Genomic DNA, 57,671 nt, shown 5'->3' on the forward strand with positions numbered 1-57,671 from the left:
ATATCAAACCCGGCAGAGGCAAAAATCTCCTGCGCGTAGTTGAAAATGACGTTAATCCCGCACCACTGCTGAAACATGGCCAGGACAATGCCAATCATGATGACAGGGCGTACCTTCGGCTCCAGCAGGGCAGACCAGGAGACCTTTTGCGAATCTTTACTGAGGGTATGTTCAATATCACGGATGGTTTCATCGGCGTAGCGCTGATTGCCGATACGCATCAGCATTTGATGGGCACGTTGGCTTTTTCCTGCACGTACCAGCCAGCGCGGAGATTCAGGAACAAAAAACATCAGTACCAGAAATACCACCGCAGGAACGATGCCAGAGCCAAACATCCATCGCCAGCCCACCTGCCCGTTCCAGCTGGCACTAATTTCTGCAAGCGTGGCACTGCTCGCTACCGGCTTAGCAATCATCAGGTTAACCAACTGAGCCGCCAGCACGCCAATAACAATCGTCAATTGGTTGACCGCCACAAAACGTCCACGCTGTGCCGCCGGGCTTATCTCAGCGATATACATCGGGCTTAGCGCAGACGCCAGACCGATGCCAAGGCCGCCGACAATACGCCAGACGACAAACATATCAAAGCTGTGGGCAAGCGCCGTTCCCCAGGCCGACAGCGTAAACAATGTTGCGGCCATAATCAGAGGCTGTTTGCGGCCAAATTTATCCGCACACCATCCGGAGGCCAGCGCACCGAATACACAACCCACTAGCGCTGAACTCATTGCCCAACCGGACTGTGCCGGGTCGGTAATAGAGAAATAAGCTTCATAAAATGGTTTCGCTCCGCCAATGACCACCCAGTCATAGCCAAACAGTAAACCACCGCAGGCGGCAACCAGACAGATAGTCCAGACGTAGCACATTTTAAGATGTGTCTGCGCGTTATTCATATAGATTCCTCTTTAAGGGAAACGCAGGGAACAGTAGGGTTGGCGGGATGCCCCGCCAGTTTGAGGTTCAGGAAAAGATGCCGCTTTGCAAGGCATGGCTAATCAAATGCGCCTTATCATGAGCGGGGTTGATCGCCAATAACTGCAGTAGTGCGCGCTGATAGTCGGTTATATTCCCCAACCCCAGATGCCCCAGCGCTTCAATGAAAAGACAATGCTGTTGATGTTGCTGCGCCGCCGGCACATCCAGGACCACCAGGTCAGGTAGCGAGACGGCGAAAAAGTCGGCTTGTGGGACATTGTCCTTGTGACATTGAGCCCAGGCGATAAAGTTCTGGAAATGCTGCACTGCCTGCGCTTCATTGCCGCACTGGCGCATTGCCATTCCCTGCCAGAAGAGATAATCAGCGGGTTGATCGTTATAGTAGCGTCCGGCATTCAGCGTAGTACCACCCTGGAGTGCGCGGCGGTAGTATGCCGACGCCTGCTCAGTTTCCCCGCTTTGCGTCGCGCAATGACCGAGCAAATACCAGATGTCGTTGTCTGTCTGCCCCGGTAGTCTCCCCTCACCAAGGTTATACGGATAGCACAACGCCTCCTCCAGATACTGAATAGCCTGCGGGAACGTCCGGCGCTCAATCGCTTGTAAGGCACTGTGCAGCTGATTAAGTAAATACTGGCCGGTCACTTTACCCTCCCCGCCTTCCCAGGGATGAAACTCTCGGGTACGCAAAATATGTGCGGCATCGGCATAACGCCCACAACTGTTCCACAAACTGAGTAACTCAGCAGTCAGATCGTCGCGCTTCAGGGCAACCGCGAGGTTCTCCTCCAGATGACGTAATCGCTCGCTAACGGAGGTGCCCGTCAGCTTACTGAGATAATCCAGTTCGAAACGAAAACGAGCATTTTCAGGTTCTAGCGCTACTGCTTGCTGGAGTCGAGCCATTGCCCGCACCGAATCATGTTGTTTGTTCCAGGCGTACACGCCAAGTAAACGATGTGCTGGCGCATAATCCGGTGCTTCCTCCAGCGTCTCATGCCAGCAAGCAACCGCCTCGTCATAGCGTCTTTTGCTGTACCAGAAGCAACCCAGCAGATAACAGGCAAAAGCACTGTCATCCAATTTCTGCAGCATCTGGACTTCATCGAGTGTATTAGGAAAGCGTACCCGTAACGTGTGGCAGTGCTGGGCCAATGAGATAAAGTGCTGGCGCTCGCTGGCTACGTCGCTTAATGCCGCGCGCCACAGCATTGGAATGGCCTCCTGGCAATCGAGCATGGCTAACATCGTTTTTGCGGTCTCTTTCTGCCCGATAGAAAGCAACCATCCGGCAAGCAGACTAGCATTAATACCTCGACAGCCAGTCACGCGTAGCAGGCTATCGCGCGTCTCATCGTCCTGATTGATCATCCAGCTAACACAATGCAGCGGGTAGCTTAGTGGATATTGTTCAAGACATACCGATATGTACTTCAGAGCCTCGCTGCCGCGCTGTAATTCCGCCAACGCCAGCGCTTTAAGCGCCATTGCCATATGATTACTGCCGTTAAACCGGAGGCTAATGTCTACTTTTTCTAACGCATCCGCGATGTCGCCACGCTTCATTGCCAGCCGCGCAAGAGACCAGTAGGCCGCATCACGACAATTTCCGCTCCACGAAGCCTTGTAATAGTGATCCCATGCATTGGTTTCATCGCCCTGTCTTTCCAGAGCACTAGCGAGCAACATGCTGGCTTCACCATCCCGAGGGTTTTTATTCAGACGATGGGCGCGCAGCAGCGCGGCCCGAGCACATTGTTCCGCCAACGACCAGTCAGCAGCGTTAAGTGCCAGCGTGCCGAGGGCAACATTATTGCGGTAATCCTGTGGGTCAAGTGCTAGCGCCCGACGATAGTAATCTGCGGCATAGCGGCTGGCGTGGTTGTACTGTTCCAGGTGTTGACCAATAAAATAAAGCTCATCCTCGTTATCGATCTCTTCAGGCATAGCTGGTGCCGTTGCAGGGTCAGGTAATGGCGTTTGCTGTGCCTGATGCTCCTGATACTTCAGTAGTAGTTCGCCTTCCCTGCTTTTTACCTGCAGAGTTAAGCGCGCGGCGTCCTTCTCCTGCAGTGTTTGCAACCAGCTTTCGCCGGGCTTTAACGTTAGCTGAGTTTCATAAAGAGGCAGCTCATCCGCACTCAGCTCCAGAACAATATTTTCCAGCGGAGCAATCGCATAAATCCCTAATTGCAGCTGTTCAGCTTCACGAACCAGTTTGAGAGCAAGCCGCGTATTCGCATTTTGCACATTTCCCAGCTCACTGTAAGGAAGGAAATTTTGAACAAAAATTTTCTCCTCATATGGATCAAGCCAGGTGAAATCCGGTTGATTATCGGTAAATACGCCGGTCATCAGTTCAATATAGGGGCCATTGTTGTCAGTCAGATTCCGATCCCACGCCTGACCGAAATCACCATGGCCCCAGCTCCACTGTTTTTTACCTGGTGAGACATGGTGGTCGGCGACATGCAAGAGCCCGCCGCGTTCATCATGATGATAGGCACCGACAAAGTCGTAATCCGATTTTTCCGCCATATAGGAAGTCGGTACGGGGACATTCTTATAGCGGGAAATATCCACCCCAGCCGAGTAATCAACCTTATAGTAAGTACCCGTGGCGACAGGAAATGCAGAGACATCGCGCTTGCCATGGTCGAAGACGGCAGTCACATCAGGAGGGAAGACGCTCTGATGCGCATCGCCACCTTTGACTGCCGGATTGGCCCACCACAAGAAATGCCGTGGTGTGGCATTGCCGTTAAAAACCTTACCTGTAATTTCTATCAGTGCACGGTCGGGATAAAGGGTAAATCCAGTCATAACCTGCAAACCACGCATTGGTTCCGCCTCCCCCATCCATACGGTTTGCGTACCGTCTTGACCCTGCAGGATCGTAAAATCAACGGGCATAAACGTTGTCGGTCGGTGGTGCTGGGGCCAGTTAAACTCAATACCACCAGAAATCCATGGCCCAAGTAACCCAACCAGTGCGGGCTTCACAACCTCGTTGTAGTAGACGAAATCACGTTGTTTAACCTTGTCGTAGGCACGATGGATACGCCCGCCGAGCTCAGGAAGTAGCATGATACGAATGAAATCATTCTCCATCCATACCGCATGATACTCACGCAACTCACGCTCACCCGTTAACGTATCAATCACGCCATATGGGTACACACTCCCCGAAGAACCTTGATAGACCCGTTTCTCAAGGAACATCGGGTTAGGGTCTTCCGCGCCCGTTGTCCACGTCGGTAATGTAATCGTTTCCTGCCAGACTTTAACCGAACCGTACATAGCGTTCTCCACTAAATGAAAAGAAGTAAAATATTCAATGCATCGAGTTTATATCCCTGTTCAGCTGTTAAAATGCACAATGCTCACGCAATATAGTTAAGGGAGTTAAGTGTATGCAGCGAACCGGTTTCAATAATGTTCAGGTCAGGCAAGTCAATAAATCTATCTTTCTTGCCCATCTGTGGCGGGAAAAACAGCTTAGCAAATCGCAACTCTCGCAACTCAGCGGGTTATCCATTCCGGCCGTGAGTAATATTCTCGAAGAGCTCCTCGGTGAAGGCTTGATTAGCCATTCCACCGAAAAAATGAGTCGCAGAGGTGTAAATAGTGGAAGCTTTCAGATTCCACAGCAACGGGCGTGGACGCTTTGCATGAGCATCACACCAACCAGCATTGAGTACCAACTTGCTGATGCGCGCTTGCTGGCCGTAGACAGCCTCCAGCATATACAGATTGATGCCCCCACCCCACAGGCTCTGCTTACCGTAATTATCGAATGCTGGCGGCGCATTCATCGTCAATATCCGGAACGCACAATCAATCTCGCGCTGGGTGTTCATGGTCAGGTAGATCCAGTGACTGGCGTATCTCAAACCATGCCTCAGGCGCGCTGGAAGAGTCCAATTGAACTAAAATACTTGCTTGAAGAAGAGCTCGGCGTTCAGGTAAGAGTTGATAATGACTGTGCCATGCTGGCGCTGGCGGAAAAGTGGCAAAACCACAGTACACAAGTGGATTTTTGCATCATTAACGTCGATTACGGCATTGGCTCGTCATTTGTCATCAACGACCAGATCTGGCGCGGCAGTCTTTATGGCAGTGGACAAATAGGGCACACCATTATTAATCCCGATGGTATTGCCTGCGACTGCGGGCGCTATGGTTGCCTGGAAACAGTAGCCTCCCTTACCGCACTAAAAAAACAAGCCCGGATGTGGTTAAAAACGCAGCCTGATGCAGGTCTTTCGCCAGAGAAAATAACCACAGAGTCACTGATTAATGCGTGGAAAGATGGTGATGTACACATCCGTGCCTGGGCAGAGAGAGCCGCCAATGCCATCGGATTGAGTTTATATAACTTCCTGAACATTCTAAATATTAATCAAATCTGGATCTATGGTCGGAGCTGTGCATTCGGCGAAAACTGGTTGGCCACTATTGTAAAGCAAACCGGTTTTAATCCCTTCGATCACGGTGATTCCCCTCGGGCACACGCGACACAGATTGAGTTTGGCAGGCTGACGCGTTCTGAACAGCTACTCGGCATTGGCTATCTGTACGTAGAAGAGCAACTGCAGACACTACGTTGATCGCACAAGGTATGTGGCAGATCACAAAATTGTGTATTACGTTTAAATCACGCACCTTCACAACGGATTGATTATGAACACACTACGCTATTTCGACTTTGGCTCTTCCCGTTCCGTTCTGCTGCTGATCGCCCGTATTGCCGTCGTACTGCTGTTTATTATATTTGGCTATCCCAAACTGATGGGTTTTAGCGGTACGGTACAATATATGGCCTCCTCCGGCGCGCCGCTTCCGACGCTAGCGGCTATTATCGCGATTGTGATGGAGGTTCCGGCGGCGATCCTGATTGTCCTCGGTTTCTTCACCCGTCCGCTGGCGGTGATCTTTATTTTTTATACGCTCGGTACCGCCGTCATTGGCCATCATTACTGGGATATGACCGGCGATGCAGTACTCCCCAATATGATTAACTTCTACAAAAATATCAGTATAGCTGGAGCCTTCCTGCTTCTGGCCATCACTGGCCCAGGCGCAATCTCCCTCGACCGTCGTTAATCGCTGAACGCCGGACGTAAAAAAGGCCGCACTGGCGGCCTTTTTCTTTACGCTTGCGTCGTTAAACGTTACGCATAAACCGGGAAGCGTGCACAGATATCCAGCACTTTACCCTTCACGCGCTCAATGACCGCTTCGTCATTGATGTTGTCCAGCACATCGCACATCCAGCCGGCCAGCTCTTTCACTTCCGCTTCTTTAAAGCCGCGACGGGTTACCGCCGGAGAACCGATACGGATACCGGAGGTCACAAACGGGCTCTTCGGATCGTTTGGTACGCTGTTTTTATTGACGGTGATGTTAGCACGGCCCAGCGCAGCGTCAGCTTCTTTACCAGTCAGGTTTTTATCGACCAGATCCAGCAGGAACAGGTGGTTTTCAGTACCGCCAGAAACCACTTTGTAGCCGCGATTCAGGAACACTTCAACCATCGCTTTGGCGTTTTTCGCCACCTGCTGCTGGTAGACTTTGAACTCTGGCTCCATCGCTTCTTTCAGCGCAACCGCTTTACCCGCGATAACGTGCATCAGAGGGCCGCCCTGAGCGCTAGGGAATACGGCAGAATTCAGTTTTTTGTACAGCTCTTCGCTACCGCCTTTCGCCAGGATCAGGCCGCCGCGCGGACCCGCCAGGGTTTTGTGGGTAGTGGTCGTCACAACGTGAGCATGTGGCACCGGGTTCGGGTAAACGCCCGCCGCAATCAGGCCAGCAACGTGGGCCATATCGACGAACAGGTATGCGCCGATGCTGTCAGCGATTTCACGCATTTTTGCCCAGTCAACGATACCGGAGTAAGCAGAGAAACCACCGATGATCATTTTCGGCTTATGTTCCTGAGCCTGCTTCGCCATGTCTGCATAGTCGATTTTGCCGGACTCATCGATGCCGTAAGGAATGATGTTGTACAGTTTGCCTGAGAAGTTAACCGGGGAGCCGTGAGTCAGGTGACCGCCCTGCGCCAGGTTCATACCCAGAACGGTATCGCCCGGTTGCAGAAGAGCAGTATAGACCGCGAAGTTAGCCTGGGAGCCGGAGTGCGGCTGTACGTTAGCGTAGTCAGCGCCGAACAGCTCTTTTGCACGGTCAATCGCCAGTTGTTCAACGATATCTACATATTCGCAACCGCCGTAGTAGCGCTTGCCCGGATAACCTTCGGCATATTTATTGGTCAGCTGAGAACCCTGTGCCTGCATAACACGCGGACTGGTGTAGTTCTCGGAGGCGATCAGTTCGATGTGCTCTTCCTGACGTACTTTTTCCTGCTCCATAGCCTGCCACAGTTCGGCATCATAATCGGCAATGTTCATTTCACGCTTTAACATCCGCATCTCCTGCTCAGCTAACAATAGATTACAGCTCTAAAAGGGGGGCCTTTTTGGGCGACGGCCCACAGTATAACCGAATCGTTCTGTGATAACAGGTCTTGACAAAGGATTTTACGCAAACGATTGGCTCCCCATTACACAAGGCTTTGAGCAATAACGACTCAACGATTATCAACGGATTTCTTTTCAGGTTTGTGATGCGAATTCTTCATGTTGTTACCACTACGGGGAAAAGTGTTAAGGAACCATTTACAGTGCAGGGTTATTTTTATAAGATGTATATAAAATACATCATTTAAATAACACCGAAGGAAGCTGCTATGCTCGACGCCCAAACCATCGCAACGGTTAAAGCCACTATTCCCCTGCTCGTCGAAACAGGTCCTAAGCTGACCGCCCATTTTTACGATCGCATGTTTGCCCATAACCCGGAGCTCAAAGAGATCTTCAACATGAGCAACCAGCGTAACGGCGACCAGCGTGAAGCGTTGTTTAATGCCATTGCCGCTTACGCCAGCAATATCGACAACCTGCCAGCCCTGCTGCCTGCCGTTGAGAAAATCGCGCAGAAACACACCAGCTTCCAGATCAAACCAGAACAGTACAATATTGTCGGCGGCCATCTGCTGGCGACGCTCGACGAAATGTTCAGCCCGGGCGAGGAAGTGCTTGAGGCATGGGGTAAAGCCTACGGCGTGTTGGCCAATGTCTTTATTCAACGCGAATCTGAAATCTACCAGGGTAACGCCAGCAAAAACGGTGGTTGGGAAGGCACGCGCGCGTTTCGTATCGTGAAGAAAACCCCGCGTAGCGCCCTGATTACCAGCTTCGATCTGGCGCCGGTAGACGGTCAGCCGGTGGCGGATTATCAGCCGGGCCAGTATCTGGCGATTTGGCTGAAGCCGCAGGAGTTTGAATATCAGGAAATTCGTCAGTATTCGCTGACCCGCAAACCAGATGGCAAAGGCTACCGAATTGCGGTTAAACGCGAAAACGGCGGCCAGGTATCAAACTGGCTGCACAACGCATCGCAGGAAGGGGATATTGTGCATCTGGCTGCGCCGGCAGGTGACTTCTTCCTCGCCGTTGAGCCGAAAACGCCGGTTACGCTGATTTCCGGCGGCGTCGGACAGACACCGATGCTGGCCATGCTCGACACGCTGGCAAAAACGCAGCATGCGGCCCAGGTGAACTGGTTCCACGCGGCGGAAAATGGCGATGTCCATGCGTTTGCCGACGAGGTGGCAACGCTCGGCGCCAGCCTGGCGAAATTCACTTCCCATATCTGGTATCGCACGCCGACAGAAGCCGACCGCCAGGCGGCACGCTTTAACAGCGAAGGTCTGATGATGTTATCGGATCTGGCTGACACGCTGCGTGACCCACAAATGCAGTACTATTTGTGCGGCCCGGTAGCCTTTATGCAACATGCAGCGAAACAGCTGGTGGCGCTGGGCGTCAATAGCGACAACATTCACTACGAATGTTTTGGCCCGCATAAGGTGCTGTAATGAAATAACCCGGAAGAGGCAGAGATGCCGCCATTCGGGGATATCCCCGGTCGGGCAAAGCTGACCGGGGGATGCATCAGAATACGGCCCGGCTTAAATTGCCGCGTCGTCCTCTTCCCCGGTACGAATACGAATCACGCGGGCGACGTCAAAGACGAAGATCTTACCGTCACCGATTTTACCGGTCTGCGCCGTGCGGATAATGGTATCCACGCAGGTATCAACGATATCGTCAGTGACTACAATTTCGATTTTCACTTTCGGCAGAAAATCCACCATGTACTCCGCACCGCGGTACAGCTCGGTGTGGCCTTTCTGACGGCCAAAGCCCTTCACTTCCGTAACCGTCATCCCGGTGATGCCGACTTCGGCCAGCGCTTCGCGCACGTCATCCAGTTTGAAAGGTTTAATAATCGCATCAATCTTTTTCATGGTGTTCCTGTCTTTGTCGCGTAACCGGTTGCTTACCGTATCATAACTTGCGTCATGCTGCGGAGCTACTCTTTAAAGTCGTTGGCGTCGAGCTCGTGGCGCGACAGCAGCTTGTAGAATTCAGTACGGTTGCGCCCCGCCATTCTTGCCGCGTGGGTGACGTTACCTTTGGTAATTTGCAGCAGCTTGCGCAGATAGTTGAGCTCAAACTGATTGCGCGCTTCGACGAAGGTCGGCAGCGCGGTATTTTCCCCTTCCAGCGCCTGTTCCACCAGCGCATCGCCGATCACCGGCGAGGTGGTCAACGCCACGCACTGCTCAATCACGTTCACCAGCTGGCGGACATTGCCGGGCCATTTGGCGGCCATCAGCCGTTTCATCGCATCGGTTGAAAACGCCCGAACAAACGGCTTATGCCGATCGGCAGACTGACGCAGCAGATGGTTTGCCAGCAGCGGGATATCTTCCGCGCGCTCGGCCAGCGGCGGGATCTTCAGGTTCACCACGTTCAGGCGATAAAACAGATCTTCACGAAACTCGCCACGCGCCATCGCTTTCGGCAGATCGCGGTGAGTGGCCGAGATGATACGCACATCGATATCGATATCGCGGTTGCTACCCAGCGGGCGCACTTTGCGCTCCTGCAGTACCCGCAGCAGCTTCACCTGCAGCGCCACCGGCATATCGCCGATCTCATCGAGAAACAGCGTCCCGCCCTCCGCGGCCTGGAACAGCCCTTCCCGGTTGCTCACCGCGCCGGTAAACGCGCCGCGCGCATGGCCAAACAGCTCGGATTCCAGCAGTTGTTCCGGCAGCGCACCGCAGTTAATGGCGACAAAAGGCTTGTCATGGCGCGGGCTGGCATTATGAATCGCCTGCGCGACAATCTCTTTCCCGGTCCCGCTCTGGCCGTTAATCAACACGCTAACATCCGACTGCGCCACCATCCCGGCCTGCTCCAGCAGACGCAGCATCAGCGGACTGCGGGTTACGATTGCCTGACGCCAGCGCTCATCCGTCGCTGGCGCACTGTGTTCCAGCGCATCGTCGATGGCTTTATACAGCGCGTCTTTGTCCACCGGTTTGGTCAGGAAACCAAACACCCCTTGCTGGGTGGCCGCCACTGCATCGGGAATCGAGCCGTGAGCGGTAAGAATAATCACCGGCATCCCCGGATGAACTTTCTGGATTTCGCTGAACAACTGCAGGCCGTCCATCTCATCCATGCGTAAATCGCTGACCACCAGTTCGACTTTGTCTCGTGCCAGAATGCGCAGCGCCTCCGCGCCGCTTTCGGCGGTCACGACGCTGTAGCCCTCGCTGGTCAAACGCATTCCCAGCAGTTTTAACAGGCCCGGATCGTCATCCACCAGCAGCAGATGCGCAGGTTTACGGATCGTCATGTATGACCTCCGGAACTTTATCGCTGCTGTGGCTGCCGTCGGCATTAAAATTGCCTCCGGGTTTGCGGCTGGAAAGCTGGCGTTCAATATCGGTGAGGTTTTCCAGCTTGCGGGTCGTTAGCTCCAGCTGGCCGCGCAGCTGCTGTTCCTGCAGGCGCAGCGCCTCCAGCTCGCTATCGCTGGACTGCTGCAGCTTCGCGTAACGGGCGCGCTCATCCACCAGCTGCAGCTGCCTGTTCTGACCATCACGCCAGAGCTGATACAGCGGACGCACCTGCACGGCGATTTGCGGACTGAAGGTATTCAGGCGGGATACCAGTTCGCGGCGTTCATCCGGCGTAATCTTCGCATCCGCCAGTAAAATGCCGCGCTTAAAGGCGTCCTGCCAGCTGTCATCATCATGCCGTTTGGCTTCCGCCCGCGCCTGAACCGGTGCCAGGCGGTCGGCACAATCTATCCCGCGCAGCCAGTACAGCGGGTTTTTATCGCTGGCTTCGCTCTTCAACGACCAGATATCGGCACAGTCGACTGAAAGAAAATCCGCAACCTGGTGCTGCGGCAGCTCGGGTTGTGCTTTGTCATTTGCCGTGTGCGGCGAAAAAGCGGCGGAACACCCCGCCAGCGCCAGGCAAGAAATGCCCGGCAACAGCCATCCTTTGAAAGCACGAACCACTACGAAAAAGTGGGACATATTCACCCATTGTTGATTCATGTGTTGGTTTTTTCCGGCTCAGCGGCGGGCAGCGTTATGCGAAAACAGATAAGCCCGGACTCACTCTCTTCCAGGCTTAGCTCACCCTGCATTTGTCGGACGCAGTCGCGGGCAATACTCAGGCCCAGACCGCTGCCTTTTACCGCCCCTTTACGCTGATGGCTTCCCTGATAAAAAGGCTCGAAAATCATATTTTTTTCCGCCTGCGGGATCGGTTCGCCGCTGTTTATCACGTCTATGCGAACCTGCTCGCCATGCCGGTAGCTATGAATACGAATGTTACCGGATTCAGCCCCATAGTGCACCGCATTGGAATAGAGATTATCCATCACGCTGATCAATAATGCCGGTTCTGCCAGGCAGGTACGTTCCGCCAGTTGAATCGCGGTATGCATCATTTTTGCGCGCGCGGGCAAACTGTGAGCGGCCACGACGTTATCAACCAGCTCAGCAAGATCAACGATTTCACGCGGGACCGGGCCATCGGCCTGTTTACGATTGTAGTCCAGCAGTTGCTCAATCAGTTTTTGCAGATTGCGGCTGCTGTTATCGAGAATTTCGACGATCTCCTGCTGTTCCGCGGTCAACGGCCCGGCCACGCGGTCGGCCAGCAGTTCCGTGCCTTCCCGCATGCTGGCGAGGGGCGTTTTCAGTTCGTGTGAAAGGTGGCGTAAAAACTGATGGCGCTGCGACTCCAGCCAGGCCAGACGTTCGCTCAGCCAGATGATACGCTCGCCGACGGAACGCAGTTCGCGCGGACCGGTAAACAGCGCCGCATTATCCAGCGACTTCCCCTCCCCCAGGCGGTTAATCATTTTCTCGATCCCTTTAACCGGGCCGATAATCATCCGGGTAAACAGCAGCACCAGCGCCAGGCTCAGCAGAAAAAGAACCAGCGCCTGCCAGCCAAAAAACTGTCCACGTTCGGCAATCTCCTGCTGGAGCTGTTGTCCACGCGAGTAAACCACCGTTCGGGTGGCCTGAACCATTTCGCTGTTGGCGGCGGCAAAGGCTTCAAGGCTGGCTCCCGATTGCACATCCGGACTGCTGTTTTTACACCTGAGCTGTGCCAGATCGTTCAGCTGCTGGCTCAGCGCCTGCCAGATTTTTTCGTCCGGGAGCACCCCGGCATGAGCGTCAAGCATCTCGCTGTAGCGTTTACGCTGATTTTGATAGACCTTCGCCAGCGTCGGATCGTCGAGTACGCAGTACTGCCGGTAGCTGCGTTCCATTTCCAGCGACGCGTTCATCATCGCCTCACTGCGCCGGGCATCGACAAGCGTGGTGCGGTTAATATGCGCGGCCTGCGCGCTAAGCGCATTCAGGCTCTGCCACGCCTGCCAGGCCAGAACCAGCAGCGGCAGCAGAATCAACACAAACGAGAGCGTGACCAGCTGACGCAACGAACGGGGGAAAAGAGAGATTCGCTTCAAGGATAGGGTCTCAATCATTAGCTCATCACGATGCTAACTGAGGACGCCGCAGAGTAACAGGTGCAATCGACCTTTCTGTCGTGGAGAGTCGAAAAATAGCCCGACGCGGCTGATAAGAGAATCCGCGACGCGTCGATAACGGCAAACGGACTGGCATGGCAAGCTGCCAGTAGCGTTCGCTAAATTGTCGCCCTGCGGATATAACAAAGCCAGGCACAGGCCTGGCTTTGTTATGGAATAAGGCGGTGCCTAACTCGACGTTTCGCCCGATGGTTGATAAAGCAAAGCTGTTATCAGAAGTTGGACGGCAGGCACCTTGTTGTGCGTCATTCGAAGTTTATGTAGCGCGTCCCGAAGGGGCTGACATAAGAAGGTGAATGAGCCACTGCCTATTATTATGCATTAACTATGCCACATAGCAAAACAAATTATTAACACAATGAAATATAATGAATTTATAGCATTTTACCCGCACCATGTTCGCGATGCTTTTTTAACCAGAGTGTCGCTATTTAGCAACACATAGCGACCTGTTTTCTCACTTCATTAGAAATCAACAAGTTAAATGTCTCAAATTAGCGACACCCCTCACCGGCGTTTGTCGGCAATTCCCGACACCTTCAGGCGACCGCCGTCACAAACGAAAAGCCCCCGCTCAAAGGCGGGGGCCTGATACATTACGCTTCAGCCGGGAAGGCTTTGCGAACGCGGCGGATCCTGCACAACTCGCCGGATATTAACCCAGCTGTTTACGTGCGTTGCGGAAGATACGCATCCACGGGCTATCCTCGCCCCAATTTTCCGGGTGCCAGGAGTTAGCCACCGTGCGGAATACGCGTTCAGGATGCGGCATCATGATCGTCGCACGACCGCTTTCGCTGGTCACGGCGGTGATCCCGTTCGGTGAACCGTTCGGGTTAGCCGGATAGCTCTCCGTCACCTTACCGAAGTTATCGACAAAGCGCAGCGCCACCAGACCTTTGCTCTCCAGCTGGGCCAGATGCGCGCTGTCACGCACTTCCACCTGCCCTTCACCGTGAGAAACGGCAATCGGCATCATCGAACCGGCCATGCCCTGCAGCAGCAGAGACGGGCTTTGCGTGACTTCGACCAGGCTGAAGCGCGCTTCAAAACGGTCGGAATAGTTACGCACAAAACGCGGCCACAGGTCGCTTCCCGGGATCAGCTCACGCAGGTTGGACATCATCTGACAACCATTACACACGCCCAGCGCCAGCGTCTGCGGACGGTGGAAGAAGGTGGCAAACTCATCGCGCACCCGCTCGTTAAACAGAATGGATTTCGCCCAGCCTTCGCCCGCCCCCAGCACGTCGCCATAGGAGAAGCCGCCGCAGGCAACCAGCGCCTGGAAATCAGCCAGCCCGGTACGTCCCGCCAGCAGGTCGCTCATGTGCACGTCAATCGCATCAAAGCCCGCGCGGTGGAACGCTGCCGCCATCTCAACGTGGGAGTTAACGCCTTGCTCACGCAGTACCGCCACCTTCGGACGCGCGCCGGTGGCGATGTACGGTGCGGCAATGTCTTCGTTGATATCGAAGGAGAGCTTCACGTTAAGGCCCGGATCGTCCTCGCGACGTTTCGCTTCGTGCTCGCTATCGGCGCACTCCGGATTGTCGCGCAGGCGCTGCATCTGCCAGGTGGTTTCTGCCCACCAGATACGCAGCGTGGTGCGGCTTTCGCTGAACACCGGATGCCCTTCGGCGGTGATGACAAAGCGGTCACCTTCCGTCGCCTGGCCCAGATAGTGGACACAGTCCGCCAGGCCGTGAGAAGCCAGCAGCGCTTCAACCGCTTCGCGATCCGCGGCACGCACCTGGATAACCGCCCCCAGCTCTTCGTTAAACAGCGCCGCCAGACGATCGTCGCCCAACGCGGCGATATCTGCCGTCAGGCCGCAGTGGCCGGTAAAGGCCATCTCAGCCAGGGTGACCAGCAGGCCGCCGTCAGAGCGATCGTGGTAAGCCAGCAGCTTACGATCGGCCACCAGCGCCTGCATCGCATCCCAGAAGCCTTTCAGCTGTGCGACATCGCGCACGTCGGCCGGAACATCGCCCAATTGACGGTAAACCTGCGCCAGCGCGGTGGCACCGAGCGCGTTACGGCCTTTACCTAAATCAATCAGCAGCAGGGCGTTATCTTCCGTGGAGAGCTGTGGCGTCACGGTATGGCGCACATCTTCCACGCGAGCAAAGGCGGAAATCACCAGCGACAGTGGCGAAGTCATCTCGCGCTGCTCGCTGCCTTCCTGCCAGCGGGTTTTCATCGACATCGAGTCTTTACCCACCGGAATGGTCAGTCCCAGAGCCGGACACAGCTCTTCGCCAACCGCTTTTACCGCTTCATACAGACCGGCATCTTCACCCGGGTGACCGGCCGCGGCCATCCAGTTTGCGGAAAGTTTCACGCGATTCAACGCGCCAATTTGCGTTGCCGCGACGTTGGTCAGCGCTTCACCGACGGCCAGGCGAGCGGAGGCGGCAAAGTCCAGCAGCGCAACCGGCGCACGTTCGCCAATAGCCATCGCTTCGCCGTAGTAGCTATCGAGGCTGGCGGTAGTTACCGCGCAGTTCGCTACCGGGATCTGCCAGGGGCCGACCATCTGATCGCGCGCCACCATCCCGGTCACGGTACGGTCGCCGATGGTGACGAGGAAGGTTTTCTCCGCAACCGCCGGCAAATGCAGCACGCGATTCACCGCGTCGGCGAGAGTGATATCCTCGCGATCCAGCGCATCACCTTTCACTTTCAGGGTCTGCACATCGCGGGTCATTTTCGGCGTTTTACCCAGCAGTACATCCAGCGGCAGGTCGATCGGCTGGTCGTTGAAGTGAGCATCGCTCATGTTCAGATGCAGTTCTTCGGTGGCTTCGCCGATTACCGCGTACGGTGCGCGCTCGCGGCGGCACAGCTCGTCAAACAGCGGCAGCTGTTCCGGCGCGACCGCCAGCACATAGCGTTCCTGGGATTCGTTACACCAGATTTCCAGCGGGCTCATTCCCGGCTCATCGCTCAGAATATCGCGCAGCTGGAATTTACCGCCGCGACCGCCGTCGCTGACCAGTTCCGGCATGGCATTAGACAGGCCGCCGGCGCCGACGTCGTGGATAAACAGAATCGGGTTCGCCTCGCCCAGCTGCCAGCAGCGGTCGATCACTTCCTGGCAGCGGCGTTCCATTTCCGGGTTATCGCGCTGTACAGAGGCAAAATCGAGATCCGCGTCGGACTGGCCGGATGCCATCGAAGAGGCTGCCCCGCCGCCCAGGCCGATATTCATCGCCGGGCCGCCGAGGACAATCAGTTTCGCCCCAACGGTAATTTCGCCTTTCTGCACGTGCTCACCGCGGATGTTACCAATACCACCCGCCAGCATGATCGGCTTGTGGTACCCGCGCAGCTCTTCGCCATTGTGGCTGGTCACTTTTTCTTCATAGGTACGGAAATAGCCGTTCAGCGCCGGACGACCGAACTCGTTGTTAAACGCGGCGCCGCCCAGCGGGCCGTCGGTCATGATATCCAGCGCGGTCACAATGCGCTCCGGCTTACCGAAATCTTCTTCCCACGGCTGTTCAAAGCCGGGAATCCGCAGGTTAGAGACCGAGAAACCGACCAGACCGGCTTTCGGTTTCGCGCCGCGACCGGTTGCCCCTTCATCGCGGATTTCACCGCCGGAGCCGGTCGCCGCACCCGGCCAGGGAGAGATGGCCGTCGGGTGGTTGTGCGTTTCCACTTTCATCAGGATATGGGCGTCTTCCTGATGGTAGTCATAGCGGCCTTTTTCGCGATCGGCGAAGAAGCGCCCTACCTGAGAACCTTCCATGACCGCGGCGTTGTCTTTATAGGCGGACAGGACGTAATCAGGGGTCTTTTCGAAGGTGTTTTTGATCATCTTAAACAGCGACTTCGGCTGCTGTTCGCCATCGATGACCCAGTCGGCGTTAAAAATCTTGTGGCGGCAGTGCTCGGAGTTCGCCTGGGCGAACATATACAGTTCGATGTCGTTCGGGTTACGACCAAGCTTGTTAAACGCATCCTGCAGATAATCGATTTCGTCTTCCGCCAGCGCCAGCCCCAGACGGAGGTTGGCGTCAATCAGCGCCTGACGTCCCTGCCCCAACAGATCGACGCTGGTCACCGGCGTCGGTTGATGCTGAGCAAACAGCTTTTCGCCCTCTTCCAGCGCGTCAAAGACGCTTTCCATCATCCGGTCGTGGAGTTCACTCGCGACAGCCGCCCGTTGTTCTTCGCTCAGCGTACTGGCTTCCACATAGTACGCCACGCCGCGTTCAAGACGCACAACCTGCGACAGGCCGCAGTTATGGGCAATATCGGTAGCTTTAGAAGACCAGGGGGAGATGGTGCCAGGGCGGGGGGTGACGAGCAGTAATTTACCGGTTGGGGTATGGCTGTTTAAGTTTGGGCCATACTTGAGCAGTCGTACCAGCCTCTCACGTTCATCACCGCTTAACGGCGCGTTCAGTTCGGCAAAATGAACATACTCTGCATATATTGTGCTAACCGGCAGGTTGGCCGCCTGGAAACGTGCCAGCAGTTTATTAACACGAAATGCCGACAGTGCAGGTGAACCACGCAAAATTTCCATCATAAGTCTCTCGTCTTCGCAGCTTTCAATATGAGCCAGGGGGGAAACGGGCGCCATTATAGTGAATCCTGAGCCTCGACGAAACCGTTTGCGTGGAAATAAAATCATTCCCCTGGTTTATCAATTAATGTGACCTTCCTCGCGAATAAGTTGCCAACTGACGCATTCTTAAGCAAAATGCCGCTCATTCGAGGACTCTCTTTTAACTTTTCCGCTAATAGCCTGCTGAGGAACACAGAGCTGCAGAAGATTAACTCTCTGAAAAAATTAAAGATTAATTATCTGCTCATCGGCATTGTGACCTTATTGCTGGCGGCCGCCCTGTGGCCGTCGATCCCATGGTCAGGAAAGCCGGAGAACCGTGTCGCCGCAATTATGGCGCGCGGTGAGCTGCGCGTCAGCACTATCAATTCGCCGCTCACCTTCGCGACCATCAATAACAAGACCTACGGGCTGGATTACGAGCTGGCGGAACAGTTTGCCGATTACCTCGGCGTCAGGCTGAAGGTGACCGTCCGCCAGAATATCAGTCAGCTGTTTGATGACCTGGATAACGGTCATGCCGATATGTTAGCGGCCGGGCTGGTCTACAACTCAGAACGGGTCAAAAACTATCAGGCCGGACCGGGCTACTATTCGGTGTCGCAGCAGCTGGTCTACCGGGTGGGCAACACGCGCCCACGCAGCCTCGCTAACCTCACGGCAGAACAGCTGGTGATTGCCCCGGGCCATGTCGCCATTAACGACCTGCAGACGCTGAAAGGAAATAAATACCCGGATCTCGGCTGGCGCGTGGATGAAAAGCGCGGGACGACAGCGCTGATGCAGGCGGTTATCGATGGCGAAGTGGATTACACCATCGCAGATTCGGTGGCGATTAGCCTGTTCCAGCGCGTGCATCCGGAACTGGCGGTTGCTCTGGATATCAGCGATGAACAGCCGGTGACCTGGTTTAGCGCCAGGAGCGAGGACAACTCGCTCTCCGCGGCGATGCTGGATTTCTTCAACAACATGAATGAAGACGGCACCCTGGCGCGACTGGAAGAAAAATACCTCGGACACGGCAACGATTTCGATTATGTCGACACCCGGACGTTCCTGCGCGCCGTCGATAATATTCTGCCGGACCTCCAGCCGATGTTTGAAAAATATGCGCGCCAGATCGACTGGCGCCTGCTGGCGGCCATTTCCTGGCAGGAGTCACACTGGGATCCGCAGGCCACTTCGCCCACCGGGGTACGCGGCATGATGATGCTGACCCGCAATACCGCGCAGAGCCTGGGATTAACCGATCGTACCGATGCGGAGCAGAGCCTTAGCGGCGGTATGCGCTACTTGCAGGATATGATGAATAAAATCCCGGACTCGGTCCCCAAAGATGAACGCATCTGGTTTGCGCTGGCGGCTTACAATATGGGGTACGCCCATATTCTGGACGCCATCTCGCTGACCAAAAAACAGAAGGGCAATCCCGACAGCTGGGCGGACGTGAAGCAGCGCCTGCCGCTGCTCAGTCAGAAACCGTATTACAGCCGGCTGAAATATGGCTACGCCCGCGGTCATGAGGCATACGCCTACGTCGAGAACATCCGCAAATACCACATCAGCCTGGTGGGCTACCTGTCGGAGAAAGAGAGGAAGGATGAACAGCGGCTGGCGCTTGCCGGGGACTATCCGGCGGTGATGCCGGATGAACTGGATAAAGAACAGCGGGCGCTCCCCTTTTTCCAGTTTCGCGCGGAATCGTTAGTCGACAACACCAGACTGAAGATTCCCGGATTGGGGCACTAAGCGCCTTCGACCCGACGCGCCTTTTTTAAGGCTTTTTTCTCTTCCCGCCGCCAGCGGAAAAATTCGCTGAGCATGCCTGAGCACGACTCCGCCAGAATCCCCTCACTGATCTCCACCCGATGATTCATCCCCGGATGGTGCAGGACATCCATTAGCGAGCCGGCCGCGCCGGTTTTTGCATCCCGGGCACCAAATACCAGCCGCGAAATCCGGCTATGCACCATCGCCCCCGCGCACATCACACAGGGTTCGAGCGTGACATACAGCGTCGCGTCAATCAGGCGATAGTTTTGCAGTACCAGTCCCCCCTGACGCAGGGCCATAATTTCGGCATGCGCCGTAGGATCGTGACGCCCGATAGGTCGGTTCCACCCCTCGCCGATAACCTGATTGTTGTGCACCAGCACGGCGCCAACCGGCACTTCGCCCTCTTCCCAGGCGCGTTTAGCCAGCGTCAGGGCATGACGCATCCAGTATTCATCGTTCAGTTCATGGTCAGACAAAACGGGCACTCCTGCGGAAAAAGCGGGCCGCATTATACATGGCCGACAGTCATTGCACACTATTCTAACTGGTGGAGATCGCCCTGCGGGGTGACCCGCCAGCGGTGCTGGCAAAAATGAAGCAGCGGATTATCCTGCTCGCTATCGCTATAGCCGCTGTACAGCTGCAGCGGCGCACCGATCTTCTGCTCCAGTTGCACCACCTTTTCATGGCCCAGACAGCGTAGCGACAGCCCCCAGCCTCCGCAGCGACGTTCCATCCGACTGGCGATGATGTTCACCCTGGGCAGCCAGGCGGTATCCCCGTAGACCTGTTCCACCAGCGATTGCGGCGATCCGGTAATCAGCCAGACCTCAGCATCGCGCCGGGTCAGGTAGTCCGACAACCGGGCCTGCACCACCGGAAAGGCCGTCACGCGCTGGCGAAACCAGCGGACAAAATCGGCCTCAAGGCGTTTTAACCGGCGCTCACTGCGCCCGAAGGTCGATGCCCACAGCAGCAGGCTCATTGGCCAGCGCGCCGCCCGGCCGTTTACCGCCAGTCCTGCCAGGATAACCGGCAACAGCGGTACAACCAGCAGCAGATTCAGGGGCTGGTGACGCAAGACGTAGCGTAAGAAGCTGCCGAACATATCCTGTTGATGTAAGGTTCCATCGAGATCAAAAAAAACCACTCGCTGCGTGCTGCTCTTCAAACCGGACCTCTTTTTATCGAATTTTGTCTCTGATACCGCTAGCTTAACAGTCTTGTGCCATGAACAGAGAAAACATCCGCCGACGTTAAGCCTGGGTTGAGGCAGTTACTCTGCCGTGAATAAATCTCAGCGGTAGAATTTTTAATTCGCCGCAATCCTCTTATAATCGAATACAAAATTCTTTCAGCAGAGGGCGAAGGTTGTCCTGAGGAAAACCGATGAACTGTTTAATCCGCATCCGCCAGCGCTACCCGTCGCTGGCAGCAAGCGATAAGAAGCTGGCAGACTTTATTCTGGCTCAGCCGGACCAGACCCGCCACCTCAGTTCGCAACAGCTGGCAGGCGAGGCAGGCGTCAGCCAGTCCAGCGTTGTGAAATTCGCGCAGAAGATGGGGTTTAAGGGTTTCCCGGCGCTGAAGCTGGCATTAAGTGAAGCGCTGGCCAGCGCGCCCGATCCTCAGTCGGTGCCGGTGCATAACCAGATCCGCGGCGACGATCCGCTGCGCCTGGTCGGCGAGAAACTGATTAAGGATAACGTGGCCGCCATGCACGCCTCGCTGGATGTGAACAGCGAGGAGAAGCTGCTGGAAGCCGTGGCGCTGCTGCGTAATGCGCGCCGGGTGATTATTACCGGTATTGGCGCATCCGGCCTGGTGGCGCGTAATTTCAGCTGGAAGCTGATGAAGATCGGCATTAACGCGGTTGCCGAACAGGATATGCATGCCCTGCTCGCCACCGTACAGGCCATGTCGTCAGACGATCTGCTGTTAGCCATCTCCTACTCTGGCGAACGTCGTGAAATCAATATGGCCGCCGGAGAAGCGCTGCGCGTGGGCTGTCGGATCCTGGCGATCACTGGCTTCACCCCCAACGCCCTGCAACAGCAGGCCACGCAGTGCCTGTATACTATCGCCGAAGAACAGGCGACCCGCAGCGCGGCGATCTCCTCCACCAGCGCGCAGATGATGCTCACCGATCTGCTGTTTATGGCGCTGGTTCAACAGGATCTGGAACATGCGCCGGAGCGAATCCGCCACAGCGAAGCGCTGGTGAAAAAACTGGTGTGAGCAGAAAATGGGCGTATAATGCCCGCCCTGTTTGTGTTGTTTCTGAGAATTTCCTGATGGCGCTGTTAATCACCAAAAAATGCATCAACTGCGATATGTGCGAACCGGAATGCCCTAACGAGGCCATTTCGATGGGTGACAGCATTTATGAAATTAACAGCGACCGCTGCACGGAATGCGTGGGCCACTATGAAACGCCCACCTGCCAGAAAGTGTGCCCGATCCCGAATACGATTCTGAAAGACCCGGCACACGTCGAAAATGAAGAACAGCTGTGGGACAAATTCGTGCTAATGCATCACGCGGACAAAATCTGATGCCGCGAGCAGCGGGCGCTAACTCTCCACGATAACCGTCGCACAAGCGTAATGACGCTCATCGGCCAGCGTCACGTGAATGCTTCTGACTCCCAGACGCTCCGCCAGATTCTTCGCCTCGCCCCACAGCCGTAGCTTAGGCTTGCCCAGTTCGTCGTTGTAAACTTCAAACTGATTAAAAGCCAGACCGTTACGGATACCGGTCCCCAGGGCTTTCGCCGCCGCCTCTTTCACCGCAAAACGCTTCGCCAGAAAACGAACCGGCTGCTGGTGCTGTGCCCATATCGCCCACTCGTTGTCGCTGAGAACCCGCCGGGCGAGACGATCGCCGCTGCGGGCAATCACCGCTTCAATACGGGCAATTTCAACAATATCGGTGCCCAGCCCCAGAATAGCCATTACGCGCGCGCTTCCTGCATCAGGCGTTTCATCTCGGCAACCGCCTCTTTCAGGCCGCTCATCACCGCACGACCGATGATCGCGTGGCCAATGTTCAGCTCATGCATCTCCGGAATGCGGGCGATCGCCTGCACGTTATGGTAGGTCAGGCCGTGACCGGCATTGACCTTGAGGCCAAGGCTCGCGGCATAGGTGGCCGCCTTCGCGATCCGCTCAAGCTCTGTTGCCTGCCGGGCGTCGGTTTCGGCATCCGCATAGCAACCGGTATGGATTTCGATATACGGCGCGCCGACGTCCGCCGCAGCCTTAATTTGCTCCTCATCGGCATCGATGAACAGCGAGACCAGAATACCGGCATCGGCAAGACGGGTGCAGGCATCGCGCATTTTGTCGCGCTGACCCGCGACATCCAGACCGCCTTCCGTCGTCACTTCCTGACGTTTTTCCGGCACCAGACAGCAGAAGTGCGGTTTGGTCTCACAGGCGATGGTCAGCATCTCTTCGGTAACCGCCATCTCCAGGTTCATGCGGGTATCCAGCGTCTGGCGCAGGATACGAACATCGCGGTCGGTAATATGACGGCGGTCTTCGCGCAGGTGCACGGTAATTCCGTCGGCGCCAGCCTGCTCGGCGATAAAGGCCGCCTGCACCGGATCCGGATAGGCAGTGCCGCGCGCGTTACGCAATGTCGCAATATGGTCAATATTGACCCCTAACAGTAATTCAGCCATGACAATCCTCATTGATCGTTATTCGTTTTATCTGCTGCCCGCGCCGCGCGGGCGGGCATAAACTGGCGAAACAGCTCCCGGCTCTTTAGCGGTTTACCGCCAAGATACGGTTTCAGGGCGATACGGGTAAAGCGCTTTGCGGCACGTAGCGCATCGCTATCCGGGAACTCACGGTTAGCCAGCGCCTTCAAATGGTGCCCGGTAAAGGTGTTGTTATCAATAACCACGCTGGCAATAAACCCTTTTTCTTCACGGTAGCGATAGGTCATGGTGTCATCTACGGCTTCGCCGCTGCCGGCGCAGTGGAGGAAATCAACGCCATAGCCCAGGTGTCCCAGCAGCGCCAGTTCAAAACGGCGCAACGCCGGCTCTGGCGTACCGCTTGCGCCAGCCAACGCCTGCAGGCAATGCAGGTAATCGAAAAAGAGTTCGGAGAAGCGCGTTTCATGTTCGAGCACGCGGGACAGCAGTTCATTGACATACAGCCCGCTGTAAAGCGTGATGCCGCTAAGAGGAAGAGCCAATGAAACGGCTTCGGCGCTGCGTAGCGTTTTCACTTCGCCACGACCGCCAAAGCGCAGGAGTAAGGGGGTAAAAGGCTGGAGGGCGCCTTTGAGGTTGGAGCGTCTGGAACGTGCGCCTTTTGCTACCAGGCGCACGCGACCCGACTCTTCCGTGAAGACATCCAGCATCAGGCTGGTTTCGCTCCAGGGACGACTATGCAGAACGAAAGCGCGCTGCCAGCCTTCCATCATACGCGTCGTCTTTCAGGTTGCAGGTGCGTTGGCCGCACCTTTTCAGCCGAATCACTGACTAAAGTCAGCTCCCGGGGACTCACGGTGTTGCCGCCGGCCTGCACCACGAAAGCCATGGTGTGTCAAACTCAGAGATCGTCAACGTAACCGAGGCTGCGCAACGCGCGCTCGTCGTCGGCCCAGCCGGATTTGACCTTCACCCACAGTTCAAGGTGTACCGGCGCTTCAAACATATCCTGCATGTCTTTACGCGCTTCAATCCCGATAGTTTTGATTTTGGCGCCTTTGTTGCCAATCACCATCTTCTTCTGACCTTCACGTTCAACCAGAATCAGACCGTTAATATCATAACCGCCGCGTTCGTTGGTCTGGAAACGCTCGATCTCAACCGTCACCGAATACGGCAGCTCGGCGCCAAGGAAACGCATCAGCTTTTCACGGATGATTTCAGAGGCCATAAAGCGCTGTGAGCGGTCGGTAATATAGTCTTCCGGGAAGTGATGAATCGCTTCCGGCAGATGTTTGCGTACGATCCCGGCGATGGTATCGACGTTCATGCCTGTTTCCGCAGAAATCGGCACGATATCGAGGAAGTTCATCTGGCTTGCCAGGAACTGCAGGTGCGGCAGCAAATCAGCCTTTTCCTGCACGTTATCCACTTTATTGACCGCCAGGATCACCGGCGCTCTGGCATCACGTAATTTGCCCAGCACCATTTCGTCATCGGCCGTCCAGCGCGTGCCTTCGACAACGAAAATCACCAGCTCAACGTCGCCAATCGAGCTGCTCGCCGCTTTGTTCATCAGGCGGTTGATCGCACGTTTCTCTTCCATATGCAGGCCCGGGGTATCAACATAAATTGCCTGATACGGCCCTTCGGTATGGATACCGACAATGCGGTGACGCGTGGTCTGCGCTTTACGGGAAGTGATCGAAATCTTCTGCCCAAGCAGTTTGTTCAACAGCGTGGATTTACCCACGTTCGGGCGGCCAACAATGGCGACAAACCCACAATAACTTTTATCGATGCTCATTCCAGCTCCAGCTTTTTCAGCGCCTGTTCGGCGGCAGCCTGCTCCGCCTTGCGACGGCTGGAACCTGTGCCTACCACCGGTTCACTCAGGCCACTGACCTGGCAGTGGATAGTAAATTCCTGATCGTGTGCTTCACCGCGCACCTGCACTACCAGATAGGAAGGCAGCGGCAGGTGGCGACCTTGCAGGTACTCCTGCAAACGAGTCTTTGGATCTTTTTGCTTATCGCCTGGGCTGATTTCGTCCAGACGAGTTTGGTACCAGGTGAGAATCAGGCGCTCAACGTTCTGGATATCGCTGTCGAGGAATACCCCGCCAATCAACGCTTCAACGGTATCTGCCAGAATAGACTCGCGACGGAAGCCGCCGCTTTTCAACTCACCCGGGCCAAGGCGCAGACACTCACCCAGTTCAAACTCGCGGGCGATCTCCGCCAGCGTGTTGCCTCGTACCAGCGTTGCGCGCATGCGGCTCATATCGCCTTCGTCCACCCGAGGGAAACGATGATAGAGCGCATTCGCGATCACAAAACTCAAAATTGAGTCACCTAAAAATTCCAGGCGCTCATTGTGTTTGCTGCTGGCACTGCGGTGAGTTAATGCCTGTTGCAACAGCTCCTGATGATGAAAAGTGTAGCCCAGCTTCCGTTGAAGCCGATTAATTACGATGGGGTTCATGCTTTACCAATAAATGAATGCGTCAAAAATGCAGCACACGAAACCGACCTGGGCAGCCCTGTCCCCATTTAGATTGCCTGTGCGCTTGCCTGCCGCCTTTCTGCAACCCAAATTATTCAGAGTAAAATCAACCAACGCGGTTTCGTGTGCAGTGTCACTCTTACGAGAGACAACCAAAACTTCGGGGGGATATTCTATACGCAACGACAATAGATGTCGTTAGTTTGAATGGATTTAAATATTAAATAATTCACGCTGCCAATATTGCAGCGGCAGCGTGAATTAGGCAGGGAAATTACTGAATGCTACCAATACGCGATAAACGCACGCCGGTCGGCCATTCACCTTCCTGTTTTTCGAAGCTCATCCAGATGGCCGTGGCTTTACCCACCAGGTTGGCCTCTGGCACAAAGCCCCAGTAACGGCTGTCGGCGCTGTTATCGCGGTTGTCGCCCATCATGAAGTAATGACCCGGCGGCACGATCCAGGTGGCCAGCGGCAGGCCGGACTGGCGGTAATACATTCCAACCTGATCCTGAGCAATCGGCACGGTCAGAATGCGGTGAGTCACCTCACCCAGCGTCTCTTTGCGCTCGGTCAGACGAATACCGTCAGCCTTGCTTTCGCCTTTCGGCAACTGCCAGAAGCCGCTGGTCGCTTCCCCGCCGTTCTGACGAGAGAAGGTCTGGACGAAATCGCTGGGCTCAACGTTGGAGTAAGTTACCGGCAGTGCGTTGCCGCATGCCTGACCGGAACTGCAGCCCGGCTGGATAGTGACCTGTTTTGCTACCGGATCGTAGGTGATCTTATCGCCCGGTAAGCCAACAGCCCGCTTAATGTAATCCAGACGCGGATCTTCCGGGTATTTAAACACCACGATATCGCCGCGTTTCGGATGGCCGGTTTCGATCAGCGTTTTCTGGTAGATCGGATCTTTGATGCCGTAGGCAAACTTCTCAACCAGAATAAAATCGCCAATCAGCAGGGTTGGCATCATCGAACCTGACGGGATTTGAAACGGCTCATAAATAAATGAGCGCACCACCAGGACGATCGCCAGCACCGGAAATACCGAGGCTCCCGTTTCCAGCCAGCCCGGTTTCGGACCGACTTTCTTCAACGTTTGCTTGTCGAGGCTATCACCGGTCGCTGCCTGAGCAGCGGCCTGACGTTCACGACGTTTTGGTGCAAAAATGAATTTATCCAGGCACCACAAAAGCCCCGTCACCAGGGTTGCAATCACCAGGATCAGGGCAAACATGTTCGCCATGCCAACTCCTTAAATTATTTTCCGTCTTTACCGACGTGCAGAATGGCGAGGAACGCTTCCTGCGGCAGCTCAACGTTACCCACTTGCTTCATACGTTTCTTACCGTCTTTCTGCTTCTGCAGCAGCTTTTTCTTACGGCTGACGTCACCGCCGTAGCATTTCGCCAGGACGTTCTTACGCAGCTGTTTGACGGTGGAACGGGCAATAATGTGGTTGCCGATAGCCGCCTGAATCGCGATATCGAACTGCTGGCGTGGGATCAGCTCTTTCATCTTCTCCACCAGCTCACGACCGCGGTACGGCGCATTATCGTTGTGGGTGATCAGCGCCAGCGCATCTACACGCTCGCCGTTGATCAGCACGTCCACGCGCACCATGTTGGATGCCTGGAAGCGTTTGAAGTTGTAATCCAGCGACGCGTAGCCACGGGAGGTGGACTTCAGGCGGTCAAAGAAATCGAGCACCACTTCCGCCATCGGAATTTCATAGGTCAGCGCAACTTGTTTACCGTGATAAACCATGTTGGTCTGCACGCCACGCTTCTCAATACACAGCGTGATGACGTTGCCCAGGAACTCCTGCGGCAGCAGCATGTGACATTCCGCGATCGGCTCACGCAGCTCCTGAATGTTATTCAGCGGCGGCAGCTTGGACGGGCTATCGACATAGATGACTTCTTTCGATGTGGTTTCCACTTCGTAGACAACCGTCGGCGCGGTGGTAATCAGATCCAGGTCGTATTCGCGTTCCAGACGCTCCTGGATGATTTCCATGTGCAGCAGGCCGAGGAAGCCACAGCGGAAGCCGAAGCCCAGCGCCGTGGAACTTTCCGGCTCATAGAACAGAGACGCATCGTTCAGGCTCAGTTTACCGAGCGCATCACGGAAGGCTTCATAATCATCGGAGCTCACCGGGAACAGACCGGCATACACCTGCGGTTTCACTTTCTTAAAGCCTGGCAGGGCCTTGTCCGCCGGGTTACGTGATGTCGTCAGGGTATCCCCAACCGGCGCGCCGAGGATATCTTTAATGGCACACACCAGCCAGCCTACCTCGCCGCATTTCAGCTCAGTACGGTCAACCTGTTTTGGCGTAAAGATCCCCAGTCGATCGGCGTTATAGACCTGACCGGTGCTCATCACTTTAATTTTGTCGCCTTTGCGCATCGTGCCGTTTTTGATACGCACCAGCGAAACCACGCCAAGATAGTTATCGAACCAGGAGTCGATGATCAGCGCCTGCAGCGGGGCATCCGCATCACCTTCCGGCGGCGGGATATCACGCACCAGACGTTCCAGAACATCGGGAACGCCGACGCCGGTTTTCGCCGAGCAGCGCACCGCATCGGCCGCATCGATACCAACGATGTCTTCGATTTCATCGGCTACGCGCTCCGGATCGGCAGCTGGCAGGTCGATTTTGTTGAGCACCGGCACCACTTCCAGATCCATTTCCATGGCGGTATAGCAGTTGGCCAGCGTCTGAGCTTCTACCCCCTGACCCGCATCGACCACCAGCAGCGCACCTTCACATGCGGCGAGCGAACGTGACACCTCATACGAGAAGTCGACGTGCCCCGGGGTATCGATGAAGTTCAGCTGGTAAGTTTCGCCGTTGGTCGCCTTGTAATCCAGGGTGACGCTTTGCGCCTTAATGGTGATGCCACGCTCGCGTTCAAGATCCATGGAGTCCAGTACCTGGGCTTCCATTTCACGATCGGAAAGGCCACCGCAAATCTGGATGATACGGTCAGACAACGTCGATTTACCGTGGTCGATATGAGCGATGATTGAAAAGTTACGTATATTCTTCATATTTAGAGTTAATTATGCCTTACGCGTATCATGAGGCCGCTGTTCTGTGCCTGACGTTTTTTAATCCGAAAACGCCGCATTCTACACTACATCCGCGAAACCAGGAAATGCTCTTACCAGCAGCATAACCGTAGCAAATGATGTGTTCAGGCGGGGGTAATAAATAAAAAATAAAGGCCAGTGGAATCACTGGCCTGGTTCTGAAGAGGGTGTCTCTACACGCACCAAATCTGGCGGCAGGCCAACGCTAATAATAACGGGCTGCCACGACTGGCGAGCGGCTAATCCGGGCGAAAGCCCGCGCGCCACCAGAAATCCGCCGACGCCGCCGAGTAGCGCACCGCACAGCGAAGCGAAATCATTGGCAAACAAGACCTGAAAAACAGACGCCATAACAAACAGTCCAACCAGCGGCGCCATATAAACTAAAACCGCCGAGCCCAGCAGGCTGCTTTCAGCAATCCCCAGCTCGACTTTTTGCCCGGCGGACAGCGGCTGTTCGCTGGGAACGCTGATCGTGTGGCTGGTTTGCGGTCCCAGTTTGTTCAGCACCCGACTGCCGCAGCCAGCGCGCGAGGCGCAGCTGCTGCACGAGGCTTTCACGTCACAGTGCACTTGCGCCATACCGTTATGCCAGGAGACGACCGTGGCCCACTCTTTAATCATTGCACAGCCCTGAATTTGATGCTGTCGGAGATGCGTTTAGCCGTTTGCGGCGGCAGCTCGCCAACCACGGTTATCTCGGCGTTATCACGTACCGTCGTGCTCACGGTACGACGCCCGGTACGCAACAGCTGATCGCTGCTGTTTGCCGAGGCGCGATTCACGTTAATCGAGAAGCTAAACAGCCCATCAGAATACAGGCGGGATTCAACCGGACCATCAAAAGTCGGCAGACGGCGCTGACTGCTGGAGACTTCGGAAACGCCCTGCGGTAGCCAGGCCGGCGCCCAGTTAAAGTTGGCTTTATCGCCCCCTTCCGGCACCGACAGCTGAGGAGGCAGACTGGCTTTCGCTAATGTCTCCATGCTGCTGCTGACCTTGTCGCCAACGTTAAAGGATACGACCCGGAACTGCTCCAGCGTTTCCCCGTCGCGGTCAAGCAAATCGACGCGCATGGGCAGTTTGGTTTCCGCATCCAGCCAGACGATATAGCTATAGCGCGTACCGTCCCGCGCGACGACGCGAATCACTTCGCAAAGTCTGTCGGCAATACGGGTTCGCCCAACGGAGATAAAATCGTAGTAGGCAGCCAGTCGCTTAAAATCGGTGTAGGCCAGCGAGGGTAACGAATCGACGATATAATCGCCGTTCAGCGTGAACGGATCGAGCCCCGGTTCAAAATAGCTGATTTCATTACCGCGCAGTACAACTTCCCGGCGTGGGCCATCGAGTTGTAAAAGCTGGGCAAGAGGTTGATTGTTCAGCCGCGCGTGACGATAACGCAGCGACTCAACGCCCTGTTTGTTGATGCTGACGAAAGACAGCTCATAATTGAGGGACTGGCTGGCCAGGTTCATTTGCTGCAACAACGCCCCGGACGATGTATCAGCCGAGGCGTTGACAGAGAAGAACAGGCTGCCTGCCATGAGCGACATGGCACACCAAAGTTGCTTCATTACTGCGATTGCGTTCCTAAAGTTTGATAGCCTGGCACCTGAACAGCGGCTTGCTGAGTCTGGGCCTGACCAAACTGCAGCTGTTCTGCGTGCAGGCGACGCTGCAATTCATAGTCCTGCAGCATAGCATTAATACGGCGGCGCTGTTCTTGCACCTGAGCCTGCTGGCCGCTTCCTGCGGAAGCATCAGCCGGAACGCCAAGACTTACCGGGCTGGCTTTACCCATCATCGGCATGGTGTTGAAGACAGGCGCTTCGGGCTGCTGAGCTGATTCGCTATGCCCATTATACTGCTGGACGCCGACGATAACCGCAAGCGAAACGCACGCCGCAACCCCCATCTGAGTCAGAGAACTGGCCCACGGGCGGACTTTCTGCCAGAAAGGCATCTGACGCCACTGATGTGGTGCTGGCTGAGATTCAGGAATAAGCGGCACCGCCTGACGAACGGGCTCGTTCTCAATGGCGGCCATGACGCGGGCTGAGATATCAAAATGGAGCATCTCAGCGGTATCGCCTCGCAGCGAATCACGGATGAGATGGTAGCTCTCCCAGGTCTTTTGCATTTCAGAAGAACGGCTAAGCTCATTGAGCAGCTCGTTATCCAGCGTTTCACCATCCATTAAGGCCGAAAGTTTTTCTTTCTGCATGCCTGATACCCTTTTCAGTATTCCGCTATCGTCAACGCCTGATAAGCGGTTGAACTTTATTATCAATAGCTTCTCGTGCCCGGAAAATGCGTGAACGTACCGTTCCTACCGGGCAATCCATGATAGCGGCTATCTCTTCATAGCTCAGGCCATCCAGCTCCCGCAACGTGATTGCCATGCGTAAATCTTCCGGGAGTGATTCAATGGTACGAAAAACTATTTGTCTCAGTTCTTCTGACAACATTAAGTTCTCAGGGTTCGAAATTTCTTTCAGCGCCCCACCACTTTCGAAGTTTTCTGCCTCATTGGCGTCAACATCGCTGGACGGTGGGCGGCGTCCCTGAGCTACCAGATAATTCTTCGCCGTATTTACGGCGATGCGATATAACCAGGTATAAAAAGCACTATCCCCCCGGAAGGACTCCAGCGCGCGCCATGCTTTTACGAACGATTCCTGAACAACGTCAGGAATATCGCCCGGTGGCACATAGCGGGAGACCAGGCTCGCGACCTTATGCTGATAGCGCACCACCAGCAAGTTAAACGCTTTCTGATCTCCTTTCTGGACCCGTTCGACGAGGACCTGATCCGTTAACTGCTCGCTCATCCGAGGTAATGTCTCCCCAAACCCAATTCCCATGCGTCTTCAAAGCACTACCCAATCACTGCAATATGAGCAAGCAGACGATTGGAGTGTCTGAAAACAATAAAGTTCCGTTACGCCTTTGATTTTTGTCTGGCAACGGCGGACGATTTGTTATCTCTCATTATATGTCCCGCAACTCAACGCCAGGTAAGATGATGAAGAAAAAGCGTAAGGTCCGCCAGAAGGGTAACGTAACATCGCTTTTATTTCACTATAAAATCTGAAGCTAACGATCTGCTTCGCAAATATTTTCTTTCGTTTACCCTGCTCCGTCCCAGCCGCTTATGTTTAGTTTCCACAACGACAAGTAAAAAAAATGTACGATTTATCACAACCTGGTGCTATTGTGGCAAAAATGTGTTTAGTAAATTAAACAAAGACAATGAATACGACTCCTGACTTCTCCTGTGATGTGCTGATTATCGGCAGCGGCGCTGCCGGTTTATCCCTTGCGCTACGTCTGGCGGAGCACTGCTCCGTCGCCGTACTGAGCAAAGGCCCCGTCAGCGAAGGTTCAACGCTCTACGCGCAGGGCGGTATTGCCGCCGTTTTTGATGAAACCGACAGCGTGGAATCTCACGTTGAAGATACGCTCATCGCCGGGGCCGGCCTGTGCGATCGCCATGCTGTCTCTTTCGTCGCCAGCAACGCCAGACCTTGCGTGCAATGGCTTATCGACCAGGGTGTGCTGTTTGATACTCAGACCCAGGCCAACGGCGAACAGAGCTACCACCTGACCCGTGAAGGCGGCCATAGCCATCGCCGTATCCTCCACGCTGCCGATGCCACCGGTAAAGCGGTGGAAACGACGCTGGTTGGCAAGGCGCTTGCGCACCCGAATATTCGTATTCTGGAGCGGAGTAACGCCGTCGATTTGATCATTTCCGATAAAATCGGCCTGCCGGGGACACGGCGTGTGGTTGGCGCCTGGATCTGGAACCGGAATAAAGAAAAGGTTGAGACCTGCAGCGCGAAATCCGTGGTGCTGGCCACCGGCGGGGCGGCGAAAGTCTATCAGTACACCACCAATCCGGATGTCTCCTCCGGCGATGGTATTGCTATGGCCTGGCGCGCCGGCTGTCGCGTGGCCAACCTCGAATTCAACCAGTTTCACCCCACCGCCTTGTACCATCCACAGGCGCGCAATTTCCTGTTAACCGAAGCATTACGCGGCGAAGGCGCATACCTGAAACGTCCGGACGGTACCCGGTTTATGCCCGATTTTGACGAACGTGGCGAGCTGGCCCCACGCGATATCGTCGCTCGTGCGATTGACCATGAGATGAAACGCCTCGGCGTCGATTGTATGTATCTCGACATCAGCCATAAGCCTGAAGCCTTTATCCGTCAGCATTTCCCGATGATCTACGAAAAACTGCTCGGCCTGGGTATCGATTTGACAAAAGAGCCTGTGCCGATTGTCCCCGCCGCCCACTATACCTGCGGCGGCGTAATGGTTGATGACAACGGACGTACCGATGTTGACGGGCTGTATGCAATTGGCGAAGTGAGCTATACCGGGCTGCACGGGGCTAACCGCATGGCGTCAAATTCGCTGCTCGAATGCCTGGTCTACGGCTGGTCCGCCGCCGAGGATATTCTCCAGCGCATGCCGCTGGCCCAACCGGTTAACGGCCTGCCGTCCTGGGATGAAAGTCAGGTTGAGATCCCCGATGAACTGGTGGTGATTCAACATAACTGGCACGAGTTGAGACTGTTGATGTGGGACTATGTGGGGATTGTCCGCACCACCCGTCGGCTGGAGCGTGCGCTACGACGAATCACCATGTTGCAGCAGGAGCTCGACGAATATTACGCCCGCTTCCGCGTGTCGAACAATTTGCTGGAGTTGCGCAATCTGGTACAGGTGGCCGAACTGATCGTGCGCTGCGCCATGCAACGTAAAGAGAGCCGCGGGCTACACTATACCCTGGATTACCCGGAACAACTTGCGGATAGCGGCCCGTCAATTCTGTCACCTCTGGCTCACATAAAGAGGTAAAAATCCTGGGTCAGGGCAGTAAACCCTTCGGAGTATTGCTGCTCAGGCCCACGGACAATCAGCCGATCGCTGAAACACTCCCCCTCGGTCGGCGAGAAAGCCAGCAGTACGCGGTGCGGCGGGCGCATTTCCGTCTCCGCGACATCGGTGCGTAAACGCAGATGCCAGCCCATGGTTTGGGCACGTTGAACAAACGTATTGCCAATATCCACCGGTAACACCACGCAGAAAAAGCCCTCTTCGGTAATCAACTCTGCGGCGCAGGTTAAGAGCGTGACGTGATCGAGCGTCGTCGTATATCGCGCCTGTTCGCGCTGCGATGTTGCGCAGGGCACACCTTCTGCAAAAAAAGGCGGGTTGCTGACAATCAGTTCATAACGTCGGGTTTGCGCAGGTTGCCACCGTTGAATATCCCCCAGATGCACCTGGATCCGCGCCCCCCACGGGGAGGTTGCCACGTTTTCGCGCGCCTGCGCCGCGGCCTCTTCATCGAGTTCGACCGCATCCAGCATGACCCGATCGTCGGTTCGCTGAGCCAGCATTAAAGCCAGCAAACCGCTACCGGTCCCGATATCCAGCACGTGTTTTACTTGCGCAATCGGCGCCCACGCGCCAAGCAGAATGCCGTCGGTGCCCACTTTCATCGCACAGCGGTCGTGGGCAACAAAGAACTGTTTAAACGTAAAACCATTGCGCGGCAGCGCAAACTTCGACTGAGACATCCTGAATAACCTTGCGAACAAAAACTCCTGAGACTGAAGCTATGCACAATACCGGAGAACAGATAGCCTTACAAACAGATGAACATTACGCCCGTAACGTCTATAATCGTCGGTCCACTCAGAGGTAGATCATGACTGTAACGACTTTTTCCGAACTTGAACTCGACGAAAACCTTCTGGAAGCCCTCCAGGAAAAAGGTTTCACACGCCCGACAGCCATTCAGGCCGCCGCTATTCCGCCTGCGCTTGATGGCCGTGATATTCTCGGTTCAGCCCCGACAGGTACCGGTAAAACAGCGGCGTATCTGCTGCCAGCGTTGCAGCACCTGCTTGATTTCCCGCGTAAGAAGTCGGGGCCGCCGCGTATTCTTATCCTGACGCCGACCCGTGAGCTGGCGATGCAGGTTGCCGACCATGCCCGTGAGCTGGCCGCACACACGCATCTGGACATTGCCACCATCACCGGCGGCGTCGCATACATGAACCACGCGGAAGTCTTCAGCGAGAACCAGGATATCGTGGTCGCCACCACCGGCCGACTGCTGCAATATATTAAAGAAGAAAACTTCGACTGCCGGGCGGTCGAAACGCTGATCCTCGATGAAGCGGACCGTATGCTGGACATGGGCTTCGCTCAGGATATCGAGCACATTGCCGGTGAAACCCGCTGGCGTAAGCAGACCATGCTGTTTTCCGCGACCCTCGAAGGCGATGCGATTAAAGACTTTGCCGAACGCCTGCTGGAAGAGCCCGTTGAAGTTTCCGCCAGTCCCTCCACGCGCGAACGTAAGAAAATTCACCAGTGGTACTATCGCGCCGATGACATTAAGCATAAAACCGCGCTACTGGTTAACCTGCTGAAACAGCCGGATGCGACCCGCTCTATCGTCTTTGTGCGTAAGCGCGAGCGCGTTCATGAACTGGCATCCTGGCTGCGCGAAGCGGGAATCAATACCTGCTGGCTGGAAGGCGAAATGGTGCAGGCAAAACGTAACGAAGCAATCAAACGTATGACCGACGGCCGTATGAATGTGCTGATTGCCACCGACGTCGCTGCCCGCGGGATAGATATTCCGGACGTTAGCCATGTTTTCAACTTCGACATGCCGCGCACGGCTGATACCTATCTGCATCGTATCGGACGCACCGGCCGCGCGGGGAAAAAAGGCGTTGCCATTTCTCTGGTTGAAGCCCATGACCATCTGCTGTTGGGTAAAATTGGCCGCTATATCGACGAGCCGCTCAAAGCGCGCGTTATTGATGAACTGCGCCCGACAACCCGTGCACCGAGCGAGAAGCTGACCGGTAAGCCGTCCAAAAAGGTACTGGCTAAACGCGCCGAGCAGAAAAAAGAGAAAGATAAAGAGAAACCGCGAGTGAAGAAACGTCACCGCGATGCCAAAAATATTGGCAAGCGCCGTAAACCAAGCGGTAGCGCGGGTGAAAATCAGCAGTAACAAAAAAAACGCCGGGATATCCCGGCGTTTTTATATTTAAGCGTCGACTTACAGGCTTTCAGTAAAGGTACGGGCGATAACGTCGCGCTGCTGTTCTGGTGTCAGGGAGTTAAAGCGCACCGCGTAGCCGGAGACACGAATAGTCAGCTGCGGGTATTTTTCCGGATGTTCAACCGCATCCAGCAGCGTTTCGCGACGCAGCACGTTAACGTTCAGGTGCTGACCACCTTCTACGCGGACTTCCGGTTTCACATCGAGCGGAATTTCGCGGTATTCGATTTCACCCAGTTTATTGACCGCAACCACGTCATCTTCAGCAAAACCCCCTTTGGCGCACAGGCAGCGGGCTTCGCCTTTTTCGCTGTCCAGCAGCCAGAAAGAGTTCAGCAGGTCGTCGTTTGCAGCTTTAGTAATTTGGATACCAGTAATCATTTGATGCCTCCCTTAGGCAATATTTATTCGTTTTCTTGGCCCGTTCCCGGCCAATTGGTAAAACCATTGTTGTCTGAGTGTATGTATATCAGCCAAACAACCGGCATTCATTGACTTAAATCAATAAAAACCACGCAATAAAAATGGGTATAGGAGGATATTATTGTTTTACATCAAGTTACGCCAGAGCCAATGCAAAATATTTTTGTAAATTTTCAATTTTTTTTGCATACAAAACGTCAGTCAGACACCGTGGATTTTGTTATGCAGAAAGAAGCAGTTAAGCTATAGCGATGACACTTTGCAGGAGAGCAAGATGACCACCCCATTGACCTGGCACGACGTGCTGGCGGAAGAGAAGCAGCAGCCCTATTTTGTGAATACCCTCAAAACTGTCGCCGAAGAGCGCCAGTCGGGCATGACGATTTATCCGCCGCAAAAAGATGTCTTCAATGCCTTTCGTTATACCGAACTTGGCGATGTCAAAGTGGTTATTCTTGGGCAAGACCCTTATCACGGCCCCGGACAGGCCCACGGCCTGGCCTTCTCCGTGCTTCCGGGAGTTCAGACGCCGCCATCGCTGTTAAATATGTATAAAGAACTGGAAGGGACGATCCCGGGATTCAGCCGTCCGACGCACGGTTACCTGGAGAGCTGGGCGCGACAGGGGGTGCTGCTGCTCAATACGGTCCTGACGGTGCGGGCGGGTCAGGCCCATTCGCATGCCAGCCTTGGCTGGGAAACCTTTACCGATAAGGTCATTTCATTGATCAACGAACATCGGGAAGGGGTGGTGTTTTTACTGTGGGGCGCCCATGCCCAGAAAAAAGGGGCGATTATCGACAGGCAACGTCATTGCGTGCTGAAAGCACCGCATCCTTCGCCGCTTTCCGCCCATCGCGGCTTCTTTGGTAGTAATCACTTCGTCCAGACTAATCAGTGGCTGGCCGAGCGCGGCGAGTCTCCCATTGACTGGATGCCGGTATTACCGGCCGGGGATGCCTAGCCTTCGCCTTTCGCAGCAACAAAAATGCCAGCGTAGCGCTGGCATTTTTTCAGCTGAACCCGGCCATCAGGCCTTGTTCTGACGCCACCACTCGGCCAGCAATACGCCGGTCGCCACGGAGACGTTCAGGCTTTCTACATTGCCGGTACCTTCAATGGCAACGTTAAGATCGGCACTGGAGATCGCCGCATCAGACAGGCCATCACGCTCCTGACCTAATGCCAACACCATTTTCTTCGGCAGCTCAGCCTTATGCAACGGCGTACCGTTGTGGCTGGAGGTCGAAACAATGGCGTAGCCCGCTTTGCGGAACTGCTCCAGAGTGTCGATAAAGCTGTCGCCGGTGATCGGTTCGACGTGTTCTGCACCACCTTCTGCAGTACGGATTGCCGCGCCAGATTCCAGCATGCCGGCATCCTGCACCACTACACCCTTCACACCAAAATGCGCACAGCTACGCATGATCGCGCCGAGGTTGTGCGGGTTACCGACATCTTCCAGTGCCAGAACGCAATCTTCGGCATCGGCTTTGGCGACCCACTGAGCCACCGAGGTACCGTTACGTTTCTTAATCAGGAAGCAAACGCCGCCGTGGTGTTCAGTGCCGGAGGCTTTTGCCAGCTCAGCTTCATCAACCACGTGATAGGCTTTGCGGTTCGCCGCCATCCAGCGCAGCGCTTCTTTGAAACGTGGGGTGACGCTCTGGGCAAACCAGGCGCGAACAATCGCTTCCGGACGGCTCTGGAACAGCGCCTGACAAGCATTCTCACCGTAAACGCGGGTCTCTTCCGCGCGCTGACGACGTAATACTTCCGGATCGATAAAGCTTTTACCGCTGATCCCGCCGTGATCCGGCTTCACCGCCGCATCATCGTTTGGTGCACGCGAGACGGTACGCCACGGAGAAGAGCTATCACGATCGAAATCATCGCGTTTACGATCGTCACGTTTGCGGTCATCACCGCGGCTGTTACGTTCGTCGCGGGCAGGGCGGCTACGGCCGTCAACACGAGATTTTCCTGGGCGCCCTCCCCCTTTCCCGGTACGCGGGTTATGGGTGCGTCTGTCAGAATCATCATCACTGCGGACATACATCACTTTGACCTTGCCGCTTTTATTTTTCAGTTCGTCGCTCATCAATTTTCTCCACCTGCGCTGCGCGAAGCGCGAAGATTACCCGATGTGTCACCGCTGCGCCATGATTTCGTTTAAAAGATAGGGTCTATCGTATTCATCGAACAAAACGCATTGTTGTTTAATAGCTGCTAGTCGATAATATGTAACATTAAAGAAACAAATCGGCCACGTGCCACGCTGCAACCCATAACCAGAGGTTAGTTATGAATACCGTTTGTGCCAGTTGTCAGGCTCTGAACCGCATCCCCGACGATCGTAGTGCCGATGGCGCTAAATGCGGACGCTGCGGCCACGATCTTTTTGACGGCGACGTCATCAACGCGACCGGGGCAACGCTGGATAAACTACTGAAGGACGATCTGCCCGTTGTTGTCGATTTCTGGGCGCCATGGTGCGGTCCTTGTCGTAATTTTGCGCCGATCTTTGAAGACGTCGCGGAAGAACGCAGCGGCAAGATGCGCTTCGTAAAAGTGAACACCGAAGCAGAACGCGAGCTGAGCGCGCGTTTCCGCATCCGCAGCATTCCAACCATTATGATGTTTAAAAAAGGCGAAGTCATCGACATGCTTAACGGCGCGGTACCAAAAGCACCGTTCGACAGCTGGCTCAATGAGGCCAACGCGCAGTAAACCTACCGGGGCACAGCTTGTGCCCCTTTTTCACCTCTGCGACAATGGCGTTTTTTCTTAGCGACCCTTTATGATTGATAACGCCGTCCTTCGCCTTCGTGCCGAACGCCTCGCTCGCGCGACCCGGCCTTTTCTCGCGCGTGGTAACCGAGTCCATCGCTGCCAACGCTGTCTGTTACCGCTGAAGCAGTGCCTGTGCGCGACCCTGAAGCCTGCACAGGCTACCAGCCGTTTCTGCCTGGTGATGTTTGATACCGAGCCGATGAAGCCCAGCAATACCGGTCGGCTAATCGCGGATATCTTGCCGGACACCGAAGCCTTTCAATGGTCGCGAACCGAGCCGCCGCAGGCGTTACTCGATCTGGTCGCCAACCCGGATTACCAGCCCATGGTGGTCTTCCCGGCCTCGTATGCAGGTGCGGAACGCCAGGTGCTGAGCATCCCACCGGCGGGGAAACCACCGCTATTTATCATGCTCGATGGAACCTGGACGGAAGCGCGCAAAATGTTTCGCAAAAGCCCGTATCTGGATGCGCTTCCGGTTATCTCCGTCGATCTGTCACGCATCTCCGCCTATCACCTGAGAGAAGCCCATGCGCAGGGGCAGTACTGCACCGCCGAAGTCGCCATTGCGCTGCTCGACCTTGCAGAAGACCGCATGGCCGCGCGCGCGCTCGGGGACCACTTTAGCCTGTTCCGCACCCGCTATCTGGCGGGAAAAACGCAGCATAAGGGCAGCATCACAGCACAAATGGCAGAAAGCGTTTAAAATCATTCGGTCACTGGGGATCAAAGGAGACCGGTATGAGCCAACGAGGCCTGGAAGCACTGCTGCGGCCGAAGTCGATCGCCGTTATTGGCGCATCAATGAAACCACAGCGCGCCGGTTATCTGATGATGCGTAACCTGCTGGCCGGGGGGTTCAACGGCCCGGTCCTGCCCGTCACCCCGGCCTGGAAAGCCGTTCTGGGCGTGCTGGCCTGGCCGACTATCGATAGCCTGCCATTCACCCCGGATCTGGCCGTGCTCTGTACCAACGCCCGGCGAAATCCCGAGCTGCTGGACGCGCTGGGGCAAAAGGGGTGCAAGACCTGCATTATTCTCTCCGCCCCGCCGGAACAATATCCCGTACTACTCGAATGCGCCGCACGCTATCAAATGCGCCTGCTTGGCCCCAACAGCCTGGGCCTGCTTGCCCCCTGGCAGGGACTGAATGCCAGCTTTTCGCCGGTACCGATTCATCGCGGCAAGCTGGCATTTATCTCCCAGTCTGCAGCGGTTTCAAATACCATTCTTGACTGGGCGCAGCAGCGCGAGATGGGCTTCTCGTACTTTATTGCGCTTGGGGATAGCCTGGACATTGATGTCGACGACCTCCTCGACTTCCTTGCTCGCGACAGTAAAACCAGCGCCATTCTGCTCTACCTTGAGCATCTGAGCGACGCCCGACGCTTCGTGTCCGCGGCGCGCAGCGCATCGCGTAATAAGCCGATCCTGGTGATCAAAAGCGGCCGCAGTCCCGCCGCGCAAAAGCTGCTCCATGTCAATTCGGGTATGGATCCGGCCTGGGACGCCGCGATTCAACGGGCGGGCTTACTGCGCGTGCAGGATACTCATGAGCTGTTCTCTGCGGTTGAAACCCTCAGCCATATGCGCCCGCTACGCGGTGAGAAACTGATGATCATCAGCAACGGTGCCGCCCCTGCGGCGCTGGCGCTGGACGAACTGTGGCTACGAAACGGCAAGCTTGCCACTCTCAGCGAAGAGACCTGTGAAAAACTACGCCAGGCGCTGCCGGGCGGTATCGGCATCGCTAACCCGCTGGATCTCCGTGACGATGCCAGCAGCGAACACTATCTCAAGGCGCTGAACGTTCTGCTGGATAGCCAGGATTACGACGCCCTGCTGGTGATTCATTCCCCCAGCGCCGCCGCACCGGGAACCGAAAGCGCCCTCGCCCTGATCGACGCGCTGAAAAACCATCCGCGCGGTAAATATGTCACGGTACTAACGAACTGGTGTGGCGAATACTCTTCTCAGGAAGCCCGCCGCCTGTTCAGCGATGCAGGCTTGCCAACCTACCGCACGCCGGAAGGAACCATTACCGCTTTTATGCACATGGTGGAGTACCGACGTAACCAAAAACAGCTCCGGGAGACGCCGGTTCTGTCGGATACGGTGACCGCCAATACCGCAGAAGCCCATATGTTGTTGCAACAAGCGATTCGCGAAGGCGCCCGTTCGTTAGACACCCATGAAGTAAGTCCGGTATTGCACGCTTACGGGATCCACACCTTACCGACATGGATTGCCGCCGACAGCGCCGAAGCGGTGCATATCGCCGAACAAATTGGCTATCCGGTGGCTCTGAAACTGCGTTCACCGGATATTCCGCACAAATCGGAAGTTCAGGGCGTGATGCTCTATTTGCGTACCGCCACCGAAGTGCAACAGGCTGCGGATGCTATTTTCGACCGCGTGAAAATGGCCTGGCCCCAGGCACGGATTCACGGTCTGCTGGTACAAAGCATGGCCAACCGCGCCGGCGCGCAGGAGCTGCGGGTCGTCGTTGAGCACGATCCGCTGTTCGGCCCGCTGATTATGCTGGGCGAAGGTGGCGTCGAATGGCGCGCGGAAGATCAGGCTGCCGTCGCCCTTCCACCGTTAAATATGAACCTGGCCCGTTACCTGGTTATCCAGGCGATCAAAAGTAAGAAGATCCGTGGCCGCAGCGCGCTGCGCCCGCTGGATGTCTCTGGCCTGAGCCAACTTCTGGTCCAGGTATCAAATCTCATCGTCGATTGTCCGGAGATCCAGCGGCTGGATATTCACCCACTGCTCGCTTCGGGTAACGAGTTCACCGCGCTTGACGTCACGCTGGCCCTTGCCCCGTTTAGCGGCGACAGCGAAAGCCGGCTGGCAATACGTCCTTATCCGCAGCAGCAGGAAGAGTGGGTGGTGATGAAAAATGGCGAGCGCTGTCTGTTCCGCCCGATCCTGCCGGAAGATGAGCCGCTGCTTCAGGCCTTTATCGGTCAGGTAACGAAAGAAGATCTGTACTATCGTTATTTCAGCGAAATCAATGAATTTACTCATGATGACTTAGCCAATATGACGCAGATCGACTACGATCGAGAAATGGCGTTTGTTGCCGTGCGCACAAGCGCCGAGGGCAATGAGATCCTTGGCGTAACGCGAGCTATCTCCGATCCGGACAATATTGATGCCGAATTTGCCGTACTGGTTCGATCCGATCTGAAAGGGTTAGGTTTAGGCCGGCGGCTGCTGGAAAAGCTGATTGCCTACACCCAAAGCCACGGTCTGCAGCGGTTAAATGGCATCACCATGCCCAATAACAGAGGCATGATCGGCCTTGCCAGGAAGCTGGGGTTCGCGGTTGATATTCAGCTGGAGGACGGGATTGTGAGTTTGTCCCTGCAACTGGTACCACAACAATCATAAACTGGCGACCGCAATTGTTGACCACATTCGCGAACAGTAATGTTATTATTGCCCGCTTACGTCGTCTGCATGGTACAGAAGACCCTTCAATAAACAGAGAAGAAACGCACTGTGATGTTGTCAAAATTTAAGCGTAATAAACATCAACAACACCTTGCCCAACTCCCTAAGCTTTCTCAGTCAGTTGATGATATCGAGTTCTTTTACGCTCCTGCGGATTTTCGGCAAGCGTTACTGGCAAAGATAGCCCACGCCACCCAGCGTATTTGTATTGTTGCGCTCTATCTGGAGCAGGATGATGGCGGCAAAGGAATTCTGCAGGCACTTTACGATGCCAAGCGTCAGCGTCCGGAGCTAGATGTTCGCGTACTGGTTGACTGGCATCGCGCCCAGCGTGGACGCATTGGCGCAGCGGCAGCTAACACGAATGCCGACTGGTACTGTCGCATGGCGCAGGAAAACCCCGGCGTCGATGTCCCGGTTTATGGCGTGCCGGTCAATACCCGGGAAGCCCTCGGCGTGCTGCACTTCAAAGGTTTTATTATCGATGATTGCGTCCTGTACAGCGGCGCAAGCCTGAACGATGTCTATCTGCATCAGCATGATAAGTATCGTTACGACCGCTATCAGTGTATTCGCAATGGCAAAATGGCCGATGTGATGTTCGATTGGGTCGAGCACAATCTGGTTGAAGGCCGCGGTGTAAACCGTCTCGACAGCGCCGCTCGCCCGAAAAGCCCGGAAATCAAAAATGATATCCGCCAGTATCGCCAGGAACTGCGTGACAGCGGCTACCATTTCTCTGGCAATGCGGATGACGATCGGCTGTCGGTCACGCCGCTGGTCGGTCTGGGCAAATCGAGCCTGCTGAATAAAACTATCTTCCATCTTATGCCCTGCGCTGAGCGTAAGCTGACGATTTGTACGCCCTATTTCAACCTTCCGGCTCTTCTGGTACGTAACATTATTCAGCTACTGCGTAGCGGGAAGCAGGTAGAGATTATCGTTGGCGATAAAACAGCGAATGACTTCTATATTCCTGAAGATCAGCCGTTTAAGATTATCGGCGCCCTCCCCTATCTGTATGAAATCAACCTCCGCCGCTTCCTCAGCCGACTGCAGTATTATGTTAATACTGACCAGCTGATCGTTCGTCTGTGGAAAGATGACGACAACAGCTATCACCTTAAGGGAATGTGGGTTGATGATGAGTGGATGCTGCTCACCGGTAATAACCTCAATCCGCGCGCCTGGCGCCTGGACCTGGAAAATGCGATTCTGATTCACGATCCGCAGCATCAGCTCGGCGCGATGCGTGAAAAAGAGCTACATCTGATTCGTCAGCACACGACGGTCGTTAAACACTATCGCGATCTGCAAAGCATTGCGGATTACCCGGTCAAGGTACGCAAACTGATTCGCCGCCTGAGGCGTATCCGTATCGACCGCTTGATCAGCCGTATTCTCTGAATATCTGCCCCGCATCGCCGGGGCTTTTTTCTGGAATGTGTATGCGTACTTTCATCATTATTGCCCCGTTGCTGCTCACCGGCTGTAGCCATATGGCGCATGATTCATGGAGTGGCCAGGATAAGGCCCAGCATTTTCTGGCCTCGGCGATGCTCTCAGCGGCCGGTAACGAATACGCCCAGCATCAGGGCTACAGTCGCGACCGAAGCGCGGCCATTGGCCTGATGTTTTCCGTCAGTCTGGGGGCTTCGAAAGAACTCTGGGACAGCCGCCCGGCAGGAAGCGGCTGGAGCTGGAAGGATTTCGCGTGGGATGTGGCCGGCGCCACGACAGGTTATGCCGTGTGGCAGCTGGCGCACCAGTAGACCTAAAGTCGTAATCCCTTGCCCTTACGATGCAGCATCAGAGATACCAGAAACGCAATCGCACTCATCACGGTGACGTACCAGTAAAAGACATGTTCAACTCCGACCGATTTTAGCGACAGCGCGACGTATTCCGCCGAGCCGCCAAACAGCGCATTTGCCACGGCATACGACAAGCCAACGCCTAAAGCGCGTACCTGAGCCGGGAACATCTCCGCCTTCAGAATACCGCTGATCGAGGTATAGAAACTCACGATCATCAACGCACAGATAACCAATCCAAATGCGGCATAGGGTGAGGTTACACCCTGCAGCGCACTCAAGATCGGCACGGTAAAGAGCGTCGCTAATGAGCCAAAGCAGAGCATTGATGTCCGGCGACCTATTTTGTCTGATAGCGCGCCAAATAACGGTTGGGCCAGCATATAGACAAACAGTGCCGCAGTCATAATCACACTGGCTGTACCGGCGCTCATGCCCGCCGTATTGACCAGGTATTTCTGCATATAGGTCGTGAAGGTGTAAAAGCTTAACGACCCGGCGGCGGTGAAACCCAGGACCATCAGAAATGCTTTACGATTGCGCCATAATCCTTTGAAGGAGCCAGCCTCTTTTAATGCCCGCGTCTCCTGCTTAGATGTTTCATCCAGCTGGCGGCGTAGCCACAGGGCCACAACAGCAAGTACCGCCCCAAGCGCAAACGGTATCCGCCATCCCCAGGCATGCAGCTGCGCATCGCTTAGAATTTGCTGTAGGGCCACCACCACAAGCACCGCCAGAAGCTGACCACCGATGAGGGTCACGTACTGGAATGAGGCATAGAAGCCTTTCTTGCCTTCTACGGCGACCTCACTCATGTAGGTTGCACTGGTACCGTACTCTCCCCCGACGGATATCCCCTGAAACAGGCGCGCCAGAAGTAATAATGCCGGCGCCCATGTGCCAATCGTCGCATAGCCGGGCAGGCAGGCAATCACCAGCGAGCCCATGCACATCATGCATACGGAAATGAGCATAGAGGCTTTGCGTCCGCGGCGGTCAGCAATACGACCAAACAACCATCCGCCAATCGGGCGCATCAGGAAACCCGCGGCAAACACACCGGCGGTTTGTAATAGCTGAGTGGTGGTGTTTCCGGAAGGAAAAAAGATATGGGCAAAATAGAGAGAGCAGAATGAATAGACATAAAAATCAAACCATTCAACCAGATTCCCCGAAGATGCACCTACAATCGCCCATATGCGGCGGCGGGTATCGCTTTGTTCCAGCGCTCCCCGTTCATTCATACTGCTTTCTGCCATTGTCATCCTGCTCCAGCAAAGACTGCAATCTGTCTTGTCGGGCGTGCCACGTCACTGAGACAAATCAATTAGTAAACTAAATGTTATATAATTGTTATTTATTTATATGTGATTAAACTCACATTTTTTTTCGTCGTGTGGTTTTCGGGATTAACGCTAAAGCATGAACGAGGATAAAGTGAAATATGGTGAGGTGGTGGCCACAGCAGGCTTTTATGTTGTATGAACAAACAGATAGATTGCTGCTGAGCGCCTGATCGCTTTGCATCTGGACAAAAACGCAAAAAGCCCATCCGTCAGGATGGGCTTTTTGCTGATTTAATGCCTGGCAGTTCCCTACTCTCACATGGGGAGACCCCACACTACCATCGGCGCTACGGCGTTTCACTTCTGAGTTCGGCATGGGGTCAGGTGGGACCACCGCGCTATCGCCGCCAGGCAAATTCTGTCATCACCCCGCATTCCTGCGCAGTGATATAATCTGTATCAGGCTGAAAATCTTCTCTCTTCGCCAAAACAGCTTCGGCGTTGTAAGGTTAAGCCTCACGGTTCATTAGTATCGGTTAGCTCAACGTATCGCTACGCTTACACACCCGACCTATCAACGTCGTCGTCTTCAACGTTCCTTCAGGACTCTCAAGGAGTCAGGGAGAACTCATCTCGGGGCAAGTTTCGTGCTTAGATGCTTTCAGCACTTATCTTTTCCGCATTTAGCTACCGGGCAATGCCATTGGCATGACAACCCGAACACCAGTGATGCGTCCACTCCGGTCCTCTCGTACTAGGAGCAGCCCCCCTCAATTCTCCAGCGCCCACGGCAGATAGGGACCGAACTGTCTCACGACGTTCTAAACCCAGCTCGCGTACCACTTTAAATGGCGAACAGCCATACCCTTGGGACCTACTTCAGCCCCAGGATGTGATGAGCCGACATCGAGGTGCCAAACACCGCCGTCGATATGAACTCTTGGGCGGTATCAGCCTGTTATCCCCGGAGTACCTTTTATCCGTTGAGCGATGGCCCTTCCATTCAGAACCACCGGATCACTATGACCTGCTTTCGCACCTGCTCGCGCCGTCACGCTCGCAGTCAAGCTAGCTTATGCCATTGCACTAACCTCCTGATGTCCGACCAGGATTAGCTAACCTTCGTGCTCCTCCGTTACTCTTTGGGAGGAGACCGCCCCAGTCAAACTACCCACCAGACACTGTCCGCAACCCGGATCACGGGTCTACGTTAGAACATCAAACATTAAAGGGTGGTATTTCAAGGTTGGCTCCATGCAGACTGGCGTCCACACTTCAAAGCCTCCCACCTATCCTACACATCAAGGCTCAATGTTCAGTGTCAAGCTATAGTAAAGGTTCACGGGGTCTTTCCGTCTTGCCGCGGGTACACTGCATCTTCACAGCGAGTTCAATTTCACTGAGTCTCGGGTGGAGACAGCCTGGCCATCATTACGCCATTCGTGCAGGTCGGAACTTACCCGACAAGGAATTTCGCTACCTTAGGACCGTTATAGTTACGGCCGCCGTTTACCGGGGCTTCGATCAAGAGCTTCTCCTTACGGATAACCCCATCAATTAACCTTCCGGCACCGGGCAGGCGTCACACCGTATACGTCCACTTTCGTGTTTGCACAGTGCTGTGTTTTTAATAAACAGTTGCAGCCAGCTGGTATCTTCGACTGATTTCAGCTCCATGAGCAAGTCACTTCACCTACCATCAGCGTGCCTTCTCCCGAAGTTACGGCACCATTTTGCCTAGTTCCTTCACCCGAGTTCTCTCAAGCGCCTTGGTATTCTCTACCTGACCACCTGTGTCGGTTTGGGGTACGATTCGTTGTTACCTGATGCTTAGAGGCTTTTCCTGGAAGCAGGGCATTTGTTACTTCAGCACCGTAGTGCCTCGTCATCACACCTCAGCGTTAAAAAAGGTCCGGATTTACCTAAACCTTCCGCCTACATGCTTAAACCGGGACAACCGTCGCCCGGCTAACATAGCCTTCTCCGTCCCCCCTTCGCAGTAACACCGAGTACAGGAATATTAACCTGTTTCCCATCGACTACGCCTTTCGGCCTCGCCTTAGGGGTCGACTCACCCTGCCCCGATTAACGTTGGACAGGAACCCTTGGTCTTCCGGCGAGCGGGCTTTTCACCCGCTTTATCGTTACTTATGTCAGCATTCGCACTTCTGATACCTCCAGCAACCCTCACAGGCCACCTTCAACGGCTTACAGAACGCTCCCCTACCCAACAACACATAGTGTCGCTGCCGCAGCTTCGGTGCATGGTTTAGCCCCGTTACATCTTCCGCGCAGGCCGACTCGACCAGTGAGCTATTACGCTTTCTTTAAATGATGGCTGCTTCTAAGCCAACATCCTGGCTGTCTGTGCCTTCCCACATCGTTTCCCACTTAACCATGACTTTGGGACCTTAGCTGGCGGTCTGGGTTGTTTCCCTCTTCACGACGGACGTTAGCACCCGCCGTGTGTCTCCCGTGATAACATTCTTCGGTATTCGTAGTTTGCATCGGGTTGGTAAGTCGGGATGACCCCCTAGCCGAAACAGTGCTCTACCCCCGAAGATGAGTTCACGAGGCGCTACCTAAATAGCTTTCGGGGAGAACCAGCTATCTCCCGGTTTGATTGGCCTTTCACCCCCAGCCACAAGTCATCCGCTAATTTTTCAACATTAGTCGGTTCGGTCCTCCAGTTAGTGTTACCCAACCTTCAACCTGCCCATGGCTAGATCACCGGGTTTCGGGTCTATACCCTGCAACTTAACGCCCAGTTAAGACTCGGTTTCCCTGCGGCTCCCCTATACGGTTAACCTTGCTACAGAATATAAGTCGCTGACCCATTATACAAAAGGTACGCAGTCACCCCATAAAGAGGCTCCCACTGCTTGTACGTACACGGTTTCAGGTTCTTTTTCACTCCCCTCGCCGGGGTTCTTTTCGCCTTTCCCTCACGGTACTGGTTCACTATCGGTCAGTCAGGAGTATTTAGCCTTGGAGGATGGTCCCCCCATATTCAGACAGGATACCACGTGTCCCGCCCTACTCTTCGAGTTCACAACGTGTGCATTTTAGTGTACGGGGCTATCACCCTGTACCGCCGGACTTTCCAGACCGTTCCACTAACACACGCGCTGATTCAGACTCTGGGCTCCTCCCCGTTCGCTCGCCGCTACTGGGGGAATCTCGGTTGATTTCTTTTCCTCGGGGTACTTAGATGTTTCAGTTCCCCCGGTTCGCTTCGTTAAGCTATGTATTCACTTAACGATAGTGTGTCGAAACACACTGGGTTTCCCCATTCGGAAATCGCCGGTTATAACGGTTCATATCACCTTACCGACGCTTATCGCAGATTAGCACGTCCTTCATCGCCTCTGACTGCCAGGGCATCCACCGTGTACGCTTAGTCGCTTAACCTCACAACCCGAAACTGTTTCGTAAAACAGTCCGCGTTGCGAAAATTTGAGAGACTCGAACACACCGTATTTTCCTTTCTTGTTTACGGAGAAAGGAAACAGTGCGTCGTTTCAATTTTCAGCTTGATCCAGATTTTTAAAGAGCAAATATCTCAAACGTGATTCCTGAGAATCAGTTTTGAGATATTAAGGCAGGTGACTTTCACTCACGAACCAGCAAGTGGCGTCCCCTAGGGGATTCGAACCCCTGTTACCGCCGTGAAAGGGCGGTGTCCTGGGCCTCTAGACGAAGGGGACACTGAAGTCTCAATCGCAAGACGCCTTGCTATTTACTTTTCATCAGACAATCTGTGTGGACACTACAAAGGCAGGTTCTTTCAGGTAAGGAGGTGATCCAACCGCAGGTTCCCCTACGGTTACCTTGTTACGACTTCACCCCAGTCATGAATCACAAAGTGGTAAGCGCCCTCCCGAAGGTTAAGCTACCTACTTCTTTTGCAACCCACTCCCATGGTGTGACGGGCGGTGTGTACAAGGCCCGGGAACGTATTCACCGTAGCATTCTGATCTACGATTACTAGCGATTCCGACTTCATGGAGTCGAGTTGCAGACTCCAATCCGGACTACGACATACTTTATGAGGTCCGCTTGCTCTCGCGAGGTCGCTTCTCTTTGTATATGCCATTGTAGCACGTGTGTAGCCCTACTCGTAAGGGCCATGATGACTTGACGTCATCCCCACCTTCCTCCAGTTTATCACTGGCAGTCTCCTTTGAGTTCCCGGCCGGACCGCTGGCAACAAAGGATAAGGGTTGCGCTCGTTGCGGGACTTAACCCAACATTTCACAACACGAGCTGACGACAGCCATGCAGCACCTGTCTCAGAGTTCCCGAAGGCACCAAAGCATCTCTGCTAAGTTCTCTGGATGTCAAGAGTAGGTAAGGTTCTTCGCGTTGCATCGAATTAAACCACATGCTCCACCGCTTGTGCGGGCCCCCGTCAATTCATTTGAGTTTTAACCTTGCGGCCGTACTCCCCAGGCGGTCGACTTAACGCGTTAGCTCCGGAAGCCACTCCTCAAGGGAACAACCTCCAAGTCGACATCGTTTACAGCGTGGACTACCAGGGTATCTAATCCTGTTTGCTCCCCACGCTTTCGCACCTGAGCGTCAGTCTTTGTCCAGGGGGCCGCCTTCGCCACCGGTATTCCTCCAGATCTCTACGCATTTCACCGCTACACCTGGAATTCTACCCCCCTCTACAAGACTCAAGCTTGCCAGTTTCAAATGCAGTTCCCAGGTTGAGCCCGGGGATTTCACATCTGACTTAACAAACCGCCTGCGTGCGCTTTACGCCCAGTAATTCCGATTAACGCTTGCACCCTCCGTATTACCGCGGCTGCTGGCACGGAGTTAGCCGGTGCTTCTTCTGCGAGTAACGTCAATCACCAAGGTTATTAACCTTAATGCCTTCCTCCTCGCTGAAAGTACTTTACAACCCGAAGGCCTTCTTCATACACGCGGCATGGCTGCATCAGGCTTGCGCCCATTGTGCAATATTCCCCACTGCTGCCTCCCGTAGGAGTCTGGACCGTGTCTCAGTTCCAGTGTGGCTGGTCATCCTCTCAGACCAGCTAGGGATCGTCGCCTAGGTGAGCCATTACCCCACCTACTAGCTAATCCCATCTGGGCACATCTGATGGCATGAGGCCCGAAGGTCCCCCACTTTGGTCTTGCGACGTTATGCGGTATTAGCTACCGTTTCCAGTAGTTATCCCCCTCCATCAGGCAGTTTCCCAGACATTACTCACCCGTCCGCCGCTCGTCACCCGAGAGCAAGCTCTCTGTGCTACCGCTCGACTTGCATGTGTTAGGCCTGCCGCCAGCGTTCAATCTGAGCCATGATCAAACTCTTCAATTTAAGTTTGATGCTCGTGAATTAAACTTCGTAATGAATTACGTGTTCACTCAGAGACTTGGTATTCATTTTTCGTCCGAGGACGTTAAGAATCCATGTCACTTTGAGTGCCCACACAGATTGTCTGATAAATTGTTAAAGAGCAGTGCGACGGCGCTGAGCGCTCTGTCGCGAGGTCCCGTATAATACGTTTTCCTCATTCAGAGTCAAGCGTTTATTTTCGCTTTTCTCCGTTGGCGTTCATCTCTGAACCCCGCTGACCCGGCGGCTTGCGTGCCGTTGTTCCGTGTCAGTGGAGGCGCATTATAGGGGGTAATTCTGATGTGGCAAGTTTAAATTCAAATAAATGATTCGTTCGCTCACTTATTAAACAATCCTGCATCCGGACTTTAATTCTTGCCTGGTTTTTAAACAAAAACGAGCCCAGAGGGCCCGTTTTTGTCGTTTTGTGATTTACTGCACTGCCACTATATGGTCGTCTTTCACCACCAGCTGAACTTCTTTACCGGGGATCAGCTCGCCGGAAAGAATTTGCTGCGCCAGCGGGTTTTCGATCTGCTGCTGGATAGCGCGTTTTAACGGACGAGCGCCATACACCGGATCATAGCCATTCGCACTCAGCAACTTCAGCGCTTCATCGGACATGTGGACTTCGTAGCCACGTTCTTCCAGACGTTTGTACAGACGCTGCAGCTGAATCTGAGCAATCGAAGCAATGTGTTTTTCACCCAGCGGGTGGAAGACCACGACTTCATCGATACGGTTGATGAATTCCGGGCGGAAGTTCTGACTGACCACACCCAGAATCAGATCTTTCATGTGACTGTAATCCAGTTCGCCGAAACGTTCCTGAATCAGATCCGAACCAAGGTTAGAGGTCATAATCACAACCGTATTACGGAAATCGACCGTTCTCCCCTGTCCATCGGTCAGACGACCGTCGTCCAGCACCTGCAACAGGATGTTAAACACATCCGGATGAGCCTTTTCTACTTCATCCAGCAGGATGACAGAGTAAGGACGACGACGTACTGCTTCCGTCAGATACCCGCCCTCTTCATAGCCGACATATCCCGGAGGCGCACCGACCAGACGCGATACGGAGTGTTTCTCCATAAACTCAGACATATCGATACGTACCATGGCATCATCGCTATCAAACATAAAGTTCGCCAGCGTTTTGCACAGCTCCGTTTTACCGACACCGGTTGGACCAAGGAACAGGAACGACCCGATTGGACGGTTAGGATCGGACAGCCCGGCCCGGCTACGGCGAATCGCGTTGGATACTGCTTCAACCGCTTCGTTCTGACCAATCACCCGACTGTGCAACTCCTGCTCCATACGCAGCAGTTTTTCACGCTCGCCTTCCATCATTCGCGCTACCGGAATACCGGTCCAGCGTGCCAGCACTTCGGCAATTTCCGCATCCGTCACTTTATTACGCAACAGACGCATCGTTTTACCTTCAGACTGTGTAGCCGCTGCCAGCTGTTTTTCCAGCTCCGGGATTTTGCCGTACTGCAGTTCAGACATCCTGGCCAGGTCGCCAACGCGTCGCGCCTGCTCGATGGCGATTTTTGCCTGTTCCAGCTCAGCTTTAATCGTCTGGGTTCCGGAGAGCGACGCTTTTTCCGCCTTCCACTCTTCTTCTAATACGGAATACTGACGTTCTTTATCCGCCAGCTCTTCATTCAGCATATCCAGACGTTTCAGACTGGCTTCATCGGCTTCTTTCTTCAGCGCCTGCTGTTCCAGCTTGAGCTGAATAATACGTCTGTCGAGTCGGTCGAGCTCCTCCGGCTTCGAGTCAATCTGCATACGGATGCTGGATGCCGCTTCATCGATCAGGTCGATAGCTTTATCCGGCAGCTGACGGTCAGCAATATAACGATGCGACAAGGTTGCCGCTGCGACGATTGCCGGGTCAGTGATCTGTACATGGTGGTGCAGCTCATAGCGCTCTTTCAGACCACGCAGGATCGCAATGGTATCTTCAACGCTTGGCTCAGCAACAAACACTTTCTGGAAACGACGCTCCAGCGCAGCATCTTTTTCAATATACTGACGATACTCATCGAGCGTGGTTGCGCCGACGCAGTGCAGCTCACCGCGCGCCAAAGCAGGTTTCAGCATGTTGCCGGCATCCATTGCGCCGTCCGCTTTCCCCGCCCCGACCATAGTGTGCAGTTCATCAATAAACAGAATGACGTTGCCTTCCTGTTTTGCCAGATCGTTCAGCACCCCTTTCAGGCGCTCTTCGAACTCACCGCGATACTTGGCCCCGGCCACCAGCGCCCCCATATCCAGCGCCAGAACCCGACGACCCTTCAGTCCTTCAGGTACTTCACCGTTGACAATACGCTGTGCCAGCCCTTCAACGATGGCGGTTTTACCAACGCCGGGCTCACCAATCAAAACCGGGTTATTTTTAGTTCGGCGCTGCAGAACCTGGATAGTACGGCGAATCTCTTCGTCACGGCCAATGACCGGATCCAGTTTGCCCTGTTCAGCACGTTCGGTCAGATCGACCGTAAATTTTTTCAATGCCTGACGTTGGTCTTCGGCACCCTGATCGTTCACGCTTTCACCTCCGCGCATTTGTTCAATCGCCTGAGTCACATTGGCGGTTGTTGCTCCGGCGGATTTTAAAAGGTCGGTCAGCGTACCGCGTGATTCAAGCGCCGCCAGAACGAACAGTTCAGACGAAATAAAATTGTCCTTCCTCTTTTGCGCCAGCTTGTCGCAAAGGTTCAGAATACGCACTAAATCCTGAGACGGCTGTACGTCACCGCCGGTGCCTTCCACCTGCGGTAAACGGCTCAGCGCCTGAGTGATATTGGTGCTTAACTCTCCGGCGTTAATGCCCGCAGAGGTTAATAAAGGACGTACCGATCCCCCTTCCTGATTCAGCAAGGCGCTCATTAAATGAAGAGGTTCGATGAATTGGTTGTCGTGCCCGAGTGCAAGCGACTGGGCATCGGCAAGAGCAAGCTGGAATTTATTGGTAAGACGATCCAGACGCATAACTCCTCCCATAACAGGTCAAATTTGCTACTGGAGATTAAATGAGGTCATCCCTCAATTATTCAAGGTTAAAGACCTGAACTATGCGAAAAATAAATTTGCCTTCTGGACCGTCTTGATTCGCCAGGTTATCTCAACCAGATAAAACTCGCCATACGACCCGTAGTCTTATCGCGACGATAAGAGAAAAAATCATCCTTTTCGCTTAGCGTACAGCGATCGCCGCCGAAGATCTGCGTGACGCCAACATTGGCTAAACGCTGACGAGCCAGCCGATAGATATCAGCAAAATATTTCTCTCCGACGGGGCGGAAAGCCTCTTCCGCTTTCCCGTCCTTGACTATAAACGCATCCCGCACTTCCGGACCGACTTCAAAAGCCTCGGGACCGATCGCCGGGCCAAGCCAGGCCAGAATGTTTTCCGGCTTATCGGCGAAACATGCGACCGTCGCTTCCAGCACACCGTCGCATAATCCGCGCCAGCCGGCATGAGCAGCGGCAACTTCCGTCCCTGCGCGATTACAAAAAAGAACCGGCAGGCAGTCCGCCGTCATTACCGCGCACACCGTACCCGGTGTATTACAGTATGACGCATCCGCCCGTTTTGACTCATATGGCCCGCCGTCCAGGGTGAGCACCGCGGTGCCATGAACCTGCTCCAGCCATACCGGATATGACGGCAGCCCGCCAGCGGCAAACATGCGCCGACGGTTTTCTTCCACGTGCTGCAGATTGTCTCCGCAATGGGCGCCCAGATTGAGCGAATCGTACGGAGGCAGACTGACGCCGCCAATACGCGTGGAGCTACAGGCAGCCACGCCTTCCGGCACGGCCCATTGCGGTACAATCAGTTTAGTCATAGCCAGTCAATATCGTCCTTGTGATCTTCATAATCTGCACGCATTGCTTCAATCAGATCAACCATATCCTGAGGAATTGGCGCATGCCATTCCATCTCGATACCGCTGATCGGGTGGTACAAGCGTAACATCGTCGCGTGCAGTGCCTGACGGTCAAACTTGCGCAGGGCGGTGATAAACGCTTCCGATGCACCTTTCGGCGGACGCGGGCGGCCGCCATAGACCTGATCGCCCACCAGCGGATGGGTGATGTGAGCCATATGCACACGAATCTGGTGAGTACGGCCGGTTTCCAGGCGCAGGCGCAGACGCGTGTGAATACGGAAGTGCTCCATAATACGGTAATGCGTTACCGCCGGTTTCCCCATCGGGTGCACCGCCATATGCGTACGTTTCGTCGGGTGACGGCTGATAGGTTCTTCTACCGTACCACCCGATGTCATGTGACCAATTGCTACCGCTTCATACTCACGGGTGATTTCACGCAGCTGCAGCGACTCCACCAGACGAGTTTGTGCCGGGATGGTTTTCGCTACGACCATCAGACCGGTCGTATCTTTATCCAGACGGTGAACAATACCCGCGCGCGGTACGTCGGCAATCGGCGGATAATAGTGCAGCAGCGCATTCAGCACAGTACCGTCGGGGTTGCCCGCGCCTGGGTGAACAACCAGATCGCGCGGTTTATTGATCACGAGGATGTCATCATCTTCGTAGACGATATTGAGCGGAATATCCTGCGGTTCGAAGCGCACGTCTTCTTCGATTTCAACATCGATGGAGACGCTCTCTCCCCCTAAAACTTTTTCTTTCGGCTTGTCGCTGACAGCGCCGTTTACCAGCACTCGCTGGTCGAGGATCCATTCTTTTATGCGCGAACGCGAATAATCCGGGAACATTTCGGCCAAAGCCTGATCTAAGCGTTGACCGAGTTGATTTTCGGACACCGTTGCGGTGAGTTGTACTCGTTGTGCCATATACAGCTTCTTCGTTTAACGTTGGGTTTTACGGCTTTGCCGTTTAATATAGTGTGCTATTGTAGCTGGTCTTAATCGGGAGCTGGAACAGAGATTCTCCCGCATAAACATTTTGAGGAAGTCAAAACGTCATGACGCGCATGAAATACCTGGTGGCAGCGGCCACACTGAGCCTGGCTTTGGTGGGTTGCTCCGGCTCAAAGGAAGAGGTGCCTGATAATCCGCCGAATGAAATCTACGCGACCGCCCAGCAAAAGCTGCAGGACGGTAACTGGAAACAGGCAATAACGCAACTGGAAGCGTTGGATAACCGCTACCCGTTCGGTCCTTATTCCCAACAGGTACAGCTTGACCTGATTTATGCGTATTACAAAAATGCCGATCTGCCGCTGGCTCAGGCAGCCATCGACCGCTTCGTTCGTCTGAACCCTACGCATCCTAACATTGATTACGTCATTTATATGCGTGGTCTGACAAATATGGCGTTGGATGACAGTGCGCTGCAAGGATTCTTCGGGGTCGATCGCTCCGATCGCGACCCGCAGCACGCTCGCGATGCCTTCAACGACTTCTCCAAACTGGTACGCGGTTACCCGAACAGCCAGTATGCGACCGACGCCTACAAACGTATGGTGTTCCTGAAGGATCGCCTGGCGAAGTACGAGCTGTCAGTGGTTGATTACTACACCGACCGCGGCGCATGGGTTGCCGTCGTGAACCGTGTCGATGGTATGCTGCGCAGCTACCCGGATACTCAGGCGACTCGCGATGCGCTACCGAAAATGGAAAACGCCTACCGCCAGATGCAAATGAACGCTCAGGCAGACAAGGTGGCGAAAATTATCGCCGCTAACGGTAAAAACACCTGATCGTTTTTCAGATAAGCAAAACGGCAGCCATGAGCTGCCGTTTTTTATTGTTCAGGCGCCTGAGCTGAAGCGTTTTAGCGCCGAGTCATCCTATCAAATATGACTCCCTTTCCCCTTTCCGACAAGTAAAATCTCACCTGTTCCTGCCCTGCCTCACAAAATGAATTCGTTGACAAAAAGTGACATTAAAATGTGATATAGATCACACATCTTGACATTGGGAGAGGTATGCTGAGTTCACCAAGACGGGAAAGACAAGAGGTAAAATTTATGACAATGAACATTACCAGTAAACAAATGGAAATTACTCCGGCAATTCGCCAGCATGTCGCAGACCGTCTCGCCAAATTGGATAAATGGCAAACCCACTTAATCAACCCGCACATCATTCTCTCTAAGGAGCCGCAGGGTTTTGTCGCTGATGCAACCATCAATACGCCAAACGGGCATCTGGTCGCCAGCGGAAGAAGCGAAGATATGTACGTCGCAATCAACGAATTGATCAACAAGCTGGAACGGCAGCTGAATAAAGTGCAACACAAAGGGGAAGCCCGCCGCGCCGCAACATCGGTGAAAGAGGCAGGCTTTGTGGAAGAAGAAGAGTAATCCTTAACTTAATATTGTGTAACGCCACGCGCCTTCGGGCGCGTTTTTTATTGACAGGATGAAAACAGTACGGGTACTGTAATCTCAACTCAGCAAAGGAATTCATCGTGAAACGACTAGCGTTCTTCTTCGCATTCTTTTTTACCTTCCCCTGAACGGGAGGCGATTCGTCGTGTGATAAAGAATGCGAAGACGAACAACAAGGCCTCCCAAACGGGAGGCCTTTTTTATTGATAAATCAATAACAAGAAAGGCAACACATATGACCGAGGAAAACCCGTTACTGGCTCTGCGCGATAAGATCAGCGCACTGGATGAAAAACTGCTCGCGCTGCTGGCAGAACGCCGCGGACTGGCTGTAGAGGTCGGTAAAGCAAAGCTGGCATCGCACCGTCCGGTTCGTGATATCGACCGCGAGCGCGACCTGCTGGAGCGTCTGATAACGCTGGGGAAAAGCCACCATCTGGATGCCCACTACATCACCCGCCTGTTTCAGCTGATCATCGAGGATTCCGTTCTCACCCAGCAAACCCTGCT

The 57,671-nt window shown here is 54.6% G+C and carries 46 protein-coding genes, 1 tRNA gene, 3 rRNA genes and 1 other annotated feature (2 of these 51 only partly in view); of the genes, 18 read left to right on the forward strand and 32 right to left on the reverse strand.

Features of this window, described 5'->3' with window-relative positions:
- Positions 1-902 carry the 5' portion of a sugar porter family MFS transporter gene (locus MC50_RS01850; RefSeq protein WP_047663384.1) on the reverse strand. 535 nt of this gene lie to the left of the window's left edge, so the window shows 902 of its 1,437 coding nt (coding positions 1-902); the start codon lies at positions 900-902; the stop codon falls past the left edge of the window.
- 67 nt (positions 903-969) lie between these two features.
- Positions 970-4,245, reverse strand: coding sequence for a DUF5107 domain-containing protein (locus tag MC50_RS01855; protein WP_047663385.1), 3,276 nt, complete (start codon positions 4,243-4,245; stop codon positions 970-972).
- A 113-nt stretch (positions 4,246-4,358) separates the two neighbouring features.
- On the opposite strand from MC50_RS01855, the gene MC50_RS01860 reads away from it, so the two are divergent.
- Complete coding sequence (locus MC50_RS01860; protein WP_032699019.1) at positions 4,359-5,555, forward strand: ROK family transcriptional regulator; 1,197 nt, start codon at positions 4,359-4,361, stop codon at positions 5,553-5,555.
- Between the two features lie 73 nt (positions 5,556-5,628).
- Positions 5,629-6,051: a DoxX family protein gene (locus tag MC50_RS01865; protein ID WP_032686477.1), complete on the forward strand. Its 423-nt coding sequence runs from the start codon at positions 5,629-5,631 to the stop codon at positions 6,049-6,051.
- 68 nt (positions 6,052-6,119) lie between these two features.
- Here the strand turns inward: MC50_RS01865 and glyA are convergent, their stop codons facing one another.
- On the reverse strand, positions 6,120-7,373 hold the full coding sequence (gene glyA / locus MC50_RS01870; RefSeq protein WP_004866418.1) for a serine hydroxymethyltransferase: 1,254 nt from the start codon (positions 7,371-7,373) through the stop codon (positions 6,120-6,122).
- A 323-nt stretch (positions 7,374-7,696) separates the two neighbouring features.
- Here glyA and hmpA point away from each other — a divergent pair, with 323 nt between their 5' ends.
- Positions 7,697-8,887 (forward strand): NO-inducible flavohemoprotein, encoded by a 1,191-nt coding sequence (gene hmpA, locus MC50_RS01880; RefSeq protein WP_032695561.1) that lies wholly within the window; start codon positions 7,697-7,699, stop codon positions 8,885-8,887.
- 93 nt (positions 8,888-8,980) lie between these two features.
- Here hmpA and glnB read toward each other — a convergent pair whose 3' ends face one another.
- The 5 genes from glnB to purL all read right to left on the reverse strand — a co-directional run bounded on the left by glnB (position 8,981) and on the right by purL (position 17,491).
- Complete coding sequence (glnB, locus tag MC50_RS01885) at positions 8,981-9,319, reverse strand: nitrogen regulatory protein P-II (protein ID WP_002914032.1); 339 nt, start codon at positions 9,317-9,319, stop codon at positions 8,981-8,983.
- Between the two features lie 65 nt (positions 9,320-9,384).
- On the reverse strand, positions 9,385-10,722 hold the full coding sequence (gene glrR, locus MC50_RS01890) for a two-component system response regulator GlrR (protein ID WP_032686475.1): 1,338 nt from the start codon (positions 10,720-10,722) through the stop codon (positions 9,385-9,387).
- Positions 10,709-11,413, reverse strand: coding sequence for a two-component system QseEF-associated lipoprotein QseG (gene qseG / locus MC50_RS01895; RefSeq protein ID WP_047665378.1), 705 nt, complete (start codon positions 11,411-11,413; stop codon positions 10,709-10,711). The genes glrR and qseG overlap by 14 nt, the downstream gene beginning before the upstream one ends.
- Positions 11,414-11,430: 17 nt before the next feature.
- Positions 11,431-12,867, reverse strand: coding sequence for a sensor histidine kinase (locus MC50_RS01900; RefSeq protein ID WP_094898070.1), 1,437 nt, complete (start codon positions 12,865-12,867; stop codon positions 11,431-11,433).
- Positions 12,868-13,603: 736 nt separating this feature from the next.
- Positions 13,604-17,491, reverse strand: coding sequence for a phosphoribosylformylglycinamidine synthase (gene purL / locus MC50_RS01905; protein ID WP_047665380.1), 3,888 nt, complete (start codon positions 17,489-17,491; stop codon positions 13,604-13,606).
- 174 nt (positions 17,492-17,665) lie between these two features.
- Between purL and mltF the strand changes: the two genes are divergently transcribed.
- On the forward strand, positions 17,666-19,279 hold the full coding sequence (mltF, locus tag MC50_RS01910) for a membrane-bound lytic murein transglycosylase MltF (RefSeq protein WP_046851958.1): 1,614 nt from the start codon (positions 17,666-17,668) through the stop codon (positions 19,277-19,279).
- Here mltF and tadA read toward each other — a convergent pair.
- A complete protein-coding gene (gene tadA, locus MC50_RS01915; RefSeq protein ID WP_032686472.1) occupies positions 19,276-19,782 on the reverse strand; it encodes a tRNA adenosine(34) deaminase TadA in 507 nt (168 codons plus the stop codon). The genes mltF and tadA overlap by 4 nt on opposite strands.
- A 59-nt stretch (positions 19,783-19,841) precedes the next feature.
- Complete coding sequence (gene yfhb, locus MC50_RS01920; RefSeq protein ID WP_232640657.1) at positions 19,842-20,414, reverse strand: phosphatidylglycerophosphatase C; 573 nt, start codon at positions 20,412-20,414, stop codon at positions 19,842-19,844.
- A gap of 281 nt (positions 20,415-20,695) precedes the next feature.
- On the opposite strand from yfhb, the gene MC50_RS01925 reads away from it, so the two are divergent.
- Positions 20,696-21,544, forward strand: a complete 849-nt coding sequence (locus MC50_RS01925; RefSeq protein WP_032695564.1) for a MurR/RpiR family transcriptional regulator — start codon at positions 20,696-20,698, stop codon at positions 21,542-21,544.
- A 56-nt stretch (positions 21,545-21,600) separates the two neighbouring features.
- Positions 21,601-21,861, forward strand: a complete 261-nt coding sequence (locus MC50_RS01930; RefSeq protein WP_004866440.1) for a YfhL family 4Fe-4S dicluster ferredoxin — start codon at positions 21,601-21,603, stop codon at positions 21,859-21,861.
- 18 nt (positions 21,862-21,879) lie between these two features.
- Here MC50_RS01930 and acpS read toward each other — a convergent pair whose 3' ends face one another.
- The 11 genes from acpS to rpoE form a co-directional block, all read right to left on the reverse strand.
- The gene (acpS, locus tag MC50_RS01935) at positions 21,880-22,260 is read right to left on the reverse strand and encodes a holo-ACP synthase (protein WP_004866442.1); all 381 of its coding nucleotides are present in this window, start codon (positions 22,258-22,260) and stop codon (positions 21,880-21,882) included.
- The gene (pdxJ, locus tag MC50_RS01940) at positions 22,260-22,991 is read right to left on the reverse strand and encodes a pyridoxine 5'-phosphate synthase (protein ID WP_032686469.1); all 732 of its coding nucleotides are present in this window, start codon (positions 22,989-22,991) and stop codon (positions 22,260-22,262) included. The genes acpS and pdxJ overlap by 1 nt, the downstream gene beginning before the upstream one ends.
- Positions 22,992-22,999: 8 nt before the next feature.
- Positions 23,000-23,743 carry a DNA repair protein RecO gene (gene recO, locus MC50_RS01945; protein ID WP_032686559.1) on the reverse strand — a complete coding sequence of 248 codons (744 nt, stop codon included), beginning with the start codon at positions 23,741-23,743 and terminating at the stop codon, positions 23,000-23,002.
- Positions 23,744-23,874: 131 nt separating this feature from the next.
- Positions 23,875-24,780 (reverse strand): GTPase Era, encoded by a 906-nt coding sequence (era, locus tag MC50_RS01950; protein ID WP_004866448.1) that lies wholly within the window; start codon positions 24,778-24,780, stop codon positions 23,875-23,877.
- Positions 24,777-25,457 (reverse strand): ribonuclease III, encoded by a 681-nt coding sequence (gene rnc, locus MC50_RS01955; RefSeq protein WP_004866451.1) that lies wholly within the window; start codon positions 25,455-25,457, stop codon positions 24,777-24,779. The genes era and rnc overlap by 4 nt, the downstream gene beginning before the upstream one ends.
- A 295-nt stretch (positions 25,458-25,752) precedes the next feature.
- Entirely contained in the window at positions 25,753-26,727 is a 975-nt protein-coding gene (lepB, locus tag MC50_RS01960; RefSeq protein WP_032686467.1) for a signal peptidase I, read from the reverse strand.
- 14 nt (positions 26,728-26,741) lie between these two features.
- Positions 26,742-28,541: a translation elongation factor 4 gene (gene lepA, locus MC50_RS01965; protein WP_004866454.1), complete on the reverse strand. Its 1,800-nt coding sequence runs from the start codon at positions 28,539-28,541 to the stop codon at positions 26,742-26,744.
- Between the two features lie 186 nt (positions 28,542-28,727).
- Positions 28,728-29,207 carry a SoxR-reducing system protein RseC gene (rseC, locus tag MC50_RS01970; protein WP_032686466.1) on the reverse strand — a complete coding sequence of 160 codons (480 nt, stop codon included), beginning with the start codon at positions 29,205-29,207 and terminating at the stop codon, positions 28,728-28,730.
- Entirely contained in the window at positions 29,204-30,160 is a 957-nt protein-coding gene (gene rseB, locus MC50_RS01975) for a sigma-E factor regulatory protein RseB (protein ID WP_032686465.1), read from the reverse strand. Before rseB ends, rseC begins: the two co-directional genes overlap by 4 nt.
- Positions 30,160-30,810 carry an anti-sigma-E factor RseA gene (gene rseA, locus MC50_RS01980; RefSeq protein WP_004866460.1) on the reverse strand — a complete coding sequence of 217 codons (651 nt, stop codon included), beginning with the start codon at positions 30,808-30,810 and terminating at the stop codon, positions 30,160-30,162. Before rseA ends, rseB begins: the two co-directional genes overlap by 1 nt.
- Positions 30,811-30,841: 31 nt before the next feature.
- Positions 30,842-31,417 carry an RNA polymerase sigma factor RpoE gene (rpoE, locus tag MC50_RS01985; RefSeq protein WP_004866461.1) on the reverse strand — a complete coding sequence of 192 codons (576 nt, stop codon included), beginning with the start codon at positions 31,415-31,417 and terminating at the stop codon, positions 30,842-30,844.
- Positions 31,418-31,838: 421 nt separating this feature from the next.
- Here rpoE and nadB point away from each other — a divergent pair, with 421 nt between their 5' ends.
- Positions 31,839-33,458: an L-aspartate oxidase gene (gene nadB, locus MC50_RS01995; protein WP_032686464.1), complete on the forward strand. Its 1,620-nt coding sequence runs from the start codon at positions 31,839-31,841 to the stop codon at positions 33,456-33,458.
- Here nadB and trmN read toward each other — a convergent pair.
- Complete coding sequence (gene trmN / locus MC50_RS02000) at positions 33,443-34,180, reverse strand: tRNA(1)(Val) (adenine(37)-N(6))-methyltransferase TrmN (RefSeq protein ID WP_047663386.1); 738 nt, start codon at positions 34,178-34,180, stop codon at positions 33,443-33,445. The genes nadB and trmN overlap by 16 nt on opposite strands.
- Positions 34,181-34,311: 131 nt before the next feature.
- On the opposite strand from trmN, the gene srmB reads away from it, so the two are divergent.
- Positions 34,312-35,637, forward strand: a complete 1,326-nt coding sequence (srmB, locus tag MC50_RS02005; RefSeq protein ID WP_004866469.1) for an ATP-dependent RNA helicase SrmB — start codon at positions 34,312-34,314, stop codon at positions 35,635-35,637.
- Between the two features lie 48 nt (positions 35,638-35,685).
- Here the strand turns inward: srmB and grcA are convergent, their stop codons facing one another.
- On the reverse strand, positions 35,686-36,069 hold the full coding sequence (grcA, locus tag MC50_RS02010; RefSeq protein ID WP_004866471.1) for an autonomous glycyl radical cofactor GrcA: 384 nt from the start codon (positions 36,067-36,069) through the stop codon (positions 35,686-35,688).
- Between the two features lie 316 nt (positions 36,070-36,385).
- On the opposite strand from grcA, the gene ung reads away from it, so the two are divergent.
- Complete coding sequence (ung, locus tag MC50_RS02015) at positions 36,386-37,075, forward strand: uracil-DNA glycosylase (RefSeq protein ID WP_032686462.1); 690 nt, start codon at positions 36,386-36,388, stop codon at positions 37,073-37,075.
- 66 nt (positions 37,076-37,141) lie between these two features.
- On the opposite strand, the gene MC50_RS02020 is transcribed toward ung, so the two are convergent.
- Positions 37,142-38,212, reverse strand: a complete 1,071-nt coding sequence (locus MC50_RS02020; protein WP_047663387.1) for a tRNA/rRNA methyltransferase — start codon at positions 38,210-38,212, stop codon at positions 37,142-37,144.
- A 203-nt stretch (positions 38,213-38,415) separates the two neighbouring features.
- Here MC50_RS02020 and trxC point away from each other — a divergent pair, with 203 nt between their 5' ends.
- The 5 genes from trxC to MC50_RS02045 all read left to right on the forward strand — a co-directional run bounded on the left by trxC (position 38,416) and on the right by MC50_RS02045 (position 44,138).
- Positions 38,416-38,841 (forward strand): thioredoxin TrxC, encoded by a 426-nt coding sequence (trxC, locus tag MC50_RS02025; RefSeq protein WP_032686460.1) that lies wholly within the window; start codon positions 38,416-38,418, stop codon positions 38,839-38,841.
- 70 nt (positions 38,842-38,911) lie between these two features.
- Positions 38,912-39,610, forward strand: a complete 699-nt coding sequence (gene tapT / locus MC50_RS02030) for a tRNA-uridine aminocarboxypropyltransferase (protein WP_032686459.1) — start codon at positions 38,912-38,914, stop codon at positions 39,608-39,610.
- 35 nt (positions 39,611-39,645) lie between these two features.
- Complete coding sequence (locus tag MC50_RS02035; RefSeq protein WP_032686458.1) at positions 39,646-42,303, forward strand: bifunctional acetate--CoA ligase family protein/GNAT family N-acetyltransferase; 2,658 nt, start codon at positions 39,646-39,648, stop codon at positions 42,301-42,303.
- Positions 42,304-42,417: 114 nt separating this feature from the next.
- Positions 42,418-43,773: a CDP-diacylglycerol--serine O-phosphatidyltransferase gene (pssA, locus tag MC50_RS02040; protein WP_032686457.1), complete on the forward strand. Its 1,356-nt coding sequence runs from the start codon at positions 42,418-42,420 to the stop codon at positions 43,771-43,773.
- Between the two features lie 41 nt (positions 43,774-43,814).
- Positions 43,815-44,138 (forward strand): YfiM family lipoprotein, encoded by a 324-nt coding sequence (locus MC50_RS02045; protein WP_032686456.1) that lies wholly within the window; start codon positions 43,815-43,817, stop codon positions 44,136-44,138.
- A gap of 2 nt (positions 44,139-44,140) precedes the next feature.
- On the opposite strand, the gene MC50_RS02050 is transcribed toward MC50_RS02045, so the two are convergent.
- The 8 genes from MC50_RS02050 to rluD all read right to left on the reverse strand — a co-directional run bounded on the left by MC50_RS02050 (position 44,141) and on the right by rluD (position 55,659).
- On the reverse strand, positions 44,141-45,439 hold the full coding sequence (locus MC50_RS02050) for an MFS transporter (RefSeq protein WP_032695568.1): 1,299 nt from the start codon (positions 45,437-45,439) through the stop codon (positions 44,141-44,143).
- A gap of 323 nt (positions 45,440-45,762) precedes the next feature.
- Positions 45,763-45,878: ribosomal RNA gene (rrf, locus tag MC50_RS02055) — 5S ribosomal RNA — on the reverse strand.
- 93 nt (positions 45,879-45,971) lie between these two features.
- Positions 45,972-48,877: ribosomal RNA gene (locus MC50_RS02060) — 23S ribosomal RNA — on the reverse strand.
- Positions 48,878-49,097: 220 nt separating this feature from the next.
- A tRNA-Glu gene (locus MC50_RS02065) sits at positions 49,098-49,173 on the reverse strand.
- Between the two features lie 85 nt (positions 49,174-49,258).
- Positions 49,259-50,798, reverse strand: a 16S ribosomal RNA gene (locus tag MC50_RS02070).
- Together the 16S, 23S and 5S rRNA genes with 1 tRNA gene alongside form the textbook arrangement of a ribosomal RNA operon.
- A gap of 450 nt (positions 50,799-51,248) precedes the next feature.
- Complete coding sequence (gene clpB / locus MC50_RS02075; RefSeq protein ID WP_032699009.1) at positions 51,249-53,822, reverse strand: ATP-dependent chaperone ClpB; 2,574 nt, start codon at positions 53,820-53,822, stop codon at positions 51,249-51,251.
- A 128-nt stretch (positions 53,823-53,950) separates the two neighbouring features.
- Positions 53,951-54,682: a purine nucleoside phosphorylase YfiH gene (yfiH, locus tag MC50_RS02080; protein WP_032696869.1), complete on the reverse strand. Its 732-nt coding sequence runs from the start codon at positions 54,680-54,682 to the stop codon at positions 53,951-53,953.
- Complete coding sequence (gene rluD / locus MC50_RS02085; RefSeq protein WP_032686452.1) at positions 54,679-55,659, reverse strand: 23S rRNA pseudouridine(1911/1915/1917) synthase RluD; 981 nt, start codon at positions 55,657-55,659, stop codon at positions 54,679-54,681. The genes yfiH and rluD overlap by 4 nt, the downstream gene beginning before the upstream one ends.
- 131 nt (positions 55,660-55,790) lie before the next feature.
- Between rluD and bamD the strand changes: the two genes are divergently transcribed.
- The 4 genes from bamD to pheA form a co-directional block, all read left to right on the forward strand.
- Positions 55,791-56,528: an outer membrane protein assembly factor BamD gene (bamD, locus tag MC50_RS02090; protein ID WP_004866513.1), complete on the forward strand. Its 738-nt coding sequence runs from the start codon at positions 55,791-55,793 to the stop codon at positions 56,526-56,528.
- 270 nt (positions 56,529-56,798) lie between these two features.
- Positions 56,799-57,134 carry a ribosome-associated translation inhibitor RaiA gene (gene raiA / locus MC50_RS02095; protein ID WP_004866516.1) on the forward strand — a complete coding sequence of 112 codons (336 nt, stop codon included), beginning with the start codon at positions 56,799-56,801 and terminating at the stop codon, positions 57,132-57,134.
- A 106-nt stretch (positions 57,135-57,240) separates the two neighbouring features.
- Positions 57,241-57,365: a sequence feature (Phe leader region), on the forward strand.
- Positions 57,242-57,289, forward strand: a complete 48-nt coding sequence (gene pheL / locus MC50_RS28765) for a pheA operon leader peptide PheL (RefSeq protein ID WP_193312497.1) — start codon at positions 57,242-57,244, stop codon at positions 57,287-57,289. It overlaps the preceding feature by 48 nt.
- A gap of 31 nt (positions 57,366-57,396) precedes the next feature.
- Positions 57,397-57,671 carry the 5' portion of a bifunctional chorismate mutase/prephenate dehydratase gene (gene pheA, locus MC50_RS02100; protein WP_004866518.1) on the forward strand. 886 nt of this gene lie beyond the right edge of the window, so 275 of the gene's 1,161 nt are visible here — the first part of the coding sequence; it begins with the start codon at positions 57,397-57,399; the stop codon falls past the right edge of the window.

The sequence above is a fragment of the Klebsiella planticola genome, from assembly GCF_000783935.2.
Taxonomy (GTDB): domain Bacteria; phylum Pseudomonadota; class Gammaproteobacteria; order Enterobacterales; family Enterobacteriaceae; genus Klebsiella; species Klebsiella planticola.

Bases quoted from the DNA above. Each gene is read 5' to 3' on its own strand.
- MC50_RS01855 (WP_047663385.1), bottom strand. From the start codon at position 4,245: ATGTACGGTTCGGTTAAAGTCTGGCAGGAAACGATTACATTACCGACG.
- MC50_RS01860 (WP_032699019.1), top strand. From the start codon at position 4,359: ATGCAGCGAACCGGTTTCAATAATGTTCAGGTCAGGCAAGTCAATAAA.
- MC50_RS01865 (WP_032686477.1), top strand. From the start codon at position 5,629: ATGAACACACTACGCTATTTCGACTTTGGCTCTTCCCGTTCCGTTCTG.
- glyA (WP_004866418.1), bottom strand. From the start codon at position 7,373: ATGTTAAAGCGTGAAATGAACATTGCCGATTATGATGCCGAACTGTGG.
- hmpA (WP_032695561.1), top strand. From the start codon at position 7,697: ATGCTCGACGCCCAAACCATCGCAACGGTTAAAGCCACTATTCCCCTG.
- glnB (WP_002914032.1), bottom strand. From the start codon at position 9,319: ATGAAAAAGATTGATGCGATTATTAAACCTTTCAAACTGGATGACGTG.
- glrR (WP_032686475.1), bottom strand. From the start codon at position 10,722: ATGACGATCCGTAAACCTGCGCATCTGCTGCTGGTGGATGACGATCCG.
- qseG (WP_047665378.1), bottom strand. From the start codon at position 11,413: ATGTCCCACTTTTTCGTAGTGGTTCGTGCTTTCAAAGGATGGCTGTTG.
- purL (WP_047665380.1), bottom strand. From the start codon at position 17,491: ATGATGGAAATTTTGCGTGGTTCACCTGCACTGTCGGCATTTCGTGTT.
- mltF (WP_046851958.1), top strand. From the start codon at position 17,666: ATGCCGCTCATTCGAGGACTCTCTTTTAACTTTTCCGCTAATAGCCTG.
- yfhb (WP_232640657.1), bottom strand. From the start codon at position 20,414: ATGTTCGGCAGCTTCTTACGCTACGTCTTGCGTCACCAGCCCCTGAAT.
- MC50_RS01925 (WP_032695564.1), top strand. From the start codon at position 20,696: ATGAACTGTTTAATCCGCATCCGCCAGCGCTACCCGTCGCTGGCAGCA.
- MC50_RS01930 (WP_004866440.1), top strand. From the start codon at position 21,601: ATGGCGCTGTTAATCACCAAAAAATGCATCAACTGCGATATGTGCGAA.
- acpS (WP_004866442.1), bottom strand. From the start codon at position 22,260: ATGGCTATTCTGGGGCTGGGCACCGATATTGTTGAAATTGCCCGTATT.
- pdxJ (WP_032686469.1), bottom strand. From the start codon at position 22,991: ATGGCTGAATTACTGTTAGGGGTCAATATTGACCATATTGCGACATTG.
- recO (WP_032686559.1), bottom strand. From the start codon at position 23,743: ATGGAAGGCTGGCAGCGCGCTTTCGTTCTGCATAGTCGTCCCTGGAGC.
- era (WP_004866448.1), bottom strand. From the start codon at position 24,780: ATGAGCATCGATAAAAGTTATTGTGGGTTTGTCGCCATTGTTGGCCGC.
- rnc (WP_004866451.1), bottom strand. From the start codon at position 25,457: ATGAACCCCATCGTAATTAATCGGCTTCAACGGAAGCTGGGCTACACT.
- lepB (WP_032686467.1), bottom strand. From the start codon at position 26,727: ATGGCGAACATGTTTGCCCTGATCCTGGTGATTGCAACCCTGGTGACG.
- lepA (WP_004866454.1), bottom strand. From the start codon at position 28,541: ATGAAGAATATACGTAACTTTTCAATCATCGCTCATATCGACCACGGT.
- rseC (WP_032686466.1), bottom strand. From the start codon at position 29,207: ATGATTAAAGAGTGGGCCACGGTCGTCTCCTGGCATAACGGTATGGCG.
- rseB (WP_032686465.1), bottom strand. From the start codon at position 30,160: ATGAAGCAACTTTGGTGTGCCATGTCGCTCATGGCAGGCAGCCTGTTC.
- rseA (WP_004866460.1), bottom strand. From the start codon at position 30,810: ATGCAGAAAGAAAAACTTTCGGCCTTAATGGATGGTGAAACGCTGGAT.
- rpoE (WP_004866461.1), bottom strand. From the start codon at position 31,417: ATGAGCGAGCAGTTAACGGATCAGGTCCTCGTCGAACGGGTCCAGAAA.
- nadB (WP_032686464.1), top strand. From the start codon at position 31,839: ATGAATACGACTCCTGACTTCTCCTGTGATGTGCTGATTATCGGCAGC.
- trmN (WP_047663386.1), bottom strand. From the start codon at position 34,180: ATGTCTCAGTCGAAGTTTGCGCTGCCGCGCAATGGTTTTACGTTTAAA.
- srmB (WP_004866469.1), top strand. From the start codon at position 34,312: ATGACTGTAACGACTTTTTCCGAACTTGAACTCGACGAAAACCTTCTG.
- grcA (WP_004866471.1), bottom strand. From the start codon at position 36,069: ATGATTACTGGTATCCAAATTACTAAAGCTGCAAACGACGACCTGCTG.
- ung (WP_032686462.1), top strand. From the start codon at position 36,386: ATGACCACCCCATTGACCTGGCACGACGTGCTGGCGGAAGAGAAGCAG.
- MC50_RS02020 (WP_047663387.1), bottom strand. From the start codon at position 38,212: ATGAGCGACGAACTGAAAAATAAAAGCGGCAAGGTCAAAGTGATGTAT.
- trxC (WP_032686460.1), top strand. From the start codon at position 38,416: ATGAATACCGTTTGTGCCAGTTGTCAGGCTCTGAACCGCATCCCCGAC.
- tapT (WP_032686459.1), top strand. From the start codon at position 38,912: ATGATTGATAACGCCGTCCTTCGCCTTCGTGCCGAACGCCTCGCTCGC.
- MC50_RS02035 (WP_032686458.1), top strand. From the start codon at position 39,646: ATGAGCCAACGAGGCCTGGAAGCACTGCTGCGGCCGAAGTCGATCGCC.
- pssA (WP_032686457.1), top strand. From the start codon at position 42,418: ATGTTGTCAAAATTTAAGCGTAATAAACATCAACAACACCTTGCCCAA.
- MC50_RS02045 (WP_032686456.1), top strand. From the start codon at position 43,815: ATGCGTACTTTCATCATTATTGCCCCGTTGCTGCTCACCGGCTGTAGC.
- MC50_RS02050 (WP_032695568.1), bottom strand. From the start codon at position 45,439: ATGGCAGAAAGCAGTATGAATGAACGGGGAGCGCTGGAACAAAGCGAT.
- clpB (WP_032699009.1), bottom strand. From the start codon at position 53,822: ATGCGTCTGGATCGTCTTACCAATAAATTCCAGCTTGCTCTTGCCGAT.
- yfiH (WP_032696869.1), bottom strand. From the start codon at position 54,682: ATGACTAAACTGATTGTACCGCAATGGGCCGTGCCGGAAGGCGTGGCT.
- rluD (WP_032686452.1), bottom strand. From the start codon at position 55,659: ATGGCACAACGAGTACAACTCACCGCAACGGTGTCCGAAAATCAACTC.
- bamD (WP_004866513.1), top strand. From the start codon at position 55,791: ATGACGCGCATGAAATACCTGGTGGCAGCGGCCACACTGAGCCTGGCT.
- raiA (WP_004866516.1), top strand. From the start codon at position 56,799: ATGACAATGAACATTACCAGTAAACAAATGGAAATTACTCCGGCAATT.